Origin of the sequence: Bacillus australimaris (assembly GCF_001307105.1) — a bacterium.
Taxonomy (GTDB): domain Bacteria; phylum Bacillota; class Bacilli; order Bacillales; family Bacillaceae; genus Bacillus; species Bacillus australimaris.
Genome location: NZ_LGYN01000031.1, coordinates 57,672 through 104,969 on the forward strand (window position 1 = coordinate 57,672; position 47,298 = coordinate 104,969).

46 protein-coding genes (1 of these 46 cut by a window edge) are annotated in these 47,298 nt (G+C 42.3%); 30 read left to right on the forward strand and 16 right to left on the reverse strand.

Annotated features, from left to right (window positions below; genetic code table 11):
- The 4 genes from AKG37_RS18090 to AKG37_RS18105 form a co-directional block, all read left to right on the forward strand.
- A protein-coding gene (locus AKG37_RS18090) for a diacylglycerol kinase (protein ID WP_060700094.1) crosses the window boundary here: on the forward strand, nt 1–439 show its 3' portion. The gene continues 470 nt to the left of window position 1, outside the view; only the last 439 of its 909 coding nucleotides appear in the window; its start codon lies beyond the left edge, outside the window; its stop codon occupies nt 437–439.
- Between the two features lie 61 nt (nt 440–500).
- A complete protein-coding gene (gene rlmD, locus AKG37_RS18095) occupies nt 501–1,880 on the forward strand; it encodes a 23S rRNA (uracil(1939)-C(5))-methyltransferase RlmD (RefSeq protein ID WP_060700130.1) in 1,380 nt (459 codons plus the stop codon).
- A gap of 252 nt (nt 1,881–2,132) precedes the next feature.
- Nucleotides 2,133–3,104, forward strand: a complete 972-nt coding sequence (locus AKG37_RS18100) for a tRNA dihydrouridine synthase (protein WP_060700095.1) — start codon at nt 2,133–2,135, stop codon at nt 3,102–3,104.
- Nucleotides 3,105–3,215: 111 nt separating this feature from the next.
- Nucleotides 3,216–4,070, forward strand: a complete 855-nt coding sequence (locus AKG37_RS18105) for an SMI1/KNR4 family protein (RefSeq protein WP_060700096.1) — start codon at nt 3,216–3,218, stop codon at nt 4,068–4,070.
- 60 nt (nt 4,071–4,130) lie between these two features.
- Here the strand turns inward: AKG37_RS18105 and AKG37_RS18110 are convergent, their stop codons facing one another.
- Nucleotides 4,131–4,502, reverse strand: coding sequence for a hypothetical protein (locus AKG37_RS18110; RefSeq protein WP_060700097.1), 372 nt, complete (start codon nt 4,500–4,502; stop codon nt 4,131–4,133).
- A gap of 182 nt (nt 4,503–4,684) precedes the next feature.
- Between AKG37_RS18110 and AKG37_RS18115 the strand changes: the two genes are divergently transcribed.
- The 3 genes from AKG37_RS18115 to AKG37_RS18130 all read left to right on the forward strand — a co-directional run bounded on the left by AKG37_RS18115 (nt 4,685) and on the right by AKG37_RS18130 (nt 6,934).
- Nucleotides 4,685–5,122, forward strand: a complete 438-nt coding sequence (locus AKG37_RS18115) for an Rrf2 family transcriptional regulator (protein ID WP_034623077.1) — start codon at nt 4,685–4,687, stop codon at nt 5,120–5,122.
- A gap of 66 nt (nt 5,123–5,188) precedes the next feature.
- Entirely contained in the window at nt 5,189–6,082 is an 894-nt protein-coding gene (locus AKG37_RS18120; RefSeq protein WP_060700098.1) for an NAD(P)/FAD-dependent oxidoreductase, read from the forward strand.
- A 189-nt stretch (nt 6,083–6,271) separates the two neighbouring features.
- Nucleotides 6,272–6,934 carry a DUF3885 domain-containing protein gene (locus tag AKG37_RS18130; protein ID WP_237697852.1) on the forward strand — a complete coding sequence of 221 codons (663 nt, stop codon included), beginning with the start codon at nt 6,272–6,274 and terminating at the stop codon, nt 6,932–6,934.
- A gap of 34 nt (nt 6,935–6,968) precedes the next feature.
- On the opposite strand, the gene AKG37_RS18135 is transcribed toward AKG37_RS18130, so the two are convergent.
- Entirely contained in the window at nt 6,969–8,297 is a 1,329-nt protein-coding gene (locus AKG37_RS18135; protein WP_060700100.1) for a 6-phospho-beta-glucosidase, read from the reverse strand.
- Between the two features lie 197 nt (nt 8,298–8,494).
- Between AKG37_RS18135 and AKG37_RS18140 the strand changes: the two genes are divergently transcribed.
- Nucleotides 8,495–9,226: a MurR/RpiR family transcriptional regulator gene (locus tag AKG37_RS18140; protein WP_024424566.1), complete on the forward strand. Its 732-nt coding sequence runs from the start codon at nt 8,495–8,497 to the stop codon at nt 9,224–9,226.
- Nucleotides 9,227–9,242: 16 nt separating this feature from the next.
- On the opposite strand, the gene AKG37_RS18145 is transcribed toward AKG37_RS18140, so the two are convergent.
- Nucleotides 9,243–10,442, reverse strand: coding sequence for an MFS transporter (locus AKG37_RS18145; protein WP_060700101.1), 1,200 nt, complete (start codon nt 10,440–10,442; stop codon nt 9,243–9,245).
- Between the two features lie 144 nt (nt 10,443–10,586).
- Here AKG37_RS18145 and AKG37_RS18150 point away from each other — a divergent pair, with 144 nt between their 5' ends.
- Nucleotides 10,587–11,066, forward strand: a complete 480-nt coding sequence (locus AKG37_RS18150; RefSeq protein WP_060700102.1) for an aminoacyl-tRNA deacylase — start codon at nt 10,587–10,589, stop codon at nt 11,064–11,066.
- Between the two features lie 33 nt (nt 11,067–11,099).
- On the opposite strand, the gene AKG37_RS18155 is transcribed toward AKG37_RS18150, so the two are convergent.
- Nucleotides 11,100–12,008, reverse strand: coding sequence for a LysR family transcriptional regulator (locus tag AKG37_RS18155; RefSeq protein WP_060700103.1), 909 nt, complete (start codon nt 12,006–12,008; stop codon nt 11,100–11,102).
- Between the two features lie 104 nt (nt 12,009–12,112).
- Between AKG37_RS18155 and AKG37_RS18160 the strand changes: the two genes are divergently transcribed.
- Nucleotides 12,113–13,315: an MFS transporter gene (locus tag AKG37_RS18160; protein ID WP_060700104.1), complete on the forward strand. Its 1,203-nt coding sequence runs from the start codon at nt 12,113–12,115 to the stop codon at nt 13,313–13,315.
- Nucleotides 13,316–13,369: 54 nt separating this feature from the next.
- Here AKG37_RS18160 and AKG37_RS18165 read toward each other — a convergent pair whose 3' ends face one another.
- Both AKG37_RS18165 and AKG37_RS18705 read right to left on the reverse strand, forming a co-directional pair.
- Nucleotides 13,370–14,449, reverse strand: a complete 1,080-nt coding sequence (locus tag AKG37_RS18165) for a DUF3900 domain-containing protein (protein ID WP_060700105.1) — start codon at nt 14,447–14,449, stop codon at nt 13,370–13,372.
- 200 nt (nt 14,450–14,649) lie between these two features.
- The gene (locus AKG37_RS18705; RefSeq protein WP_077233743.1) at nt 14,650–14,799 is read right to left on the reverse strand and encodes a DUF1540 domain-containing protein; all 150 of its coding nucleotides are present in this window, start codon (nt 14,797–14,799) and stop codon (nt 14,650–14,652) included.
- Between the two features lie 355 nt (nt 14,800–15,154).
- Between AKG37_RS18705 and rfbF the strand changes: the two genes are divergently transcribed.
- From rfbF to AKG37_RS18190, 5 genes are read left to right on the forward strand one after another with little or no spacing between them, the layout of a single operon-like run.
- On the forward strand, nt 15,155–15,919 hold the full coding sequence (gene rfbF / locus AKG37_RS18170; RefSeq protein ID WP_060700106.1) for a glucose-1-phosphate cytidylyltransferase: 765 nt from the start codon (nt 15,155–15,157) through the stop codon (nt 15,917–15,919).
- 4 nt (nt 15,920–15,923) lie between these two features.
- Nucleotides 15,924–16,895 carry a GDP-mannose 4,6-dehydratase gene (locus AKG37_RS18175; protein WP_060700107.1) on the forward strand — a complete coding sequence of 324 codons (972 nt, stop codon included), beginning with the start codon at nt 15,924–15,926 and terminating at the stop codon, nt 16,893–16,895.
- Nucleotides 16,896–16,907: 12 nt separating this feature from the next.
- Complete coding sequence (locus AKG37_RS18180; RefSeq protein ID WP_060700108.1) at nt 16,908–17,819, forward strand: putative nucleotide-diphospho-sugar transferase; 912 nt, start codon at nt 16,908–16,910, stop codon at nt 17,817–17,819.
- Complete coding sequence (locus AKG37_RS18185) at nt 17,816–19,006, forward strand: glycosyltransferase family 2 protein (protein ID WP_060700109.1); 1,191 nt, start codon at nt 17,816–17,818, stop codon at nt 19,004–19,006. Before AKG37_RS18180 ends, AKG37_RS18185 begins: the two co-directional genes overlap by 4 nt.
- The gene (locus tag AKG37_RS18190; protein WP_060700110.1) at nt 19,007–19,936 is read left to right on the forward strand and encodes a putative nucleotide-diphospho-sugar transferase; all 930 of its coding nucleotides are present in this window, start codon (nt 19,007–19,009) and stop codon (nt 19,934–19,936) included.
- Nucleotides 19,937–19,971: 35 nt separating this feature from the next.
- On the opposite strand, the gene AKG37_RS18195 is transcribed toward AKG37_RS18190, so the two are convergent.
- Nucleotides 19,972–21,210, reverse strand: coding sequence for an MFS transporter (locus AKG37_RS18195; RefSeq protein ID WP_047204210.1), 1,239 nt, complete (start codon nt 21,208–21,210; stop codon nt 19,972–19,974).
- A 148-nt stretch (nt 21,211–21,358) separates the two neighbouring features.
- The gene (pbp4, locus tag AKG37_RS18200; protein WP_060700111.1) at nt 21,359–23,398 is read right to left on the reverse strand and encodes a penicillin-binding protein PBP4(5); all 2,040 of its coding nucleotides are present in this window, start codon (nt 23,396–23,398) and stop codon (nt 21,359–21,361) included.
- Nucleotides 23,399–23,635: 237 nt separating this feature from the next.
- Between pbp4 and AKG37_RS18205 the strand changes: the two genes are divergently transcribed.
- A complete protein-coding gene (locus AKG37_RS18205; protein WP_060700132.1) occupies nt 23,636–25,081 on the forward strand; it encodes an SLC13 family permease in 1,446 nt (481 codons plus the stop codon).
- 5 nt (nt 25,082–25,086) lie between these two features.
- On the opposite strand, the gene AKG37_RS18210 is transcribed toward AKG37_RS18205, so the two are convergent.
- A complete protein-coding gene (locus AKG37_RS18210) occupies nt 25,087–25,452 on the reverse strand; it encodes a hypothetical protein (RefSeq protein WP_060700112.1) in 366 nt (121 codons plus the stop codon).
- Between the two features lie 83 nt (nt 25,453–25,535).
- On the opposite strand from AKG37_RS18210, the gene AKG37_RS18215 reads away from it, so the two are divergent.
- A complete protein-coding gene (locus AKG37_RS18215) occupies nt 25,536–25,763 on the forward strand; it encodes a hypothetical protein (protein ID WP_039177063.1) in 228 nt (75 codons plus the stop codon).
- Here AKG37_RS18215 and AKG37_RS18220 read toward each other — a convergent pair.
- Entirely contained in the window at nt 25,744–26,223 is a 480-nt protein-coding gene (locus AKG37_RS18220) for an Hsp20/alpha crystallin family protein (protein WP_039177065.1), read from the reverse strand. The two genes, AKG37_RS18215 and AKG37_RS18220, sit on opposite strands and share 20 nt — an antisense overlap.
- Nucleotides 26,224–26,288: 65 nt before the next feature.
- Between AKG37_RS18220 and AKG37_RS18225 the strand changes: the two genes are divergently transcribed.
- The gene (locus tag AKG37_RS18225) at nt 26,289–26,546 is read left to right on the forward strand and encodes a hypothetical protein (protein WP_003213975.1); all 258 of its coding nucleotides are present in this window, start codon (nt 26,289–26,291) and stop codon (nt 26,544–26,546) included.
- Nucleotides 26,547–26,552: 6 nt separating this feature from the next.
- Nucleotides 26,553–26,786 (forward strand): hypothetical protein, encoded by a 234-nt coding sequence (locus AKG37_RS18230; RefSeq protein WP_008344178.1) that lies wholly within the window; start codon nt 26,553–26,555, stop codon nt 26,784–26,786.
- Nucleotides 26,787–26,822: 36 nt separating this feature from the next.
- On the opposite strand, the gene AKG37_RS18235 is transcribed toward AKG37_RS18230, so the two are convergent.
- Together AKG37_RS18235 and AKG37_RS18240 are read right to left on the reverse strand one after the other, a co-directional pair.
- A complete protein-coding gene (locus AKG37_RS18235) occupies nt 26,823–28,214 on the reverse strand; it encodes a branched-chain amino acid transporter BcaP (protein WP_060700113.1) in 1,392 nt (463 codons plus the stop codon).
- A gap of 180 nt (nt 28,215–28,394) precedes the next feature.
- Nucleotides 28,395–29,468, reverse strand: a complete 1,074-nt coding sequence (locus AKG37_RS18240; RefSeq protein ID WP_060700114.1) for a tetratricopeptide repeat-containing glycosyltransferase family 2 protein — start codon at nt 29,466–29,468, stop codon at nt 28,395–28,397.
- A gap of 133 nt (nt 29,469–29,601) precedes the next feature.
- On the opposite strand from AKG37_RS18240, the gene AKG37_RS18245 reads away from it, so the two are divergent.
- Complete coding sequence (locus AKG37_RS18245) at nt 29,602–31,494, forward strand: ABC-F family ATP-binding cassette domain-containing protein (RefSeq protein WP_060700115.1); 1,893 nt, start codon at nt 29,602–29,604, stop codon at nt 31,492–31,494.
- A 30-nt stretch (nt 31,495–31,524) separates the two neighbouring features.
- On the opposite strand, the gene folE2 is transcribed toward AKG37_RS18245, so the two are convergent.
- A complete protein-coding gene (gene folE2 / locus AKG37_RS18250; protein WP_060700116.1) occupies nt 31,525–32,421 on the reverse strand; it encodes a GTP cyclohydrolase FolE2 in 897 nt (298 codons plus the stop codon).
- 143 nt (nt 32,422–32,564) lie between these two features.
- Between folE2 and AKG37_RS18255 the strand changes: the two genes are divergently transcribed.
- Nucleotides 32,565–32,990: a MerR family transcriptional regulator gene (locus AKG37_RS18255; RefSeq protein WP_060700117.1), complete on the forward strand. Its 426-nt coding sequence runs from the start codon at nt 32,565–32,567 to the stop codon at nt 32,988–32,990.
- Nucleotides 32,991–33,046: 56 nt separating this feature from the next.
- Nucleotides 33,047–34,240, forward strand: a complete 1,194-nt coding sequence (locus tag AKG37_RS18260) for an MFS transporter (RefSeq protein ID WP_060700118.1) — start codon at nt 33,047–33,049, stop codon at nt 34,238–34,240.
- Between the two features lie 43 nt (nt 34,241–34,283).
- Here AKG37_RS18260 and AKG37_RS18265 read toward each other — a convergent pair whose 3' ends face one another.
- A complete protein-coding gene (locus AKG37_RS18265; RefSeq protein ID WP_025092670.1) occupies nt 34,284–35,837 on the reverse strand; it encodes an ABC-F family ATP-binding cassette domain-containing protein in 1,554 nt (517 codons plus the stop codon).
- A gap of 152 nt (nt 35,838–35,989) precedes the next feature.
- On the opposite strand from AKG37_RS18265, the gene AKG37_RS18270 reads away from it, so the two are divergent.
- The gene (locus AKG37_RS18270; protein ID WP_060700119.1) at nt 35,990–37,132 is read left to right on the forward strand and encodes a DEAD/DEAH box helicase; all 1,143 of its coding nucleotides are present in this window, start codon (nt 35,990–35,992) and stop codon (nt 37,130–37,132) included.
- 34 nt (nt 37,133–37,166) lie between these two features.
- Here the strand turns inward: AKG37_RS18270 and AKG37_RS18275 are convergent, their stop codons facing one another.
- Both AKG37_RS18275 and AKG37_RS18280 read right to left on the reverse strand, forming a co-directional pair.
- Nucleotides 37,167–38,171: an NADP-dependent oxidoreductase gene (locus tag AKG37_RS18275; protein ID WP_060700120.1), complete on the reverse strand. Its 1,005-nt coding sequence runs from the start codon at nt 38,169–38,171 to the stop codon at nt 37,167–37,169.
- 120 nt (nt 38,172–38,291) lie between these two features.
- Nucleotides 38,292–38,669 carry a YfmB family protein gene (locus AKG37_RS18280; protein WP_060700121.1) on the reverse strand — a complete coding sequence of 126 codons (378 nt, stop codon included), beginning with the start codon at nt 38,667–38,669 and terminating at the stop codon, nt 38,292–38,294.
- A gap of 221 nt (nt 38,670–38,890) precedes the next feature.
- On the opposite strand from AKG37_RS18280, the gene AKG37_RS18285 reads away from it, so the two are divergent.
- From AKG37_RS18285 to AKG37_RS19340, 7 genes are all read left to right on the forward strand, one after another.
- Nucleotides 38,891–39,238 carry a YflT domain-containing protein gene (locus tag AKG37_RS18285; RefSeq protein WP_060700122.1) on the forward strand — a complete coding sequence of 116 codons (348 nt, stop codon included), beginning with the start codon at nt 38,891–38,893 and terminating at the stop codon, nt 39,236–39,238.
- A gap of 958 nt (nt 39,239–40,196) precedes the next feature.
- Entirely contained in the window at nt 40,197–40,853 is a 657-nt protein-coding gene (locus AKG37_RS18290; protein WP_060700123.1) for a class I SAM-dependent methyltransferase, read from the forward strand.
- Between the two features lie 284 nt (nt 40,854–41,137).
- A complete protein-coding gene (locus AKG37_RS18295) occupies nt 41,138–41,863 on the forward strand; it encodes a GTP cyclohydrolase II (RefSeq protein WP_060700124.1) in 726 nt (241 codons plus the stop codon).
- Between the two features lie 32 nt (nt 41,864–41,895).
- Nucleotides 41,896–42,699 carry a formylglycine-generating enzyme family protein gene (locus tag AKG37_RS18300; RefSeq protein WP_060700125.1) on the forward strand — a complete coding sequence of 268 codons (804 nt, stop codon included), beginning with the start codon at nt 41,896–41,898 and terminating at the stop codon, nt 42,697–42,699.
- 4 nt (nt 42,700–42,703) lie between these two features.
- Nucleotides 42,704–44,461, forward strand: coding sequence for a WD40 repeat domain-containing protein (locus AKG37_RS18305; RefSeq protein ID WP_060700126.1), 1,758 nt, complete (start codon nt 42,704–42,706; stop codon nt 44,459–44,461).
- A 284-nt stretch (nt 44,462–44,745) separates the two neighbouring features.
- The gene (gene ribD / locus AKG37_RS18310; protein ID WP_060700127.1) at nt 44,746–45,831 is read left to right on the forward strand and encodes a bifunctional diaminohydroxyphosphoribosylaminopyrimidine deaminase/5-amino-6-(5-phosphoribosylamino)uracil reductase RibD; all 1,086 of its coding nucleotides are present in this window, start codon (nt 44,746–44,748) and stop codon (nt 45,829–45,831) included.
- 110 nt (nt 45,832–45,941) lie between these two features.
- On the forward strand, nt 45,942–47,298 hold a 1,357-nt coding region (locus AKG37_RS19340), incomplete at its 3' end, for a collagen-like protein (RefSeq protein WP_160316329.1).

Sequence of the window (47,298 nt, forward strand, 5' to 3'; positions counted from 1 at the left end):
TGGACAGCTTGCTTATTATTTAAAAGGCATGGAGATGCTTCCATCTATCCGCCCGACAGAAGTCGAAATTGAATATGACGGCAAATTGTTTCATGGAGAAATCATGCTGTTCCTTGTTTCACTCACAAACTCAGTTGGCGGCTTTGAAAAACTAGCGCCAGATTCCATTTTAGATGATGGCATGTTTGATCTGATTATTTTAAAGAAGGTCAATTTAGCAGAAGCCATTCGAGTAGTCAGCCTTGCTCTCAGAGGCGAGCATATTCATGATAACAATGTCATCTACGCCAAAGCGAATCGCGTGAAGGTAGATGTAAAAGATAAAATGCAATTAAATTTAGATGGCGAATTCGGCGGCATGCTGCCAGGTGAATTTGAAAACCTGTATCGCCATATTGAATTTATTGTGCCAAAAGCAACAGCTGAAAAAATAGGGTGAAGACTGAACTTGGTTCCTTATGGCGGCCAAGTTTTTCTTTGCAAATGAGGTGATAAAATTGGTGAAAATGAAACCGCCTGTTCAAAAGAATGAATATTACAATGTAACCTTCGAAGACTTAACGCATGAAGGTGCAGGTGTAGCAAAAATTGAAGGATTCCCTGTCTTTGTACCGAATGCCCTTCCTGACGAACAAGGGCAAATCAAAGTCACACGTGTCAAAAAAGGATTTGCTTTTGGACGACTTATGGAGCTGACAAAGGAAAGTCAGCACAGGCGAGATGCGCCATGTCCCATTTACAAGCAGTGCGGCGGCTGTCAAATTCAGCATATGAGCTATGAAGGCCAGTTGCAATTTAAACAGAAACAAGTAAAGGACGTATTAGAGCGGATCGGCAAGCTTGATATGAGCCGTGTAAAAGTTCATCCTGTACTCGGCATGGAAGACCCTTGGAATTACCGAAACAAAGCCCAAGTGCCAGTTGGCGAACGAGAAGGCGGACTTGTGGCGGGATTTTATCAGCAGCGTACCCATGAGATCATTGATATGGAAAAATGTTTGATTCAGCAGTCAGAAAACGACGAAGTGGTACAGGCCGTAAAAGACATATGCAATGCGTTTGGCATTAAAGCATATAACGAAGAGCGTCACAAAGGCTGGCTACGTCATGTCATGGTTCGCTACGGAATTGCAACAGGTGAAATGATGGTTGTGTTTGTTACTAGAACGACTGATTTTCCGCAAAAGCAGCAGGTGATTGAGCAGATTATAGCACGCTTCCCACATGTTCGGTCAATTGTGCAAAACGTGAATTCAAAGAAAACAAATGTCATTTTCGGAGACGAAACGACCGTTTTATGGGGAGAAGAATACATTTATGACACGATTGGCGACATCAAATTTGCTATTTCAGCTCGTTCGTTTTATCAAGTGAACCCAACCCAAACAAAGGTGCTTTATGACAAAGCGCTTGAATATGCCGAGCTGGAAGGCGAAGAAACCGTGATTGATGCATACTGCGGAATCGGGACGATTTCCTTATTTCTCGCACAAAAAGCAGGCAGAGTATATGGCGTTGAAATTGTCCCAGAAGCAATTGAAGATGCAAAACGCAATGCTGCCTTAAACGGAATTAACAACGTCGAATTCGCCGTCGGCGAAGCAGAAACCGTTATCCCAAACTGGTACAAAGAAGGCATCAAAGCAGACACCCTCGTCGTTGATCCTCCAAGAAAGGGCTGTGACGAAGCGCTGCTTGACACGATTTTAAAGATGAAACCGAACCGTGTTGTGTATGTTTCCTGTAATCCAGGGACGCTAGCTCGTGATTTGCGTATTCTTGAAGATGGTGGGTATGTGACGGAGGAAGTGCAGCCGGTGGATATGTTTCCGCATACGAGTCATGTGGAGTGCGTGGCAAGCCTTGTAATTAATCAGTAATGTATTGAGAGCCATCCCGATTTCGTGAAAACATCGATATCGGGATATTTTTATTTTTGTTTGTTCAATCTGCATTAAAAAATATATTTGGAAGTGGAATCAATATTTTCATCCCTTATTTCATTACCAAATGTCCTTTTTTGCAATTTTGCCCGGTTCATATTAAAGTATATAATGATAAAAATTGCTGAATGACTTCAAAGATGGACATGCCCTATAAGGCGCTATGTCATGAGAGGAATTGGATGAAAGATGAGTAAAAATTTCTGGCGTGATTTACCGCGGCCATTTTTTATATTAGCACCAATGGAAGAAGTGACAGATGTTGTGTTTCGTCATGTTGTGAGTGAGGCAGCGAGACCGGATGTATTTTTCACAGAGTTTACGAACAGTGAGAGTTATTGCCATCCTGATGGCATTCAAAGTGTGAAAGGCCGTTTAACGTTTACAGAGGATGAGCAGCCGATTGTTGCTCATATTTGGGGAGACAAGCCTGAGAACTTTAGACAGATGAGCATTGGAATGGCGGAGTTAGGATTTCAGGGGCTTGATATTAATATGGGCTGTCCTGTCCCAAATGTCACGCAAAACGGGAAGGGCAGCGGATTGATTCTACGACCAGACGTTGCGGCAGAGTTGATTCAAGCGGCAAAAGCTGGGGGATTACCTGTCAGTGTGAAAACAAGACTTGGTTTTACTGAGGTCGATGAATGGCGCGGGTGGCTTAGACACATTTTGGAGCAAGACATTGTGAATTTGTCGATCCATCTTCGTACAAGAAAGGAAATGAGCCAGGTGGATGCGCATTGGGAGCTCATTCCTGAGATTAAAAAACTTCGTGATGAAGTAGCACCTGATACGCTTTTGACAATCAATGGTGATATTCCTGATCGTCAAACAGGCCTAAAGCTCGCTGAGCAGTATGGAGTGGACGGAGTGATGATTGGGCGCGGGATTTTCCATAACCCATTTGCTTTTGAAAAAGAGCCGAAGGAGCATACGAGTGACGAACTGTTAGGGCTATTAAGATTGCATCTTGATCTTCATGATCAATATTCATCACTAGGTTTGCGACCATTCAAAGCACTGCACCGTTTCTTTAAGATTTATGTCAAAGGGTTCAGAGGAGCTAGCTTCCTTAGAAATCAATTAATGAACACATCATCAACAGATGAAGTGCGTGCAATGCTGGATGAATTTGAAGCGAGAAATCAAGAACAATAACGATTGATGAGAGAAGGGGAAGCCCTTCTCTTTTTTTCTATAAATAGGACTATTAAACTAGTTCTCTCAAATGGTAAGATGAGATAGAAATGACAATTGGAGGTATATTATTTGAAACCATTTTGGGATAAAGACAGTGAAAGCGAAGAAACATTTAAGAAAATTAATGAGAAAGGAATTGCAAAAGCGGAAAAGAAGCTAGGCGTCATTCTGCCGGATACATATAAGAAACTGATCCTTGAACAAAATGGAGGTTATACCCTGCATAACGCCTTTCCAACGGACCAGCCAAATGGATGGGCAGAGGATCATGTACAGTTCAATCATTTAAGAGGAATTGCCAAAGGTGAAGGCATCATGGATAGTGATTATTTAATAGAAGAATGGGAATTGCCTGAGGGGCTTGTGCTCATTTGTGGGGATGGACATACGTGGATCGCATTAGATTATAGAGAAACAAAGGAACATCCGCCGGTTCACTACTTTGACTTAGAATACGAGACGGATTTTAAATTAGCGGATTCGTTTGATGAACTGATTGCCGGTCATTATACTGTTGAGGATAGCGTAGAAGATGGAATGTCAGATGAAGAGTGGCTGGCTGAATATGAAAAGCAGAATCCGCCATTATCAAGAGAAGAAGTGAAAGACATATTCTTAACCAAAGACCCTGAACAGCTTTCAAAAATCTCGAATTTTCAAGTGGAACAAATAGATGATATTAAGTGGATTTTTTCTGAAGTAGAAACATATATGGATACCCTTCAGGACGAAGAAATGTTAACGACTGCTGGCTGGGCAATCAATACGATTTTTGTTCTAAATGATGAGATGATTAAGAAGCATTCTGATGTTGTCGAGAGTGCACGGCGTTTTGCGGAGCACTTGAATCAATCAGAAATAGATGAGATGCATGAAATAGCTTTTAATATATCACTCAGGTTGGAATTTGATTTAGAGGAGTAATACATTTTTATAATTTATTCAGCAAAAAACCCCCTTACTAAAAAGGGGGTCACCATTCCTTTACTCCGCACTCTCCTCAACCTCACGGCTATCCTCTGTTTCACCTATATAAATAGGACCGTTTGCGTGGTCGATTCGGATTGGCCATTCGTATGGGACTTGGAGGCGTCTCGCGATTGCTCTCCAAAATTTAGTAGAATCAAGTTCGAAGTCTTGGAAGTCTTTTAATAAGTCTTTGTAAGACGAGCCATCAAATTGAATGTACATATCTTGAAGGCGCATGAACGCGACATGTCTCACTTCTAGTGCTGCCGCAGCTTCCATCTCTTCTTCGGTTGCTTCTCCGATGATTGTGCCTGCGGGCGGAAGCATGTCATATACATTAAATTCCTCTTCTTCTTCGTGTGCTGCATTGTGGTGTTGATCTGACATTTTTCTTCACTCCTTCTAGTCTTCTTTAAAAACTTATCCGTGCTTACTTCTATTATCGGAAGGAAATGCAAAATGTGGAATGAAAAGAAGAGCCGATCCACAACACTTGCTTTTTCCCCTTGAATCATCTATGATCAATTACAGATATAAAAGGTCTATAATAGATAGAAAGGAGTTTCCTCATGAAATATTCTAAAGCGACCAACTATGCGCTGCATACGATGGTGTTTTTAACTCTTGCACCAAAGGGGAAAGCGATTGGCGTTGAGCCCCTTGCTAAGATGCAAGACCTTTCACCAACCTATTTATCCAAAATTTTAACAAAGCTTGTGAAGGCGGGATTGATTGAATCAACACCTGGTGCAAAGGGAGGTTATACCCTTATCAAACGAAAGGAAGACATTTCGTTTTTAGATGTCATTCAAGCTGTAGAAGGACAAACGAATTTATTTCGCTGCTCTTTAGAGCATGACTCCTTCATGCCTCATGATGGCTGTTTGATTGAACAAGTCATGCAGGATGTAGAAACGAAAATGCAGGAAACGTTAAGTCAAAAACGGTTAATTGATATTGCGAACCAAATTGAGCAGACAGAAAAAAATCCATTTTTCAACATGTGATTTTTTTTGAACTAATTATGGATATTAAGAGTCTTTAAAGTCTTTAATAAAAAAGGAGAGATTTTTATGTTATTAGATTGTGCCATTATCGGAGGCGGACCAGCCGGATTAAGTGCAGCACTTGTTGTAGGAAGAGGCAGAAAGCAGGTCATTGTATTTGATGATGAGCTGCCAAGAAATCGAGTGACGCAGGAATCACATGGATTTATTACAAACGATGGAATGACACCGTTTGAGATCAGACAAGCGGGAGAGGCAGACCTTCAAAAATACCCTAATATTAAAATCAAACGAAATAGAATTGTTGATATACAAAAGAAAGAGGAAAGCTTTACGTTACTGACACACGAAGGGGATGCATTCGAAGCGAAAAAAATCATCTTAGCAACTGGACTTCAAGATATACTGCCAGAGATCGAAGGAATCCATGATGTGTACGGAAAAACATTGTTTAGCTGTCCTTTCTGTGATGGATGGGAATTAAAGGACAAAGCACTTGCCCTCATTGCAGAGAATCAGCGAGCTTTGCATATGGCTAAGCTCCTTTCCAATTGGACAAAGGATTTGATCGTGTTTACGAATGGGCACGTGTTGGCTGAAGAGGACAAGGCACTTCTGACGGCACATTCTATTCAAGTCATTGATGTGCCAATTGTGTTGATTGATCATGACAATGGTCAGCTGCGCTCTCTCCAGCTTGCGAATGGGGAGATAGTGAGAAGGGAAGGCGGTTTTGTAGCAAGCGAATTCAAGCAGTCAGCCCCATTTGCTGAAAAGCTTGGCTGTCAAATGACGCAGAATGGGGGTATTGAAACAGATATTCTTGGGCGTACAACTGTCAGCGGTGTCTTTGCATGTGGGGATAATTTAGGAGGTCCTGCTCAGTTAGTTCTCGCAGCGGCTGCTGGCAGCCAGGCAGGAATGGGCGTCATTCATGAGCTAGTGCAAGAGAAATTTTAAGAAAAAACATCTCTATGAAAGAGATGTTCAACGATGAGCGGTTTTCGGTTTTACTAAGATGTGAGCTGTCCATTCAAAAATTGTGTAAATCAAAAAGAAGACATATCGCCCCATACATTGGTGATATGAATGATGGCGCACCTCTATTTATTTCTAATTGTTTCAACGGTAAAATAAGAAATAAAGCCAATGAAAGGAAAGCAAATGAGTGATCAAACAAATCGATTTCTAAAAAATCATTTTCCTCATCTTTTCCTCACGCCGCCTCTTTTTTATGGATGGCCATTTGGGCTGCGGTTTGAAGTGGCAGATTGGTCATTAGGAAAAGAATCGGTTGTATTAGAAAAAGCGGGAGATCGTGCTTTAGAAATTGTGAAATATGCTTTTAACTCAGAAGACGATATTCTGTTTGTGACGGATGTGTATACGCAGCATGCACATGAATTAACGAAGCGAAAGCTTCTTGTCTATCAAAAATATGTCCATCGGCAAGTAAGGAACCGATTGCGTCATGAGCTTTTGACTCATGTACGTCCAGAAATAGAAGATTCATTGACATTAGAGAGATTTACTCTCAAATGCCAGCTGCAAGAAATTCGATTGCGTCCACTTCTCCATGCGATGTGCCAAGAGGATTTCTATACACCGAATCAAATCTTGAAGGGGAAGCTTGGTTATGAAATTTATCTGATCAATCTCTCGAAACAGATGATATTCCATTTATATGATGATCGAGGCTGTGATCTCATAGCGGCAGATGCCGAGTGTTTACGGCCAGTCTATGAAGGATTACAGCACTGGTTATTAGATTATGACCGCCCACAGATGGACCGGCTATTTACAGCCAAATAAGAAAAACCGCACTTTTGACAAGTGCGGTTTCTTTTTATGCTTCTACTTTATTGAAGAACTGTGGCAAATATTCTTTGTGTGCTTCTAGCATTTCATCTAGGATGCTTTTTGCAATGGCATCTGATGGGACAAGCGGGTTGATGGTCATTGCGACAAGAGCTGTGTTGTAGTCGCCTGTCACGGCTGCTTCAGCAGCTACACGTTCAAAGGATTTAATTTGAGAAATAAGTCCTTTGACAGCGACCGGCATTTCACCAACAGCGATTGGTTTAGGACCGTCTTTTGTGATAACGCAGTTGAGTTCAACGGCAGAATCATTTGGAATGTCACTGATGGCGCCATTGTTAATCGTGTTGACAGGCTGAATGTCATGCTTATCGTTATAAATGGATGCAATTAAGTTACAAGCTGCATCACTGTAGTAGGCACCGCCTCGTTTTTCAAGCTGTGGCGGCTTGATGTCTAGATCAGGGTCTTTGTAAAGCTCGAACAGATCATTTTCTAATGCGCGAACGACTTCTGCACGAGTTCCTTCGTTTGCTGCTGCTTTCTTTTCCTCAGCCAGCATATCACTTGTTTTGTAGTAGTAGCGGTGATATGGACAAGGAATAACGCCAAGCCCTTTTAAGAAATCAGCATCCCACGGAATCGCTTGAATGTTGTTCATTGACATGCTGGAGTTTGGATCAGCCATGTCTTCAATGACTTGATCCATGATGTTTTTGCCATCTAAGAATACATTGAGTCCAAAGACCATGTGGTTTAATCCAGCAAAGCTGACTTCGACTCTGCTTGCGTCGACATCAAGTCCTTTGGCGATTCCCATGCGAATACCAATCGGCACGTTGCATAAGCCAACGACTTTGCGATGGTTTGAATAGCGAAGAACCGCTTCTGTGACCATGCCTGCTGGGTTTGTGAAGTTTACTAGCCATGCATCTGGGCACAGTTCTTCAATATCTTTGACAATATCAAGAATGACAGGAATGGTGCGAAGTCCTTTGAATAGACCTCCTGGACCATTTGTTTCTTGACCAATGACATCATATTTTAAAGGAATGCGTTCATCCTTCATACGTGCTTCAAGAAGTCCAACGCGGAATTGTGTTGTGACAAAATCAGCATCTACAAGCGCTTTCCTGCGATCTAATGTTAAATGAACTTCGATTGGAAGTCCTGCTTTTTTGACCATGCGTTTTGCGAGATTTCCGACAATCTCAAGCTTCTCTTTTCCAGCTTCAATATCGACAAGCCAAAGCTCGCTAATCGGAAATTCATCGTACCGTTTAATGAATCCTTCGACAAGCTCTGGTGTATAGCTTGATCCTCCGCCAATTGTGACAACCTTTAATCCTTTTGTCATGCTCTGCACCTCCGAATAATGTAACGCGCAATGTTATAATAGAGAAAAGTCTTTTTTATTTTGTACATCTATAGCTTATCGTGAGAGCATCTAATGCGTAAATGACTTCAGCGTCTTTAGGCAAGGGTGTCTCATTTAGAGATTTGTTACATAAAAGAAACACATTGTGACATGTTGTTGGAGAAAGGGGAAATCAGATGTTTTCAAGTGAGGTCATTTCCAGCTTTAATGAACTAGAAAGCGCTTTATACCGATATATCATGGAAAACAGTGAAAAGGTCGTGTATATGAGAATTCGAGACCTTGCAGATGCTGCACATATTTCCACCTCGTCTGTCCTTCGTTTTTGCCGAAAAGTGAATTGTGAAGGCTTTTCAGAGTTTAAAGTGAAGCTCAAAATGTATTTAGAATCAGAGCAGACACCTTCTTTAAAAAGCACACAGCACTTTCTTTATGAATTTATCGAACGAACACTGAAGGGGGACTTTGAGGGGAAAATTAAGGAGGCAGCGAAGCTCATTGCTGAGGCAAAAAATGTGCTGTTTATTGGAACTGGAAGTTCTGGCATTTTGGCGCAGTATGGGGCGAGGTACTTTTCTAGTCTTGAGAAATTTTCATTTTACATCAATGATCCGTTTTTTCCGATGAATATGCAGTATTTAGACAATAGTGTCACCATTGTGCTGTCTGTATCAGGAGAGAACAGTATTACGATCGATCATATTTCGAAGCTAAAAAGAGAAGGCAGCAAGATCATTAGTATTACTAACAATCAGCACTGTACGATTTCGCGCATTTCAGATTTAAATATTGCCTATTACGTCACAGATGAGCGAGTTCATAGAGCAAATATCACGACACAGACGCCAGTTGTGTATATTTTAGAGGCAATGGCCCGCGATATGTTTGCGATGTTAAAGGAAAAGTAAAAGAGCGCTGCATGAATCAGCTGCTCTCTTTTTTCTGCCTTATAAAAGCGAGGATGGCAATACCAGAACAGACGAGCACAAACAAACCGCCTAACAAATACACAAATCTCGCTCCGAATGTATCCGCAATTAATCCAACAAAGAAAATAGATAAACTGACAGACATAGAAGAGAGAACGTATTGAGCCGAATACACCTTTGATAACTCATGGACTGGCGTTTCTGTTTGAAGAATGGTTTGCTGCGAAACATCCCGAATTTGATAGGCAGGTCCCATCAAAATACAAAGCAGCAATGCAAGCCATGGCAGGCTGTTTAGCGAAAATAAAATGGTCAATATTGCATAAATAAAAGAGCCGGCAGCCATAAAGAGGAGAAGGTGTTTTTGAATAGACTGGTTTAGCGATGCAGCCAAGAGTCCGCCTAGAATGGCACCTATATAATAAGCGGCATTGATATATCCCCACCATTCCGCACCTTCCTTTAAAACAAGTGTGACAAAGGCAAGCGTAACCGGCCCGACCCACAAAGCACCTGCAATATTTTCACAAACATCCATGAAGGTCAGGGTGCGAACCGTTTTGTTTGTCCAAATGATCTTCCAGCCATCTTTAAATTTGTTCATCTTATTTGCTTTTTGAACCGTGTCTTCTTGCTTAATGAGAGAAAAAACAGGGATGATCAATAGATAGGACAATACAATCATGAAACAAGAGGCCCACATTAAATAAAATGGGCCAATCAACAGGACGAGCATTCCAGTAAACGAATAGCCGGCGATTTGAACAGATTGATAAAAAACAGAGGCTGTACTGTTCGCTTTCACAAGCTGATTTGCTGGTACAAGCATCGGCATGATGGCCTGTAATAAAGGGCTGATGAATCCGCCTGTGATGGAAATTAAAACGAACGCGCTAAACAGCCAGACGAGGTGCTGCTGAAAGAAATCAAATTGGGTCGTGAACACGACGAGCATCCCAATACGTAAAAGAGGGACCCATTTCAATAGACGCTTGGCTTGAAAGAGATCTGTCAAAACAGGAGAGAGGAGCCCAGCCAATAGCTGACATAGCGTTCTTATGAGCGGAAATACAGCCGCATAGGCGACAGATTGTGTATCTTGATAAATAACTAACGTGATCGTCATCAAAAATAGAATATCACTCAGCATGAGAAGGCTTTTACTTCCTGTATAACACCAAAACTTATTTCCCATATCCAACGACTCCTTTTCAAAAACAAGTTCAGTATAGCATGCTGACGAAGTGTCCAGAGGTTTTCCATTGAAAAATACATCTTAAGGATGAGAGGATTGTGATAAGCTAAATGAAAGACATCGTAAGGAAAGGGGTTCAATCTATTGAGAACATTACCAGCACATGATTTTTTGGACAAACACGGCATTCCGTATGAGATCAAAACATTTTCTTCCGAAACAGAGAAGGGAGCAGCAAATGTAGCGGCAGCCCTTGGTTTTCGTGAAAGACAAATGATTAAAACCTTGATCTTTGAAACTGGGGAGGGAGAGCAGCTGCTTGTGATGGTTGGCGCTGACCAGCATATTAAATCAGGGAAACTGAAGAAAGCAGCCGGCTCCCGTAATATTAAAATGGCTTCACCGGAAAAGGTTCTTGAAGTAACGGGCTATCGTATTGGCTCGATCCCGCCATTTTGCTGGCAACCAGAAGGGTTCCGTACCATCATCGAAGCTTCGTTATTAGAAGAAGAGGTATTAGGCGTTGGAGCAGGCGAATGGGGAAATGAAATCCTTATCACGCCAGAGCAATTAGTGAAAGCCTCAAAGGCTGTACCGTTCGACATCGTGCAGCCAGCCGAATAGAAAAAAGTGCCTGCTTTAGAAGCGGGCACTTTTTTAGTTTGCATCAGGCGTTGTAAATGGACCGATATCTTTCATTTGCAAGAAGGCATCCACGGTTCTATTTTCTTCAAGATCATTCGCCCGTTTGCACACAACAACCGGTCTGACGATCTCAATGCCTTCAATATACACGCGCCCAATTTCTTGCCGCTTGAGACTGCCTTGAACCGCATCACGGGGAACAAGTGTGATGCCATATCCAGCTTTGATCATTTGAATCGCTTCATGAACACCGCTGAATTGTAAATCAACGGTCGGTTTTTTGATCCCTTTCGAGGTAAATAATGAAAAGAGCTTATCTCTTGTGGAACTTCCTTCTTCACGCATCAAAAAAGGCTCCTGGCTCAGCCGCTCTAGCGGGACGGTTTTTCCGTTTAACGGATGGTCCGCTGGGACAATAAAATCATAGCTTAAATTTGTCAAATGAGAGGTAAGGATCTCCTCGTGATGCAGATCCTCAATCACAGCGATAGCGACATCTGATTTATATTGAAGCAGGCTCTCTATGACCTGAGCGGAGTTTCCGCTTTTTAATTCAATTTCAGTCTGTGGTGATGATGTTTTAAAAGCAGCGAGCCAATCAGGCAGTAAAAAGTTGAGTGGGACATAGGTTGATGCGATACGGAGCCGCCCCTTTTTTCCATTTTGTAAAAGTGTGATCTGATATTCTACTTCCTTTTCAGCCTCGAACACTTGTCTGGCATAAGGGTATAGAATTTTCCCCATTTCCGTAAGTGTAATCCCTCTTCCGTCTCGTTTGAAAAGACGGAAACCGATTTCTCGTTCAATGCTTCTAAGCTGAGCTGTCACAGCTGGCTGTGTCAAAGAGAGCACGTCTGCTGTTTGTGTAACGCTTTTTGTCTCTGCGACCTTTGCAAAAATCCGAAGGGCATGTAAATTCAACTTCACACCACCTATCAATTATTTTGATGGTTTAATTAAAAACATTCATTAGATTTATTATAAGGCATCCTTTATCGTAAAGATAGCGAAGGGGGAAGGGAAAAATGGATCGAAGTCAAAAGCAGGTCATGTCCATATCGCTTATTACAGCATTTGCACTCATTGGGGATTCAATGCTTTATATTGTTCTACCTGTCTATTGGAAAGAGGTTGGTTTATCATCCATTTGGGAGGTCGGATTACTGCTGTCTATCAACCGATTCGTTCGCATTCCGCTAGCACCTGTTGTTTGGTGGCTCTATCGATATATCCCAATGAAGACGGGTGTATTGATGGCTATTTTCATCGCATCAGTGACCACGATGCTATATGGCGTGAGTGGTTTTTGGCTGCTTTTGATCTGCCGCTGTGCATGGGGGCTTGCATGGACGTTACTCCGTATGAGTGGAATGAGGGTCATATCAGAAATGGAAGAAGGCTCACAAGGACATTTGACGGGGCTTTACAATGGACTTTATCGGCTTGGCAGTTTGTTTGGTATGTTATTCGGCGGGATTTTCGCCAGTCTGATTGGTTTCCAATCCATGACGCTTGTCTTTGGTTTACTCACATTGATAGGGTGCGTTTTTTATGTATCTTTAGATGAGATTGAAAAGAGCGAAGAGAGACAGGTGTATCAAGGCATCAAACAGAAGTGGTTTGCACGAGATATCGTGAAAGTACTGATGACAGGGATGCTGGTTGCACTTGTCATACAAGGTTTATTTGCATCAACGCTGAGTCATATCATTGAGGCTAAGCTCGGTCATAATGAATTTGCTCTTTTTGGCTTTGTCATCGGAGCTTCAGCTTTAAGTGGAATCATTCAAGCGATCAGATGGGGTTGGGAGCCCTTTGTCGCACCGAGAGCTGGCAGATGGTTTGATGGCCTTGAGATGAAGGAACGAATGCTTTGCGGGATGTTTCTTTCGTTTGGAGGGCTCAGTCTTCTTGCGATCATGCTGAAAGTAAGCGGCGGATTTCTTTTGATGCTGCTTTTCATCCAGCTGCTGTCAACGATCTTAACGACGTTCACGGATACGCTTGCTTTTCAAAAAGCCTCTATTCAAACAGATAAAAACCGTTTCCTCGCCAGCTATTCCTTTGTTCAAGATCTGGGAGCCGCGTTAGGACCCTTGTGCGGGTATACGATGATTCAGTTTTTTGGAACAAACAGTGTCTTTTGGCTAATGCTTATTATAAGCTTCTTGCTTGTCAGCATGTGGGCAAGAGGCAGGCAGCTGCATGTTTCATCTGATGCATCGTAAAAAATTCAAAAAAACTGCCTCGTGCAGCTGAGTGCAGGAGACAGTCATGTTCTCTTATTCTATGTCTGAATCATAGGCTTTTTGCGTCAGCTGGCTGACAACCTCTTTTAATCCATTTGGTTTATGAAACTCAACCGGTGTGCTTCCTTTTTCGAATACGATTTGGTCTGCTTCAACGAGCACGACATATCGATTGTTCACCTTCGCAATATGGATCGAGTGGCCAAAGTCTGCGAGAAGACCTTTAATTTCCGTTTCGCCAAGACGCATTTTCATTGTGATATCAGGGGTCTGCTCAACAATGTGAGAGGCTGCTAGTGTGACTTGCTCTGTATCGAGTGTTTCTCTAATTTCTCGTTTTTCACTCGCTTCCCATATTTCAAGATCCTCTTCGAACTGCTTTAATTCTTCACTTTCATCTTGCAATGTTTCGAAAACCTGTTCCTGCACCATATTCATGACCTGTGATTTCATGATTTCAGGCATGGATTCTCCGTATTCGACGAACTTCAAAAAGTCCTCAAAATAACGAGCGTGTGAGGATTGGTGAATTTTCACTTCAGCTTCCTCTGTCATGCCCTCTTCCGGCATAAACGGGTATTGGATTGATTTCATGTTTTTTGTTGTAATGGCCATCTCTACTTTTCTGATCAAAGTAGAGGTATCAGCGATTGAAGCCACTTTCTGTTCGAAATCGCATTTCATAATAAAGACAAAGGAATCATCGAAATACTTTTTAGGAACGGCAGACGCAACTAGAAAAACGCCGCCTCTGACAGCACTTGTATCTAAATATGTACGAACAAATTGTTCACTGCATTCATTAAATAATTCTTTTGTATCTGCAAATCTCGTTTGATGAAATAGGTTGTAGTTTGGATTTGAATCGAGCTCATGACCGGGTTCGACAATGAATCGACCAATTTTGGTCGGTACTTGTTCAGATTTAGGGTGTCTGTCTACTTTTCGTTTGACGATTTTTTTCAGCTCACCATCTAAAAAATCCTTCAATTCACTTTGTTCAAATTCCTCTTGGTCGAGTGTTTGATAATGTTTGAATCGTTTATTTGCTTGTTCATCTTTGCCTTCGATTTCTACGACAAAGAATGATAGAAAACGTATCGTAAAATCCATTGATTTGTCACCACTTTTTCTTCTTCGGATATGTTGAGTATAGAAAAAGGAGTGAAAATCGTCAACGAATGGAGAAATATCTTGTCATTATTTCCCGAGAAATGTTTATTGAAAAACACTTGATAATAATTATCATTCTTGATAGAATGATAAAAGAAAAGAAGGAACCTGCCAGTTCCTTCATCTCAGAGAAAAACATATTATTTTGTTTCAAAGGTTTCGCAATCTGTTTCAGCATTGCGAGTCACGTCAGTCATTGTGTTTTTACCAATTTTAATGGTAGAAGCGGTACAGCTGTTTTCAGCCCAAAAACGGCAAGAGTTCACTTCACAAAGTACGTTTTGTGCCATGGGAATTCACCTCCGTGATTCATATTGAGAATGAAGCAAGCTGCAACTTGAATTCATTCAATTTAGTAGTCTCTTTGAAGAAAGAGGCTGTTTGTGCTGATGATGCACATGTTTATCATACCATCTACCCTGAAAATATACAATTTAAACTTTGAAAGAGCGAGAATATAAATCTCGCTCTTTTTTTATTTGTAAAAATAGTTGAATGCTAAGTGGCACACTCTCTCATTTCGACATATGAATAGAGTAGATTCAAAACCTGATGTCGGACAAAGTATGGGGGTACATGTACTGATTTTCCGGATAAAGATAAGGTTTTCAATCAAAAATTTTCATAGAGAGATGAGGGGAGAAGATGAAAGCAGTCATTCTCTGCGGAGGAAAGGGAACGAGAATGAGTGAGGTCACACAAGCGCTTCCTAAACCACTTGCTATGATCGGAGATCGGCCTATTCTATGGCATATTATGAAAATCTATCAATATTACGGTGTTGATGAATTTATCTTATTGCTTGGATATAAAGGAGAGAAGATCAAAGAGTATTTTCTGAATTATGACTGGCGGCATCACAGCATGCAGCTCGATATGTCGACAGGCGAGATGAAGCTTTTAGGAAAATCGGAAAATTGGAAGATTACCTTCCTAGATACAGGTGAGAATACGATGACAGGCGGGAGGTTAAAGCAGGCACAGGACTACATTGGTGATGAGACATTTATGATGACGTATGGTGATGGACTGGCCAATATCAATATGTTTCATTTACTTAAGCGCCATCAAGATTTAGGGGCAGCTGCGACTGTCACAGGAATTGAAAAGAAGTCCCAGTACGGAACATTAAAGGTCTATAACGGGATGGCCCAATCCTTCTCTGAGAAGACAGACAGTATCGGGATGATCAACGGAGGATTTTTTGTGTTGTCTCCAAAGGTATTCGATTATTTGACAGACGATGATCAATGCGTGTTTGAAGCGGAGCCTCTTCAAAATCTGGCGAATGATGGAGAGCTTGCAGTTTATGAACACCACGGATTTTGGACAGCAATTGATACGTATAAAAATCTAAAGGAAATCAACGACATGTGGACAGAAGGAAAACAACCATGGAAGGTTTGGTGACGGCATGAGCGGATTTTGGAATGGAAAGAACGTATTTGTAACTGGATGTACAGGGCTGTTAGGAAGCTATCTCGTCAAGGAATTGATTGATCAAGGGGCAAACGTGACTGGACTTGTGCGTGATCAGGTGCCTCGATCGAATTTATATCAAGGCAGTCAATTTGAAAAAATGAATGTGGTGCATGGTGCATTAGAGGATATGCAAACGATTGAACGTGCGTTAGGAGAATACGAAATTGATACCGTCTTCCATTTGGCTGCACAGGCGATTGTTGGAGTCGCAAACAGGCATCCCGTCTCTACATTTGAAGCCAATATTTTAGGGACATGGAATGTACTGGAGGCGTGCAGAAGACAGCCGCTCATTAAACGAGTGATCGTCGCATCAAGTGATAAAGCATACGGTGATCAGGAGCAGCTTCCTTATGATGAAGATATGCCGCTTAACGGGAAGCATCCGTATGATGTATCAAAAAGCTGTGCAGATTTAATTTCTCATACGTACTACAACACGTACGGTCTTCCGGTTTGTATTACGCGCTGTGGCAATTTATACGGAGGCGGGGATTTGAATTTCAACCGAATCATTCCGCAAACGATTCAGCTTGTATTAGAGGGAGAAGCGCCGGAAATTAGAAGTGATGGAACCTTTATTCGTGATTATTTCTATATTGAAGATGCGGTGAAGGCATATTTGCTGCTAGCTGAGAAGATGGAGGAAAAAGGGCTGGCTGGTGAAGCCTTTAACTTTAGTAATGAAATTCAGCTGACGGTGCTTGAGCTTGCGGATAAGATTTTAAAGGCAATGGGAAGTGAGCTGAAGCCTCGTATTCTCAACCAGGGAACGCATGAAATTAAGCATCAATATTTGTCGGCAGAGAAAGCGAGAAAGCTGCTTGATTGGAAGCCTGACTATTCCATTGATGAAGGGTTAGAGAAAACGATTGAATGGTACCGCGATTTCTTTCAAAAATAGAGGTGTAAATAGATGAACAGCATATATTGTACGGTTCTTTCAAGTGGAAGACTTTATCAAGCCATTGCGTTTTTCTTATCGTTGAAGCAAGTAGAAGATGATGCTGTCATCAAGACGTTATGTATGGATGATGCTGCATTTGATCTGCTTCATCAAATGAATTTTCCGCATGTCGATCTTGTTCATGTGCGTGAGCTTGAAACACCGGAGCTTCTCGAGATCAAAAAGGAACGGGATGATTCGGAATATTGCTGGACGTTAAAGCCGATCTGGATTGAACGGATTTTTGAACAGGAGCAGGTAGAAGGAGTGACGTATCTTGATGCAGATTTATTCTTTTATGAGAGTCCGCAAATCATATTTGAACATCAGCCGGATGCGTCTGTTTTAATTTCAAGAGGAGATATTGTCATTCCAAGCTTTGAACCAGAGGAAGTGAAGATGCTTCAGAAGCTTTTAGGGCGCTATAATTCAGGGTTTCTTCATTTTAAAGGAGATGAAGCTGGACGGAAATGTCTCAGCTGGTGGAAAGAACAATGCTTAAAAGAATGTAAAAATGCACCGGGAGAAGGCAAGTTTGGTGATCAAGGATATTTGGATCATATGCCAAGGCTGTTTGAGAGAGTGGAAGATATTGAAACAAAAGGTGTGAATATTGGTCATTGGAATTATGGCCAGCATTCTTATCAGGAAGAGAAAGGGCGTATTTTACTTGAGGATGGGAGCCCGCTCATTTGTTATCATTTCAGCGGCTTTCGGATTTTGAGCAAGGATGAGATGCAGCAAATTCATGAAAAAGGGCGTCATGACCTGCCGTTTTTCCAAGAAGCCTATCGGGAAGTACTTCGCCATGTGATTGAATCTGTGGAGCAGGTCGATCCGCTGTTTAACGGTTATGCCAAACTAGAGGGGGATGACGCATGAACGAAAAGCCAAAGGTAAGCGTCATTATTCCAAGCTATAATGCGAAAGAGCGTTTAGAAGGGAGTCTTTTTTCCTTAACGCTTCAGGAAACGGATATTCCATTCGAGGTTATTGTTGCAGATAATGGCTCAACGGACGGTACGATGGAAATGCTTGAGAACATTGAGGTGAACTTCCCGTTTAAAAAGGTGCGAATTCCTGTCAATCAAGGGATTGCAAAGGGACGTAATCATGCCATTCGCGAGGCGGAGGGAGATCTGCTAATTTTCCATGACAGTGATATGCTGGCAGAACCGAAGTTTATTCAAAAGCATGCAGAGGCGCATGCTGATCAAGAGGATCTTGTCATTTGCGGCGTATGCTGGAAGAGGATTTATCGATATTTTTACACAGCATTTGATAAAGATCATATCAAGCGATTAAAAAAGCAAGGGCTATATAAACGGAAAATGAATGACAAAACACCTCTTTTATCAATGGAAGACGTCGAAAACGGTGCATTTCTAGAAAAAAGCTTCGATTTGCAGTCTGAGTTTATTGATATCCTGAAAGAGATCTTGCACACATACGACTATGATTTAGGTTCGTATGAGCTGCCGTGGCGATTTTTTATTACAAATAACTCCTCTGTCAAACGCAAGCATGTCATGGCACTGGGGATGTTTGATGAAAATATCGTTCGGTATGGGTTTGAGGATTATGATTTAGGGATTCGTCTGCATCAGCTTGGTCTCTCATTTGAGTTGCGAGAGGATATCATGAGCGTGCATCAGGAGCATCCAAGTAATTTAACATCGTTTGATGATATCAAATACAACATTTTGTATATGTGTGAGAAGTACAACAATATTGATGCCATTGATGTCCATTTGGCTTTCTCTGGTCCGTTTTCTCACACGGTGACAAATGACATTGTGAAAGACATTCGGCAGCTGCGTGAGAATCCTGCATTTGATGACCTGCTGTCTTATTTTTTAGAGCTGCTTCATTTGATCACAGAGCGGAATGTAGGCGTGAAACGCGATAAAAAAGATGTGCTGACAGAAAAGCATGTTCCTTTGAAAAAGTATGCAGAGGCGGCACAGGTTGCACGGCAGGAATATGGCTGCACAGTACTGGTAGAAGCCATTCAAGGTCTGACGAAAGAGCTATTACGCGTTGATTTGTTCCAAGTGGATGTGTTGTAAATGGCCTCATATCATTTTACAACCATTGTGTCGAATACCCATGTCTTTAAGCTGTTGGCACTGATTCATTCGCTTGAGAAAAACGCCCATGCATTCAAGCTGTCGGTTTTATGTGCAGACCCTTTGGCTTACAAGGTGTTAAAGGAGTTCCCTCACCCGAATGTTCAATATGAACAGCTTGAAGACATTGAGGATGACTCCCTGCGCAAGGCAAAAGAGGATCGTACGTTTCATGAGTATTGCTGGACATTAAAACCTGCCTTTTTGCTCAAAACTCTTGAGTCCTCAGATGCGGATTATCTTGCTCATTTGGATACGGATTTGTATTTTTATCATGATCCAGAGGCAATTTTTGCAGAGAATCCAAGCGCTCATTTATTCTTAACGGATCATATGAATTCCAAGCGGTTCTATCGTTATTACGAGTTGTCTGGCCGTTTTAATACTGGGTTTGTAGGCTGTCGTAACACAGATGTTGCCAAACAGGCGGTCACGCAATGGAAGGAAAACTGTCTTGCACATTGTACAGTAGAAATGGATACCAAAAAAAAGACATACGGAGATCAGCGGTATGTTGAAAGATGGATCGATGATTTTGAAGGGGTCCATGTGGTGACATCAAAAGGAGCCAACGCCGCCATTTGGAATATTGAAAACTACAAGCTTTCAGTTGTCAAAGGGGAGATGTATCTCGACGAATGTCCACTCTTGTTTTATCATTTTTCTGCCTTTACGATCATTGATGAGAAGACCTTTAATCTGAATTGGTATTACTATATGACAGAACAAAAGCTTGTGGATCACCTGTATATTCCTTATGCTGACTTGATTCATCGAAAAATCAAACAGGTGCAAAAGGTATTTCCAGAATTTCAACAGGGGTTTATTGCAAAGAAGCATGTTCCTGATACGCATTTTTATGAGATGTAAAAAAAACCGCTCATTGATTTGAGCGGTTTTTCCTTTTATGATTCATTCCATTTGGAGATGGTTTGATCGCTAGGAAGTAAGAAGGCTAGGATACCTAATATCGGTAAAAAGGCAACACCAATCATAGTAGGCGTTAAACCGAAGGCATCAATGAATGAGCCGAGGGCAACCGAGCCGATTGCACCCATACCAAACGCCAGCCCAACTGTTAAACCAGACATTGTGCCAATTTTCCCGGGAAATAGTTCTTGGGCATAAACCACTGTGACAGAGAAGCTCGATGTCAAAATGACCCCAATCAGTCCGAGTAAAACGTACGCAAAGACAGGTCCGGCAAATGGCAGCAGCAGGGCAAGAGGGAAGGACGCCAATAAGGAAACTAAAATCACGTTTTTCTTGCCAAAACGATCTGCAAGCGGCCCGCCTAAAAATGTCCCAATTGCACCTAGAATGAGAAATAAGAAAATATAAGTCTGTGATTCTTTAATCGTCAATCCGTACTGTTCAATCGCATAAAACGCATAGAAATTCGAAATGGCATTTCCATACCAAGAGCGGGCAAAAATGAGAAAGACGATAATGCCAAGTGCAGTGAGTGCTGATTTACGGTGAATGTCAGATCGCGCAGCTTTTGCAGGCGCTTTTTTTGCTTGAGCTCGAATGGTTTGGAGTCTTCCTGCGTACCATCTTGAAATATAGAGAAGAAAACCGACAGCAATCATTCCAACAATTGTAAACCAAGCCACGCCTGGCTGACCGAGCGGGACGAGCATGAATGCAGCGATAAGCGGAGCAAAGGCTTGACCTGTATTTCCGCCTACTTGATAGATGGACTGTGCAAGTCCTCGTCTTGGACCAGCTGCCATGTTTGCAACACGGGAACCCTCTGGATGAAAGATCGCAGAGCCGAGTCCGATAAGAACAACGCAAAGCAAGATGGTGGCAAAGGACGGAGCAAAGGCAAGTCCGAATATACCAATAGCACTTGAAAATAAAGCAATTGGAAGTGCATAAGGCATCGGCCGTTTATCTGTATACCACCCAATTGCAGGCTGCATGACCGAAGAGACCATATTTAATGTAAAGGCGATCAGCCCTAATTGTGTAAAGGTCAGCCCCATTGAGCGTTCTAATATAGGGAACATGGCAGGAATAACGGCTTGCAATGTGTCATTCAGCATATGACAAATACCAATAATCAATAAGATGGGATAAACCGTTGAGCCGGTGACAGATTTTTGAGGCTTATCCTTTGTACGAGCAGCAATAGCCAATGAGACTTCCTCCTTTCATTTTTCATTGTTTTCTGTTTTTGCATTCTTCTCATTTTATTCATAAGGTGAACTATAAAACAATAGCAAATTGTCATCATTTAGAAAAAAAGAAACACAAGCCCTTGTTGGAGCTTGTGTCTCTAAAGAGTTATTTGTAAAAAGAAGCAATCAAAGGCTTCATTTTTTGAACGACGAGTCCACTCCCGCCGCGGTTTTTCACACCGTCAATCATGCCGACAAGAATGTAATCTTCTTTTTTAGGATTAAACGCAAGTAAAAATCCATTTTCAGTGCCGTCTGTTGCACCTTGTTTGCTTTTCAGCTCTGCCGTTCCAGTTTTAGCGGCGATATCAGCTCCTTCGATTTGCAGGGAGTGGGCTGTACCGTTTGGACTTGTCACGACCTGAGTCAAAGCGTCTTTCACTGTGTTTGCTGTGTCTTCTTTGATGATTTGTTTCGGTGATGCTGTTTTTTCATCCTGAATCACTCGAGGATAAACAAGCTTGCCCCCTGTGGCAAATGGAGAATAGGCATGTACTTGCTCAATCGGTGACATGAGTAATTCACCTTGGCCATACGCTGAGTCAGCCAGTAGGATTTCTGATTGAATTCCATCGTTCGATACTTGTGCAGGCTTCATTGTAAATGGCATGTGTAAGTTTTCGCCAAATCCAAATGCTTTCACTTTTTTCTCGTAGGTTTCTTTGCCGATTTCCAGTGCTTCCTGTCCAAAGTAAATATTGTCTGAGTACACGAGGGCATCAACCATATTTACTTTTTCTTTATCGTGAACCCGTGTGATGCGATAATTTCCCCAAGATTGATCCTTTTGCCATTTCAGTCCATGAATGGTGCGCACTTTGTTAGGCTTTGTGACACCTGTTTCAAGCCCAATGGCTGCTGTAATGGTTTTGAATGTGGACCCTGGTGCATATCTGCTCGCATATCGAGCTTGGAATGGAAGATCTGGGTTTTCACTGTATGCCTGATATTGCTTAGGTGTTATCCCGTTTGTCATAAGATTGACATCGTAGGAAGGGGCGCTGACAAGTGCTAATAGATCACCCGAAGATGGATTCATGATCGTGACAGCTCCTTTTTCACCTTTCAGCTGTTCATAAGCTTTTTTCTGTAAGGAAGCATCAATCGTTAGCTTCACGGTTTCTCCGTCTTTTCGATCTGATTTTTGTAAAGTTTCTTCAATACCTGTTTCATCATGGTCGATAAGAATGCTTCCGCCATCTTGTCCTCGTAATTTTTTGTCAAATGTAAATTCAAGGCCGGTTTTGCCGATGATTTGATCCGCTTTTAATGCCGGGTTTCTTTTGATGTCATCTGCATTTGCCTTTCCGACATACCCGGTGAGATGAGCGGCTGCTTCGTTATATGGATAGTAGCGCATTTCCTTCGATTGATAAGTGACGCCTTTTACGTCTTTTGGAATCGGCTTCTGTTCTAACATCGACTTGAGCGGGACAAACGTGTCGTCAGTGACCCATGCTTGTTTCAGCTGGTTGTCAATGAGTTCTTCCTCTATATCAAACGCTTTGCTGATTTTTTTGATATTGCGTTCTTTTTCTTCCCCTGTTCCGAGTTTTCCTGGGATGATGCCAAGTGCGTTTCCACCAGTTGTTTCTGCTAGCGTACGCCCTTTTCGGTCAACAATGTTTCCGCGGACAGCAGGGTCTGATTTGACTTTGATGGTATCTCCCTTTTCCATTTGCGGGAAGATGAGATTTGGTTTCCAGTCCACTTTCCACTTGCCGTCCTCTTCGGAGAGAACGCCTTTGTAAGAGAGCTTATGCAGTTTGCCAAGAGACGTTTTCATCGTCACATCATAGGAGAATTGATACCCATTTCCTTTGTCCTGTTTTTCAACGTTGAGCTTTGAAATGTTCAGATCATGAGCACCAATGCCATTGAAGATATTGTCGTATTTTTCGGCTAGTTGTTTTTTTGAAAAGTCATTGGCTTTTAAAGATGCACTTGTCACCTCATCTGCCAGCTTCGTAAAGTCTTTCTTCTCCATTTCTTTCGTAAAGTTTTGAGCGGCTTTTAGCGCCTCTTTTTCTTTTGAGAAAAGATGATCCTTTAAGAAAAAGAAAGCAGCAGCAACTACAATGATGCTAAGAAGAGGGATGATGACTTTTTTCTGTTTCCAAAATGATTTTTTTTGATCCGTATACAATGAAAACACCTCAATTTTTGATTAGATCCTCTATATTTTACAGTTATTGCTCGTGATTTGTATAGTTTCTCATAGAAACCTTACGGGTGAGACGGGACAAACGAACTGTGGTTTGTCCTTTATGGTGCTGATTTTCACCGTATGAAACATGACTTTCTGCCTGTTCTTTATAAAAAGGAAATCACTTTAAATCATCGAAGGATCATAAGGACAAAATCGCTTGAAAGCGATGACAAAATGGAGGGATGTTTCATCGCATATCAAAAAGTCAATATTACAGGATTATGGCTTGGGCCGTGTTTATTTCTCATCCTCATGCTTTTCATCCCAGAGACTGAACTGGCCTATGCACCTAAGGTGGTACTTGCCGTGACAGCCTGGACAGCTGCTTGGTGGGTGACAGAGGCATTGCCGATTCCGGCAACATCTCTTTTACCGATTATTTTGCTGCCAACACTTGGAGGGCTGCCGATGGATGCAGCGGCAAGATCTTATGGTGACCCGATTGTCTTTATGTATATGGGTGGTTTTATGATTGCGATTGCCATTGAGAAGTGGCACTTACATCGACGAATGGCGCTGCATATCCTCAGCTTCATTGGGACAAGAAGTGATCGTATCGTGCTCGGTATCATGGTATCTACAGCTTTTTTATCTTTATGGATTTCAAATGCAGCGACTGCTTTAATGATGCTTCCTGTTGCACTGGCGATTATTAAAGAAGTGAAAGCGAATCAGATTTTAACAGGGCTTTCTCTTGAAAAGTTTAGTAAGAGCATCCTGTTATCGGTTGCGTATTCTGCTTCCATCGGCGGCTTGGCAACACTCGTCGGCACAGTACCAAATGCAGTGTTTGCCGCGATGTCCAAAAAATTATTGGATCGAGAAATCATGTTTTTTGAATGGTTTTTATTTGGTTTTCCTGTCACGGTTGTGATGCTGTTTCTCTTATACTTATATTTAACTAAAATCCAGTTTCGAGTGGAGCAGCAGGGTGATATGACAGCACACTTCATTCAAAAGGATTTGAAGGATCTGGGGAAGATCAAGCAAGAGGAGAAATGGGTTCTTGCGGTTTTTCTCATGACAGCATGTTTATGGATTTTTAAATCTTTTTTGTTCGGAGGAATCTATGTATCTGATACTTCGATTGCAATCTTTGGTGCGATACTGCTTTTTCTCATTCCATCAACTACTGGTGAAAGAATCCTAGAATGGCCTGATATGAAACAGCTTCCTTGGGGAATGCTACTTTTATTTGGAGGCGGTTTGTCGCTTGCCACTGGATTTGCAGAAACCGATTTGACGGGCTGGATGGGGGAGAAGCTTCAACTGTTAAACGGTCTTTCTTATCTCATGATCGTGGTCATTTTAACAGCGGCTGTTCTTTTTATGACTGAATTTATGTCAAACACAGCTGTTGCCAATATGGTGATTCCGATCACTGTGGGGCTTGGTCTAGCGATTGGCATAGAGCCGTATGGTTTAATGGCTGCGGCTGCTTTGGCTTCCTCTTGTGCGTTTATGCTGCCGATTTCCACACCGCCTAATGCCGCTGTCTTTAGTGCGGATATGCTGAAAATATCTGATATGGTCAGGGCCGGTTTTTGGTTAAATATCATGAGTATTGTGGCGATTGTTCTTGCGGTCTATTTCTGGCTGCCAATTGTGCTGAAAAGCTGAATTGGTTAAGAAGATGACCTTGATCGAAAGGATACTGTCGGTGCTGGGTTTTCCTTTTCTTTTTCCTTTGGCTGCGGCATTGCGGCTGATTTTTTGAGCGGCGTGTCCTTTGGGGTGTAATAGGTTGCCCCAATATTGAGCCTGCCTTGAAGCTGGTCGATAGAAAGCTCTCCAAACTCTAAATGGTAATCAATTTTGTCCACATGTAGGGATTCGATATGAATGTGTGTATCCTCTGAGACAGGAGGAGCTGGTGCAGACATTTTTTGCTCAAGAGCAGTGAGTCTTTTTTCCAGCTCAATGACAGATTGAGGTGGACAGGATTCAGTTTTTTTAAAGAGTGATTGAATGAAATGTTTCAAGTAGACCACAACCTTTTCTTCCGCCTTGCTCTAGTCTATGGAAAAGCTATCGCATATATACTTATAGAGATGACAAGAAAGGGGAGAAGCACATGCTGCCTACTCAGATTCACATTGCCCATATGAAAACGAACTCGATTGGCACAGGATCATCCATGACGTTTGGCTCGACATTTGTTCGTAATCACTGCAGTACGATTAAAAGAAACAATGGTTTTGGAGAGCAGAATGCTGATGGCGTGATCACGATCCTGCCAATTGAAACAATTGATGATCGTGATCAAATAGACGCAGTGAGTATTAATATTCGTCATCTATGATAATAGCCGTCGCTTTTCCTTCATCTTTTTGCAGGCGGATGTAAAGCACACCGTCTTTAAAGGCAGCATTCATTTGACCAAGTATCATCTCTGGAAGGCGGATTTTCTTTTCAAATGGACCATATTTGCCTTGCTTTTGGCGAAAGTCCTGCTCATTAAAAAAGGAAAAACGCTGTCCTTTCACTACTAAATATTCACCATATGATAACACCTGAACATCTTCCTTTCTGTAGCCAGGCAAATAAATTAAGTACTGAATTTCGGTAGGCGTTTCCACCATGTCGATTGGCGGAAACGACGCATCTGATCCGCGCTGATCCTGCTGTGTGAATGTAAATGGTGATGGACCGTTTGCCATAAAGGGGGATCTTTGCTCATCATCGAAGATCATTTTCCAAAAATCATCTCCATGCATTTGCTGGGCAATATCCATCCACTGCTTCATTTTTTCGAAGTCCATGTGAAGACCTCCCGTTAACATACTTGATGGGTGCTTGCATATACCTATAAAAAGGAGGTTTATCTGTGGTTCAACCAACTCCGTATATCAATATTAATATTTTCATGTTAAAAATTAATTCCTTTGAAAATGCGTCGGCGGTGAATGTCGGACAAAATTTGTTAGCAGAGTGGCAAAACTCAGATAAAAAAAATCAGGGTTACGGACAGAATTTTGGAGATGCCAGCGGTTTTGTCGGTACAAAAAGCCATGTAGATGATCGAGATCAAGTGGACTCACCTGCCTCTTTTTCGCCAGCAGCTAAACCTATTCAAAGGAAGTGACGTGTGATGTTATTCTCACCCTCAGTCGTCAATGTCGGTGCTTTTAAAATCAATGCAATGGATCGGGGTGCATCACTGACGCTAGGGCCTTATCAGCAGATCGATTATTTTCTCTCGATGAAATTGAACCAAGGCTTTGGTGAGGACAATGGAGATTGTTCACCGCTTGTCATTCCGATTTCAAGCGTGTTAGATCCAGATATGGTGGATTCAAATTCAGTCAAAAACAGCGTGATTTAAGCAAAAAAAGAGACCGGGAATCCCCGTGTCTCTTTTCTAATGTGTTTTATTCAGATGGCTTTTTCGTCTTGCATAGGTGAAATAGACAACAACACCGATGGCGATCCAGATGAGAAAAGCTCTCCATGTCTCCCATTTAAGTGTGGCAGCCAATGTCATACAAATGATCGCACTGATAATCGGAAGAACAGGCACGAACGGTACTTTAAACGCTGCTTTAAGATTCGGATGTTTTTTCCGTAAAATGATGACCGAAATGGAAATCACCGTAAAGGCTGCCAGTGTACCGATGCTGACTAAATTGGCGAGCGTTGATAAATTCACAAAACCTACAATACATGCTGCGATAGCCCCTGTCAGCCAAGTGTTGGCAACGGGCGTTTGTGATTTTGGATGAACCTTTGAGAAAATGTTTGGCATGAGTCCATCACGGCTCATCGCAAATGTTAAGCGAACCTGTGCAAATACCAGGGCGATGAGAACCGTTGTGATCCCAATAATGGCACCGGCTGATATGATACCAGCCACACTATTAAGACCAACCACTTGAAGGGCAAATGCGACAGGATCACTCACATTCAGCTTCGTATAGTGAACCATGCCGGTTAAAACAAAGGAAACCCCAATGTATAAAATGGTACAAACACCGAGCGCTCCCATAATTCCGATCGGCATCGCTTTTTGCGGATTTTTGACCTCTTCAGATGCATTGGCGATCGCATCGAATCCAAGGTAAGCAAAAAAGACGGTTGCCGCGCCTGCAATCACGCCTTCAAAGCCCATTGGCATAAAGGGTGTCCAGTTTTCAGGTTTGACGTAAGCAAAGCCTGAAATGATGAAGAGAAGGACGATGGCAATTTTGATCAGCACAATAATGTTATTCAGCTTTGTACTTTCTTTGACGCCTCTTGAGACAATAAAGGTGATCAGCAAAATAATGAGTGCGCCTGGGAGATTAAAGACGGCCCCATCAGCGGCTCCCGGTGCAGCTGATAAAGCTTTCGGTATATGAAGACCGAATCCACTGAGCAGTGATTGAAAATAGGACGACCATCCACTTGCCACAGCAGAGAGGGCAATGACATATTCAAGCATGAGATCCCAGCCCATTAAAAAGGCGAGAAATTCCCCAAGTGTTGCGTAGGAATACGTATAGACGCTTCCTGACACAGGAATAGACGAGGAGAATTCAGCGTAACAAAAAGCGGCAAGGGCACATGCGATCGCAGCTAAAATAAAAGATATAATAATCGCAGGTCCTGCATCATTTGCCGCAGCAACCCCCGTAATCACAAAGATTCCAGTCCCGACCACACAGCCAATGCCAAGCAAGATTAAATCAAACGTATTTAATGAACGACTGAGCCGCTTCGTTTGACTTTCAAGCATGAGCTGGTCGAGAGATTTTTTTCGAAATAAAGAGCTCATGTGTACCTCCTAATGGATAAATCTTTTCGTAAGACGAATGTTAGTATATGCGTAAATAACAATTTAGTCAATTGGTTGAAAAACGCTTTAAATCACTAAAGTGTTAAATGCCACAACCGAAGAAGTGTATAAAAAGAGACATCCGCCGGCAGATAGAAGGCGGATGTGATCACCGGCGATTTAAGTTTGTTCAGCAAATATTTTTTCATTGTAAAGCACACTTGGATGGGTTGGATAATGGGCGGAGGAGGCAAGATGATGTGTTTTGGCTTGCTCCAGGTCGCCGAGCTGATAATAACAATAGCAAAGCTGAAGGTGAGGGTACCACGTTTTATATTGTGTGAGTGTGAAGGCTGTTTCGTTTTCCGGAGCCTTCAGCGCCTGCTCATACCAAAAGATGGCCGCTTGGTGTTTATTTTGTATTTTTAGATGATCTCCGATCCGGCAGCAAAATTCTGGCCGAGGCTGATCATATAAGAAGGAACGTAATAATGAGGATAAGGCCGCTTCCTCGAAGCCAACGGCATAATAGCAGTCCGCTAAATATTGGCATGTGCGGATTTCATCCTCAATCCAGCACTGTTTTGTGTTTAAAAATTCATGATAAAAACGAATCGCCCTGACATGCTGCCCGTTGTCCCTTAATTCATTGGCAAAGTAAAAGAGATCACGCGGCGTCATGTCTTCACCTTTTGCTAGCATGTCTTCATAAATGCGCAGGTTGCGTCCAGGCTCACCAGTTGTTGTTTTCTTGCGCTTTTGATGTGTGACGGCTATATCGGCTGGAAAGATGTTGCCATACACTTGAAGAAACTCATGAACGGCCCCGTACCACTGAAAGTTTAAAGCACGCTTCACAAGCCGATTTCTTCTATATTTAAAATTCACCTGACCATCTTCATCGAATCCCACATGATAAAACATCGAGACCGCATCCACCGAGGAATCAAGTGTCTGCTTGAGCTGAAGAAATTTTTGGCGGTCTTCTTCAAGCAGAACATCGTCAGCATCGAGCCATAAAATATATTCTTTCTCTGCATGCGAGAAAGCAAAGTTGCGGGCTTTTGCAAAATGCTGGACCCATTCAAAATCCAGCACCTTTGCTGAAAAGGAGTGAGCGATCTCCTTCGTTCGATCTGTTGATCCTGTATCAACGATGATCATCTCATCTACAATGTCTTGAACAGAAGAAAGACAGTCTGCTAGCACCTCCTCTTCATTTTTCACAATCATACATAAGCTAATGGTTATCATCTTTAGATCACCTCTTCATAGTGTATCGAGCATCAAAAGGAAACATTCTTTTCAGCGGCGGGTTTTTTAAAACTAGTTTTCTGCTACGGGCTGATTTAAAATAAAGAAAGAATCTATGTAAGGGCTGATAAAAATGAGTTTATTGAATGTTGAAGGATTATATAAAACCTATGGCGAGAAAACGCTGTTTGATCATATTTCTTTTCATATAGAACCAAAAGAACGCATCGGACTAATTGGACCAAACGGAACAGGAAAGTCAACGCTATTAAAGGTCATTGCAGGACTTGAATCGTTCGAGGAGGGTGACATCACGAAAGCAGGGACACTTGATATCGAATTTCTCGAGCAAGACCCTGAAATGAGCGGGAATGAAACGATTCTTGACTACATTTTTTCTGGTACAGCACCAATGATTCAAACAATGAAGGCGTATGAAAAGACGCTTGCCGAATTAGAGCATGATCCGCAAAATGAGGCAAAACAAGAGGCGCTGATGCGTATGCAGAATCGAATGGATCAGGAAGACGCATGGGATGCGAATCTGTCAGCAAAAACGATTTTGACAAAGCTTGGCGTCAAAGATGTGAGCCGCTCTGTTCATGCATTATCAGGCGGACAGAAAAAGCGTGTCGCCATTGCTAAAAATTTAATTCAGCCTGCAGGTTTGCTGATTTTAGATGAGCCAACCAACCATCTTGATAATGCAACGATTGAATGGCTCGAGGGATATTTGAGCCAATACAGCGGTGCTGTCATCCTCGTGACGCACGATCGTTATTTCTTAAACCGTGTGGCCAATCGGATTTATGAGTTAAATCAAGGACAGCTCTATACGTATAAAGGAAATTATGAAGTCTTTTTAGAAAAAAGAGCGGAGCGAGAAGCAGAGGCTCAGGTGAAAGAAACGAAGCGTCAAAACCTACTCAGACGAGAGCTTGCATGGCTGAGACGAGGAGCAAAGGCTAGAACGACAAAGCAAAAAGCACGCATCGGCAGAGTTGAAGAGCTGAAGGATCAAAAAGGCCCTGATGCGAAGGGAGAGCTTGATTTCGCCATCGGTTCGCACCGCCTAGGCAAACAAGTGATAGAGGCAGAAGACTTGTCGATTTCATTTGCTGGCCAAAACCTTGTGGAGCGGTTTACAGATTTAGTCGTGCCTGGCGACCGTATTGGATTTATTGGACCGAATGGAGTCGGCAAAACCACTTTACTGAACTGTTTAGCGGGTAAAATTGAGCCAACCACAGGACAATTGACCATTGGACAAACCGTTCGTATTGGATATTACACGCAGGATCACAAGGAAATGAATGAAGAGCTGACCATCATTGAGTACATCAAGGAAACAGCTGAGATTGTCAAAACATCTGATGGTGCCATTGTGACAGCAGAGCAGATGCTGGAGCGGTTCCTTTTCTCAAGATCCATGCAGCGGACGTTTATTCGCAAGCTGTCCGGGGGAGAACGCCGCAGATTGTACTTATTGAAAGTCTTAATGGAAGAGCCGAATGTTCTCTTTTTAGATGAGCCGACGAACGATCTTGATACGGAGACCCTCAGCATTTTAGAGGATTATTTAGAGCAGTTCCCTGGTGTTGTCATGACGGTATCGCATGATCGTTATTTCTTAGACCGTGTTGTTCATCGTCTGCTTGTCTTTGAGGGAAATGGACGCATTTCACACTTCCAAGGCGCTTACAGCGAATACATGGAGCAGGAAAAAGAGCAGAAGCGGACAGAGTCAAGGCCTGCTGAGAAACAAGTAGAAGCTGCGCCTAAAAAGAGAAAAAAGCTCTCTTATAAAGACCAGCTGGAATGGGACGGAATTGAAGACCGAATACAGGCATTAGAGGAAAAACATCAGCAGCTCGAAGCCAGCATTGCAGAGGCAGGGAGCGATTTTGGAAAAATTCAAGAGCTGATGGACGAGCAAAAAGCCGTTGCTGAAGAACTAGAACAAGCAATGGACCGTTGGACAGAACTGTCGCTCATGATTGAGGAATTAGAAAGTAATGAATCATAAAGATGTGGAAATTAAAACCTGTAGAGCGATCTACAGGTTTTTTTCATATGAACATTTCGCATAAGCATCATGCTGATGAATAGATTCTTCATTACGGCACTCGACTTGAAAGCCTTGAATCCATGGCTGCTCATATAATTCGATGGCTATTAACCTCGTCATATCTTCTACAAAGCGTGGATTTTCATAAGCCTCTTCAGTCACTTTCTTTTCATCAGGTCTTTTGAGCACGGGATATAGCGGTGCACTCGCATTCGACTCAATGATCTGTAAAAGTGCGGCTTTCATGTCGTCCGGAAGCGGTGCATGTTCAAACAACTTTACTTGAATGGAAACAGAGCCGCGCTGATTATGTGCACCATATTCACTGATTTCCTTGGAGCAAGGACATAATGTAGTGACCTGTGCATCGCAGCCAACATGACAGGTCCATCCATCCTTTTCGTGAAAATGGACGTCATATTTGATAGTCGCATGCATCAAGCCTGACTTCCCGGTGACCGGGCTTTGTTTTTCCATGTACCATGGAAAGGAAACGTGAACCGACGCAGTAGACTGATTCATTTGCAGAGCGAGCGCTGCTGTCAATTCTTTTAGGGCATTTACATCAAGAGGCTTACTGCTCTCATAAAACATGTGCAGCTGTTCGCTGGGACGGCTCATATGAATCCCTTTTTGGTGAGCTGCTAGTGATGTACTCAGTGTAAATGCAGCGGCAGTTGTTTGATGCTGTGGTGCCGTCTTAGACATGATATGTACTGGATAGGACATGCGGCAGATCCCCACTTGTTCAAGATGAAAATAAAAGTCCTGCTCTGTTTTTTGGATGTCCGTCATGTCCTCTTTTTGACAAGGCTTCGTTCCAAGACTTGGCGGTACAGACCCGAATAGCTGATGCCGTACTTCTTTAGGTGGAAATGAGCGCATAGGGTACCTCCTTTAAATCGTAATTATTCCTATTTATTTTGCTATAAGAAGCGAAAGAAATCAAGAGCTAAAACTTTAACGTTTACGTTAAGGTTATAAAGGTGTATAATAAAACATGAATTGATGAGCAGGAGGCACTGGCGATGGAATGGATGAAAATTGATCAAGTGGCGAAAAGAAGCGGTCTGACAAAACGAACGATTCGTTTCTATGAAGAGATTGGTTTATTATCAGCACCAAAGCGGACAGAGGGCGGTGTCAGACTTTACTCAGAGGACGACATGGAAGAACTAGAAAAAGTGATGCAGGCAAAAGAGGTACTCGGCTTTTCTTTACAGGAGCTTCAATCGTTTATGGAAATAGGAAAGCAGCTAGAGCTGAATAAAGAAGGCTACTTGCTGTCGCTTGATCCAAAGGAACGATTAGAGAAGATTTTAGATATTGATGCACAGCTGACCGTGCAGCATCAATTGATTACAAAAAAGCTTGAAACGATTCAATCCTTTAAAAAGGATCTTGAAACGATGAAAGAAAGAGCGGCTCATGCGATTGAGCAATTACAAAAATAAACACCTCTGCGTGTTTATTTTATTTTGTCAACAATTGAAAGAAAGGTTCTGATGGAATGAAGGAAGAAGAAGTGTTGAAACAGCGGACAAGTTTGCTTAGGCAGCCAAAGGCAGTTTGGGCTGTTGCCTTTGCGTGTGTCATCTCGTTTATGGGAATTGGTCTTGTAGACCCAATTCTGCCAGCCATTGCATCGCAATTGCATGCGTCTCCAAGTCAGGTTTCTCTTTTATTTACAAGCTACTTACTTGTGACTGGCTTTGTGATGTTTTTTACCGGCTTTATTTCTAGTCGTATTGGTGCGAAATGGACGTTATTAGTTGGACTCATTTTTATTATTGTCTTTTCTGCTTTAGGCGGTACCTCTTCAACGATTAATGGATTAATTGGCTTTAGAGGCGGATGGGGCATTGGGAATGCTTTATTCATTTCAACGGCACTATCAGTGATTGTCGGTGTGTCTGTTGGAGGAAGTGCGAAGGCCATCATTTTATATGAGGCAGCACTAGGTCTTGGGATTTCCGTTGGACCTCTGCTTGGCGGTGAGCTTGGAACAATCTCTTGGCGCGGACCATTCTTTGGTGTTGCTGTGTTAATGCTGATTGCTCTTTTAGCAATTACCTTTATGCTTCCACCTATGCAAAAGCCGCAGAAAAAGGTGAAATTATTTGAGGCTGTCGGAGCATTAAAATATAAAGGACTTTTAACGATGGCATCTGCCGCTTTCTTATATAATTTTGGCTTCTTTGTTCTTTTAGCGTATTCGCCATTTGTGCTCCATCTTGATGAACATGGACTTGGTTATGTTTTCTTTGGATGGGGGCTGTTTTTGGCTGTGACATCCGTCTTCTCAGCGCCAGTCATTCATCGCAAGCTTGGGACATTGACCTCTCTTGTCGTTTTGTTTGCTTCGTTTGCGGTGATTTTACTTGGCATTGGGGTATGGACGTCACATGTTGTCGTCGTTATTTGCGGTATTGTCATTGCTGGGGGAATTCTCGGTATGATCAATACAGTGCTCACGACGGCTGTAATGGGTTCAGCACCGGTTGAGCGTTCAATTGCATCATCCTCATATAGTGCTGTACGGTTTATTGGAGGTGCGATTGCTCCTTGGATTGCCGGAGTTCTCGCTGAAAGCTATACAGCTAGTACACCTTACTATGTAGGGGCTGCTGTCGTTCTCTTGGGCATGGTCATTCTGCTCCTTGGGCGTAAGCATCTGATGAATATTCAAGCAGGTCATGAATAGAAAAAAGCCTTATATCTGAAAAAGATATAAGGCTTTTTTGCCGTTATAATACTTTTGTTGTCCAAGATTCGCAATTCCAAGTTTCAGTTGCAACATCTTGATAAAATTCAGGTTCGTGAGAAATCAATAAGACGCTGCCTTTATATTCTTTTAAAGCGCGTTTTAGTTCTTCTTTTGCATCAACATCCAAGTGGTTTGTCGGCTCATCGAGAACAAGTAAGTTGGTTTCTTCGTTGATCAGCTTGCAAAGACGCACTTTTGCTTTTTCTCCACCGCTTAAAACAGACACGCGGCTTTCAATATGTTTTGTCGTTAATCCGCATTTTGCTAGAGCGGCTCTGACTTCATATTGCGTGTAAGAAGGGAAGGTGCTCCATACCTCTTCAATACAGGTATTGCTGTTTTGCTCTTTTACTTCTTGCTCAAAGTAGCCAATATGCAAGAATTCTCCGCGTTCCACCTCACCAGAAATTGGCGTGATTTCTCCAAGAAGACTTCGAAGTAATGTCGTTTTTCCAATACCGTTAGCACCGTATAATGCAATTTTTTGTCCGCGTTCCATTTTTAAGTTCAATGGACGAGAGAGCGGTTCATCATAACCGATCACTAAATCTTTCGTTTCAAAAATCAGTTTCCCGGAAGTACGTGCTTGTTTAAAGTGGAATTCTGGCTTTGGCTTTTCAGCTGCGAGTTCAATCATATCCATCTTATCGAGTTTCTTTTGACGGGACATCGCCATATTTCTTGTGCTGACACGTGCTTTGTTTCTTGCGACAAAATCTTTTAATTCAGCCACTTCCTGCTGCTGCCTTTTGTAGGCTGCTTCGAGCTGCTGCTTTTTGACTTCGTACACTTGTTTAAATTGGTCGTAATCACCAACATAGCGTGTCAGCTCTTGATTTTCAACATGATAAATCAAGTTAATGACACTGTTTAGGAACGGAATATCATGTGAAATGAGGATAAACGCATTTTCATATTCCTGTAAATAGCGCTTCAGCCACTCAATATGCTGCTCATCTAAATAGTTGGTCGGCTCATCGAGAAGGAGAATTTCTGGCTTTTCTAAAAGCAATTTCGCTAGCAGCACCTTCGTACGCTGACCGCCGCTGAGTTCCGTCACATCACGGTCCAGTCCAAGATCTGTTAACCCAAGACCTCTAGCAATTTCTTCAACCTTGGAATCAATGATATAGAAATCATTGTTTGTCAGTGCATCCTGAATGACGCCCACTTCCTCTAACAGCTTTTCCAGCTCATCAGGATCGGCTTCACCCATTTTTCCATAAATGTCATTCATTGCGGCTTCCATAGAGAATAAATAATGGAATGCATCTTGAAGAACTTCACGGATCGTTCTGCCTTTTTCTAGCACGGTATGCTGATCAAGATAGCCGACACGGACATTTTTCGCCCATTCAACCTTTCCTGCATCTGGCTCCAGCTTGCCAGTAATAATATTCATAAACGTTGACTTTCCTTCACCGTTGGCGCCGATTAAGCCGACATGCTCGCCTTTTAATAAACGGAAGGAGACTTCGTGGAAAATGGCTCTGTCGCCAAAGCCATGACTTAAATCTTTAACAGATAATATCATTTTTTACACCTCAAATAGATTCAAAACGGCTAGTGCCTCTCATGATTATATCGAACTGTCCGGCTCGATAAAAGCATCAAAAGAAAAATTGCGTTTCAAAGCTGATTTTGAGATACTTAAGGATAGATTGAATGAGGATAAAGGAGATCGACATGACGGAAAATTGGGCATTTTTAAAAGAAGCCAAGCCATTTATTCAAGAAAACTTTCAAGCGGCGGGCTTCGCAAAACCAACAGCAATACAAGAAAAAACAGCAGAGTGGATTACGGAGAAGCGTGATGTGATCGCAGAATCACCAACTGGAACGGGGAAGACACTTGCGTATGTTCTGCCGCTTTTAAATAAAATTGATGTCACGATTAAGCACCCACAAGTCTTAATCTTGGCACCTTCAAGAGAGCTTGTGATGCAAATTTTTGATGTGGTGCAAGAGTTCAAACAAGGATCAGATATTAAAGCGATCTCCTTGATTGGTGGAGCAAACATCAAAAAGCAGCAAGAAAAACTAAAGAAACACCCAAACATCGTTGTCGCGACACCTGGCCGCGTACAAGAATTAATCAAAATCAAGAAATTGAAAATGCATGAAATCAAAACAATCGTGTTAGACGAAGCCGATCAGCTGCTTGTGCCAGAGCATATGAAAACGATCCAAGGGATCATTAAGTCCACATTAAAAGAAAGACAAATCCTTTGTTTTTCTGCAACGTTGAAAGATGAAACGGTTCAACTGATTAAAGAAATGACATCTGAACCAGAAGTATTGAAAATTGCCAGAAGTGAGGAAGAAGCGCAGAAAGTGGGTCACTATTATCTGTTATGTGATCAGCGTGACAAAGTGAAATTACTGCAAAAGCTATCACGTCTTGAGGACATGCAGGCGCTCGTTTTTGTGCGTGATATTACGAACTTAAGTATTTATGCAGAGAAATTGGCGTATCACCATGTCGATCTTGGTGTGCTTCATAGTGAAGCGAAAAAAGCAGAGCGCGCTGTGATCTTAAAGGCATTTGAACAGCATGAATTCCCGCTTCTTCTAGCAACCGATATTGCAGCAAGGGGCATCGACATTGATGATCTGCCGTATGTGATCCATGCAGACCTGCCAAATGAAGAAGGCTATATTCACCGTTCAGGCAGAACGGGACGCGCAGGTAAAGAAGGGGCCGTCATCAGTCTTGTTACACCTCAAGAGCATTCGATGCTCAAAAAAATGGCGAAAAAGCTGAATCTTTCTCTTCAGGAAATTATTTATAAGCAAGGGCAGCTGCATCTTGCGCCCAAACAGGCATAAAAAAGGACCCTTCCATATGGAGGGTCCTTTCTTGTTATGAAATTTTGACAAGCTGTTTTCCGACATTTTCCCCTTTGAATAGTCCAAGGAATGCATCGGGAATGTTGTCAAAACCTTCGATAATGGTTTCTTTGTAAGTCAGTTTGTCTTCTTTTACCCATTGTGCGAGATCCTTTGCTGCCTCTCCAAAACGATCTGAATAGTTGGCAACAATGAAGCCTTGCATCAATGCGCTTGTTTTAATGAGTTTTGTTTGCACACGCGGTCCGATATCCTCACTTGCGCTAATGTTATAAGAAGAAATAGCGCCGCATACTGGAATGCGTGCAAAACGATTCAAATGATTCATCACCGCATCTGAAATCTCGCCGCCTACATTGTCAAAGTACACATCAACGCCGTTAGGACAGGCTTTTGCAATCGCATCATCTAAATCATTAGTTGTTTTATAATTAATCGTTTCATCAAAGCCCAATTCTTTTAAATAAGCGAGTTTATCATCAGATCCGGCAATTCCAACGACGTGTGCGCCTTTGATTTTAGCAATTTGTCCAACAACGGAACCAACGGCACCTGCCGCTCCAGAAATGACAACTGTTTCGCCCTCTTTTGGCTGACCAATCGCAAGCAGGCCGAAGTAGGCGGTTTGCCCTGGCATACCTAAAATCCCTAAATAATAGGACAATGGCGCAATGGACGGATCAATTTTAGTCAGAGATTCAGCTTTGGCAGTGGAAAATTCCTGCCATCCTAGAAATCCAAGAACAAAATCACCTTTTTCAAATTGAGGTGATTTCGACTCAACGACCTCTCCGACAACACCGCCCTGAATCACTTCATTTAGCTTGAACGGAGGTGTATAGGATTTTGTATCCTGCATTCGCCCTCTCATATAAGGATCTACAGAAACATATTTCGTTTGAATCAAGACTTCTCCATCTTGCGGGACAGGTACATCTACTGTTTCAAAATGAAAAACATCTTTTGTGGGTAATCCTTTTGGACGTTTGGCTAATTGAATTTGCTTTTGTTGACTCATGTCAAATCCTCCCTTTCACTTGCAGCCTAGATTTACATTAACATGATGCTTCTTTTCGTTCAAAACATACGGTCTTTTCAAAACACATAAAAAAAAGCAGCCGCCATCTCATCGACAGGGCTACTTTTTTTGAAGAGATACAGAGAGGAGCGGCGGGAGGCAACCGAACAGCTGATACACATCCGCATCACGTTCTTTTAACAAATATTCGTTTGCATTTTGCATGGAGGCTTTCATCATATCGCGCGTCACAAAAGGAAAAAGGATATTCAAGTATGAGGACAACAGGTCTTGTGGATCTTGTTCAATTGACTCGATATCTCCAATGTTAATAATGATGGAAAAGAGATAATCAATGGAGATGCGAAAGTGCTGTTCAGCAAACAACGTAAGCGGCTTTGCATTTGCTTCTTCAGGATTCCACTTTTGAAAAAGCTGTTTCACCAAATCACTGACAACCCAAGCATTAAACTGCTGCTCAGCTGAAAAATAATACATCAGCTCTACCTCATTTCTAGCCTCCAGTATAAGAATTGTACAACAAATCAATAGGATTGAACATTATAATTCAGAAAATTTAGTCAATTTTACGGGATTTTTGTCAAAAATAAGTCAATAGGCTCGGTCCGTTCATCAAGCAAAATGGATGTGCTCGTAGAAGGTTTAATGGCAAAAGTGACGGGTAAAAGAATCGTAAGACGTTAAAGGAGGAATATAAAATGAAACCTGTTGTAAGAGAGTATTCAAATGATGAAACACTTCAACGAGATGTAGAGCAATTAAAAGAACTCGGTGTTGCAAGAGAGGACATTTATGTTCTGTCCCATGACGATGATCGAACAGAGCGTATTGCAAACAATGCAGATGCCAATACGATTGGTCCAAGAGAGGTCGGACTTAAACATGCTGTTGGAAACATCTTTAGTAAAAAGGGCGATGAGCTCCGCAATAAAATTCATGAAATTGGTTTCTCTAAAGAAGAAGCTGAAACTTTTGAAGAACATTTAGACGAAGGAAAAGTCCTTCTCTTTGTGACAGACCATGAAAAAGTGAAAACCTGGGCATAAACGCCAGCTGAAAAAAAGCCTCTTACTTTTGTAAGGGGCTTTTTTTCATGCCAACTTTTCTGAAGAAGAGGCTGATTCTTTTTTACTATAATAAGAAAAAACAGCACAATGGAATAAATAGTAAAATATCTAATTGAAAATGTAGTTATACCAAATATAATCACCGAAAAACAGAAAAGAATAGTCAAAATATCACAAAAAATCATTCGGGAAATAATCATTGTATCTATCTAATTTGATTTAAAATGAAATAAAAATCTTGTGTAATTTAGTAGATAAATTTCTTAGTTCTATTGGTTTAAGTTGTATTTTTGTGTAGAAATAAGTGTTTTGAGGTCAAAAAACCACGAAAAATACCTGTATTTTCAATTAGAAAATTCATTCTAATGTTTAGGAAATAATTTGTTGACAAAATAATCTAAAAACAATATATTTGGCTTATTCCAGTCATTATGGAATTAGTTGTTAAATTTCCGGCGGATTTATTCGAAGCATATTCTAGTGAAAGGTGGTGGCACGGAACCAAGGCGTAAGCACCTCTAAGAGAAGATTTTGCTGAAAAAATGTCTACGTAAAAAAGAAAAAATAGTCCTTTACTTAAAAAATGATAGCCGGTCTAATACAGTAGATTGATCTTTCTACTATGAATACTTGGCAAGAGATATTCAAAAGTTGTTAGTTCCTGTACAGAAGAGAAAGCGGTTTCAAAAAAGTTTGAACGGTGAAGGAGGTGAACTCATATGAAAAAAAGAGATAACAAGCTGAGGCGTTGCAGCTTTCGAACGGCTGCATATGAGGATGCATGCTGAAAAAGAAGAGTGAACATGTGGGATGCTTCTCTCCTTTTTCAGAAAAACAGATTTTCCTAAAAAATCCATCTCTCATTTTAACATAAGGTTTTTGGCTTGAAAACCACCTTTGCCCGAAAAGACGATTGTGAATTGAAGGAGGTTTCGTGATGAAAAAGGCTTTGTATCATGAAGACAGTGGGTTGTATTTAGAAAAGATGCGCATGGCATTTCAAGAGCATTATGAGCAAAGAACAGATATGTGGTCCACTGATTCATCCTTAACAGACGCAGCTGTGATGTCATTAAAGGCATGGCGTTCAAGAGAAAAGAATGGACTTGCTTCTGTACTGGATATCGGATGCGGGAACGGCCGTGCACTTGACCATTTAAATGGGCTTTCCACGTATGTCGGTATCGACTTGTATGAGCATGAGGAGTGGGCAGTGTTGCAGAAAAGAGAAACGGTTCCTGTCTATTTTGTTCATCAAGATTTTATGTCATGGTCGATGGATCAGGGGCGCGGGATGCAGTTTGATTTGATTTTAGATCATGGCTGCTTTCATCATCAACATCCTGATGATCATGAACGTTACTTAAAACAGGTCTCCTCTTTACTTTATGAAGGCGGTGTCTTTTCACTTGTTGTTTGGGGAGAAGAATGGAGAACAGGGTTAATCGGAGAAGATGGCCGCTTCCATTTTTCATTTTCAGATTCTCAGCTTGGCGAAAAAATTTGTACATCAGGTCTTGAGCTTGTGTCCATATCACCGCTAAAAGCGAAGGCTGGAATGAGCCAGCATCATGTCATTGCCGTCAAAATCTAGTACAAAGGTAAGTCACCTAAACTAGCAGAGGTGTTCATTCTAAGAAAGAGCGACTGCGATCAAGTGAGCTTGCTGCTCCAACAGAGAGAAAGCGTATGAAGCGAAATTTCTGCTCTTTTGTACTAGAAAAGGACAAGGTCTGATCGATGAGAGACATCGTATATCCATTTCCTTCTGCTGAGTTCGGGAGCACACATTTTGAGGGAGTGTGTAAACATATTCATCACTCCATCACTGCGCTATGGGAGTGGATTTAGGCGCAGTGATGAATAGGGGGGAGACAAATGAACAAGTTTGTAGCTGAGTTACAATCCATGATCCATCATATTACCTTTCAAGAAAAACACTATTTACTCGTGGGGCCGGTGAACCTGCCGATTTCCATTCAACATGAAGAAGTGCCATTTAAATGGTATGCCTTCTCACCTGTTGAACGGGAGACAAAGCCAACGATTGAATCTATTGTCCAAATGAGTACAGCGCAGCAAACCTTTTCCTCTTGTCTCTTATATGGCGACTTTGAAAATGAAGTGCCGCCGCTAGTGCGAATCCATAGTGTCTGCCAAACAGGGGATGTGTTTGGGTCACTGAAATGTGATTGTGGACCGCAGCTTGCGTTATCGCTGAAGAAAATCACCGATTACGGAAAAGGCATGCTCGTGTATATGGCCAATCAAGAAGGACGATCTATTGGGCTGATGGCGAAAGCATTGACGTATAAATTACAGGAAATGCAGCTGGATACATTTGAAGCCAACCGTCTGATCGGCTGCGGCGATGATGATCGGCATTACGAGGAAGCAGCGGCTGTTTTGCACTATTTGAACAACGGAAAACCATTGCACTTATTAACGAACAATCCAGATAAAGTCGACTCAATTGCGGCTTACGGTCTTCCTGTTTTTCGGTTTGATCATACAGTCGAAGCCTCTCTCTACAATGAAGCCTATTTAAAGGCAAAAGCAGCCTCAGGACATATGGTCGATGAGAAAAAATTAATTAATCAATAGACGAGTTTATTTAAAGAAGGCGGGAGAAAAGCGTGAAACCTGATATCAATTGGATTCAAATCCCAAGCGGCTATGCAACAATTGGCAGTAATGAAGAAGATATGAAAAAGGCATCAGAATTCTGGAAGGACAAGCTGCTCAATCCAACCTACGGCCGTGAGAAAAAATTTCAAAAATGGCTATACAAAGAATTTCCATCCTATCAGCCGTATATCAACGAATTTTTTATCTCAGATACGGTTGTCACCAATGAATGGTATCAAAGCTATTGTGATGAAACGGGTCAGGCGTATCCGGAGAGCTTAACGAACGAAGAACTTGGCGGGGGAAAAGATCATCCAGCTTGGGGCATGGAGATCGAGGAAGCCTTTTCGTTCTGCCAGTGGCTCAGCGGGAAACTTGGGATTGATGTTTCGATTCCTACTGAAGAAGAATGGGAGTATGCTGCCCGTGGGAACTCGAGAAATCAATACCCGTGGGGAGATGAGTTTGATCCTTCTTACTGCAATACGCACGAATCAAATCTTGAAAAAACGACGCCTGTCCATCATTACGAAAAGGGCAGATCCTTATTCGGTCTTTATGATATGGGAGGCAACGTCGAGGAATGGGTCAACACGAAATATCACGTATATGAAGGCGGCATTGAGGTTGTAGATGATTTAACGGAAACGCTCGGAAGTGATTACTACATTTTAAAAGGCGGCTCCTTCGCAAGAGGCGGAGATTTATGCAGAGTTGCAAGAAGACACGGGAAACACCCAGATCCGGTTTTTCGGTTTACTGGTTTTCGTTTAGTGACTCGTCAAAAACAACATATAAAGGTGGGAGTGTAAAACCATGCATAGAGGACCAATTACATCCGTTTTATCAACTCAGCACGACCAAATTGTCTACACAGGAGGGTATGACCGCTGTATTTATCAGTGGAACAGAGCAACAGGAGAAGGAACGTTCATTGGCAGTCACGAGCATATCATTAACTCTTTATCTCTTTCTGAAAACGGAAAGTATCTTGCGAGTGCATCGTCAGACTATACCATTCAATTATATGATACAAGCACACATACCCTAATTCGCACTCTGTTTGGTCATGCGGATGATGTAGAAGCCGTTGCTTTTGCGAAGCAGGATACCTTGCTTGTATCCGTGTCCAGAGATAGAAGATGCTTAGTCTGGGATATCGAAACGGGAGCTATTTTAAGAGAATTTCATGGTCATAGCAAAGATGTATTAGCTGTATGGATACATGGTGATAAAGCTTATACAACAGGTGATGATGGCTATGTCCTCGTCTGGCTGTATGAGACAGGAGATATTTTAGGGGAAATCGGTCCGTTTGATTATGAGCTGGACACAATTAGCGGAAGTAATCAGAAAGAAGTGTTCGCACTTGGCAGAGATGATGGAACTGTCATCATTTATGATGCAGCTACTTTACAGGAGAAGAAAATCATCAAAGCCCATTTACAAGGCGTCAAGCGAGTGAATTTTTCTCCAAGCGGCAATTACTTGCTGACAGCAGGCTACGATCATTTAATCAAGTTGTGGAATTATGAAACAGGTGATTTAGTCGATACACTGCTGCCTCATAAATATCAATGGGAGCGCTCGCTTGTCTGGACGGAGGATGAGAAATCCATTCTAGGAGCCAGCTTTGGAAAAACGTATTGTGAATGGTCGATCGAAAAGGGAGAAGTCGTATCAGATGAGATTGAAATGGCGACACCATCTATTAATGATATTGCGCTGACTGATGCAGGAGATATCATTACCGCATCAGATGACGGAAAATTCAGAAAGAATGGGGTCGAAATCGCTAAATCGACAGGCGTTTTAACAAATGGAGTAGCTGTTGCACGGGATGGAAGCTATTATGCGTGGGGAGATCATGCAAGTCAAGTGCATATTGTTCATGAGTCATTGCAGCAAATGGTTTCGTTCGATCTCAACACAGGACCAGTCAACAGCGTCTATTTCCACGAGGAGGATCGTCAATTTTATATTGGAACGTATGGCGGTTATGTACATGTCATTTCGACAGAACACTTAAAGGAAATCGGCCGTTCCAAAGCACACGATTGTGCGGTCAAAGCATTAAAGGTAGAAGGAGATCATATCATCACAGCCGCGGTTGAAGGAACCATCTGTCTTTTAGATAAGAAGAGTCTGTCCTTAAAAGCGGAATACATCGGTGCGACAGAGCTGTTAAATGATGTCTTTATTGATAGCAAAAGAGACCGTATTGCTATTGTGAGCCGTGACAAAAATGTGAGATTGTTTGATTTGCATACAGGAAGAATTTTAGACCAGCATAACGAACACCAGTATTCTATTAAATCGGTCACTGTCACAGACTCTGGCTATATTGTGAGCGGAGATTATTGGGGCTATATCGTTGTGTGGAATCCAGAGCTAGATGTCAATACAGGCCCAATTAGAATTGCCCAAAATGGGATTAGTGCCATCAGACAATTAGGCAATGATGTATACGCAAGCTCATATGATGGCGGGATTTATCATATTCGAGAAGATGGGTCGTATACAGAAGTACTTCGCTTATTTGAACAATTTCCGAAAGAATTAATCTCTCATTAAGAAAAAAGAATGTAAGCGGGGGATTCTCATGATAAGTGTTTGCAAGGAACATATGAAAAAAGGTCTCACTGTACTCAATTGTCCGCATGTGCTTCTCATTAATAAATATGAATGTCGCAAATGCTGTTTTTGTAAACAACGAGCATCGTATAAACTTTTTTATTCCTTGCCTTACTATGATCGATCTGAAAAGCAACGGATGGAAAAAATATAGCACATGAGAATAGAACTCCTTCAGGAAATGAAGGAGTTCTTTCCCTTGAAAGAGAGGAAAGGAGATTCACATGAAAGACGATGTTTTTTATATGGAGCTGGCGATTGCTAACGCAAAGGCCATGAAAGGGCAAACCTCGCCAAATCCGCTTGTCGGAGCAGTGATTGTACAAAAAGGTGAGATCGTTGGAATAGGTGCTCACATGAAGGCGGGCGAACCGCATGCTGAAATTCATGCGCTGCAAATGGCAGGAGAAAAGGCGAGGGGAGCTCATCTGTATGTGACGCTCGAACCTTGTTCACATCATGGAAAAACAGGTCCTTGCACGCAAGCCATTATAAAGAGCGGGGTGAAACGTGTGGTCATTGCCACTCAAGACCCAAATCCGCTTGTAGCAGGTAAAGGGATTGCCGTGTTGAAGCAGTCAGGTATAGAAGTAGAAGTAGGAATATGTAAACAGGAAGCGGACACCTTAAATCTGCCTTTTTTTCATTCCATTCAATCAGAGCTTCCTTATGTCATACTAAAAACAGCCATTTCGTTAGATGGGAAAATCGCCACAGCTCATCATGAAAGCAAATGGATCACAGGAACAGAAGCGAGGCAAGAAGTACAGCAATTACGTCAAGAAGCAGATGCTGTGATAACAGGGGTCGAAACGATCATTCAAGATGATGCTGGTCTCATTGTGAAAGATTCGATCATGACTCAGCCCATTCGTGTCATTTTAGATTCCACATTAAGGATTCCGCTGCATGCGAAATGTTTAAACGATCATATGGCAGAAACCATTATTTGTACTTCAAACAAGCACGATCAAAAAAAGTATCATCAATTGGTGCAAAAAGGACATCAGGTCTTTGTCACAAGCGGAAAAAATCGGACAGATCTCCATGACGTGTTACGCATGCTGAAGAAGCGCGCTGTCATGTCGGTACTTGTGGAGGCAGGGGGCAGTGTGAGCGCGTCCTTTTTAGAAGCTTCACTTGTAAATGAAGCCATTATTTATATGGCACCGTTATTAATCGGAGGGAAAGACGCGCCTACTTTTTTTGAAGGAGAAGGGATGAAAACATTAAAAGAAGCCATCCGTCCAGTAGATATTGATTATTGTATGGTAGGAAAAGATTTGAAAATGACAATGAGGATTCAATGAAAGAATGACCTTGTGCATAGAGTGCAAGGTCTTTTATCTTTCTAAATAAAAATTAAAATGTACATACACCTTTCTTGGTCGTGATGAATACGATGGATGGGGGTGATTCCATGAGAAGATGTAGACAATGCGGAAAGACATATCCAACTCATTCGACAGACCACTACCAAAAAGGAAGCTGGTACGATGCGTATAAGGATGATGGCTGGGAATGTGATAGTTGTAAGAAAGGAAAGTCAGGGAGACCAGGTAAACCAGTGAAAAATCCTTGCTGCGGGAAAGATCCTTGTGTGTGTGTCATTCAAGGTCCGCCAGGAGGAAGAGGAAGAAGAGGCCCAGCAGGTCCGGCGGGGGCAGTGGGTCCAGCGGGTCCAGCAGGCCCAGCAGGTCCAATCGGTCCAACAGGCATAGGGTTAACAGGAATCCTTGCATTTGATCCAGCAGTAGCGCCAACCTACCCAGTAGGTCAAGTGGTGACGTACGATGGCAGTACGTATGTGGTCAATTCAGCACCGCCATTAGGAGCACCAGATACGTCGGCGGATTATACGTTATTAGCCGCTGCGGGGGCAACGGGTACAGGACCAACAGGTGTCACTGGAGATCCAGGACCAACGGGAGAGACAGGAGCAACAGGAGCAACAGGTGTAGGTTTAACTGGGGTCGTACCGTTTGATGCGGGTGCAGCGCCAGGATATCCAGTAGGTCAAGTGGTGACATATGACGGTGGAACGTACCTTGTGAACACAGCATCGCCAACAGGTACACCGGATACATCACCAGATTATACGCTTTTAGCCGCTGCAGGGGCGACCGGAGTTACAGGAGCCACCGGCGTCACCGGAGCAACGGGAGAAATAGGTCCAACTGGAGTCACCGGTACGGGTGTAACAGGTGTAACAGGAGGAACTGGTGCAACTGGTGTCAGGGGAGCAACAGGTGCCACAGGAGAAACGGGTGCAACTGGCGTCACCGGAGCAACGGGAGAAATAGGTCCAACAGGAGCTACAGGCACGGGTGTAACAGGAGCAACAGGAGCCACCGGAGCGACTGGAGTTGGATTATCCGGCGTCGTAGTGTTTGATCCAGCAGTAGCACCGACGTATCCAGTAGGCCAAGTGGTGACGTATGAAGGTGGAACTTATATCGTCAACACAGCACCACCAACAGGCACACCGGATACGTCCCCAGACTATACGTTATTAGCAGCCGCAGGCGCGACCGGCATTACTGGAGCAACCGGCGTCACCGGAGCCACAGGGGAAACCGGAGCAACTGGCGTCACGGGAGCAACGGGAGAAATTGGTCCAACAGGAGCTACAGGCACTGGTGTAACAGGGGCAACAGGAGCCACAGGAATCACCGGAGCGACTGGAGTTGGATTATCCGGCGTCGTAGTGTTTGATCCAGCAGTAGCACCGACGTATCCAGTAGGCCAAGTGGTGACGTATGAAGGTGGAACTTATA

Bases quoted from the DNA above. Each gene is read 5' to 3' on its own strand.
- AKG37_RS18100 (WP_060700095.1), top strand. From the start codon at position 2,133: ATGAGTAAAAATTTCTGGCGTGATTTACCGCGGCCATTTTTTATATTA.
- AKG37_RS18110 (WP_060700097.1), bottom strand. From the start codon at position 4,502: ATGTCAGATCAACACCACAATGCAGCACACGAAGAAGAAGAGGAATTT.
- AKG37_RS18115 (WP_034623077.1), top strand. From the start codon at position 4,685: ATGAAATATTCTAAAGCGACCAACTATGCGCTGCATACGATGGTGTTT.
- AKG37_RS18120 (WP_060700098.1), top strand. From the start codon at position 5,189: ATGTTATTAGATTGTGCCATTATCGGAGGCGGACCAGCCGGATTAAGT.
- AKG37_RS18130 (WP_237697852.1), top strand. From the start codon at position 6,272: ATGAAAGGAAAGCAAATGAGTGATCAAACAAATCGATTTCTAAAAAAT.
- AKG37_RS18135 (WP_060700100.1), bottom strand. From the start codon at position 8,297: ATGACAAAAGGATTAAAGGTTGTCACAATTGGCGGAGGATCAAGCTAT.
- AKG37_RS18140 (WP_024424566.1), top strand. From the start codon at position 8,495: ATGTTTTCAAGTGAGGTCATTTCCAGCTTTAATGAACTAGAAAGCGCT.
- AKG37_RS18145 (WP_060700101.1), bottom strand. From the start codon at position 10,442: ATGGGAAATAAGTTTTGGTGTTATACAGGAAGTAAAAGCCTTCTCATG.
- AKG37_RS18160 (WP_060700104.1), top strand. From the start codon at position 12,113: ATGGATCGAAGTCAAAAGCAGGTCATGTCCATATCGCTTATTACAGCA.
- AKG37_RS18165 (WP_060700105.1), bottom strand. From the start codon at position 14,449: ATGGATTTTACGATACGTTTTCTATCATTCTTTGTCGTAGAAATCGAA.
- AKG37_RS18705 (WP_077233743.1), bottom strand. From the start codon at position 14,799: ATGGCACAAAACGTACTTTGTGAAGTGAACTCTTGCCGTTTTTGGGCT.
- rfbF (WP_060700106.1), top strand. From the start codon at position 15,155: ATGAAAGCAGTCATTCTCTGCGGAGGAAAGGGAACGAGAATGAGTGAG.
- AKG37_RS18175 (WP_060700107.1), top strand. From the start codon at position 15,924: ATGAGCGGATTTTGGAATGGAAAGAACGTATTTGTAACTGGATGTACA.
- AKG37_RS18180 (WP_060700108.1), top strand. From the start codon at position 16,908: ATGAACAGCATATATTGTACGGTTCTTTCAAGTGGAAGACTTTATCAA.
- AKG37_RS18185 (WP_060700109.1), top strand. From the start codon at position 17,816: ATGAACGAAAAGCCAAAGGTAAGCGTCATTATTCCAAGCTATAATGCG.
- AKG37_RS18190 (WP_060700110.1), top strand. From the start codon at position 19,007: ATGGCCTCATATCATTTTACAACCATTGTGTCGAATACCCATGTCTTT.
- AKG37_RS18205 (WP_060700132.1), top strand. From the start codon at position 23,636: ATGGAGGGATGTTTCATCGCATATCAAAAAGTCAATATTACAGGATTA.
- AKG37_RS18215 (WP_039177063.1), top strand. From the start codon at position 25,536: ATGCTGCCTACTCAGATTCACATTGCCCATATGAAAACGAACTCGATT.
- AKG37_RS18220 (WP_039177065.1), bottom strand. From the start codon at position 26,223: ATGGACTTCGAAAAAATGAAGCAGTGGATGGATATTGCCCAGCAAATG.
- AKG37_RS18230 (WP_008344178.1), top strand. From the start codon at position 26,553: ATGTTATTCTCACCCTCAGTCGTCAATGTCGGTGCTTTTAAAATCAAT.
- AKG37_RS18235 (WP_060700113.1), bottom strand. From the start codon at position 28,214: ATGAGCTCTTTATTTCGAAAAAAATCTCTCGACCAGCTCATGCTTGAA.
- AKG37_RS18240 (WP_060700114.1), bottom strand. From the start codon at position 29,468: ATGATAACCATTAGCTTATGTATGATTGTGAAAAATGAAGAGGAGGTG.
- AKG37_RS18245 (WP_060700115.1), top strand. From the start codon at position 29,602: ATGAGTTTATTGAATGTTGAAGGATTATATAAAACCTATGGCGAGAAA.
- folE2 (WP_060700116.1), bottom strand. From the start codon at position 32,421: ATGCGCTCATTTCCACCTAAAGAAGTACGGCATCAGCTATTCGGGTCT.
- AKG37_RS18255 (WP_060700117.1), top strand. From the start codon at position 32,565: ATGGAATGGATGAAAATTGATCAAGTGGCGAAAAGAAGCGGTCTGACA.
- AKG37_RS18260 (WP_060700118.1), top strand. From the start codon at position 33,047: ATGAAGGAAGAAGAAGTGTTGAAACAGCGGACAAGTTTGCTTAGGCAG.
- AKG37_RS18265 (WP_025092670.1), bottom strand. From the start codon at position 35,837: ATGATATTATCTGTTAAAGATTTAAGTCATGGCTTTGGCGACAGAGCC.
- AKG37_RS18270 (WP_060700119.1), top strand. From the start codon at position 35,990: ATGACGGAAAATTGGGCATTTTTAAAAGAAGCCAAGCCATTTATTCAA.
- AKG37_RS18275 (WP_060700120.1), bottom strand. From the start codon at position 38,171: ATGAGTCAACAAAAGCAAATTCAATTAGCCAAACGTCCAAAAGGATTA.
- AKG37_RS18280 (WP_060700121.1), bottom strand. From the start codon at position 38,669: ATGTATTATTTTTCAGCTGAGCAGCAGTTTAATGCTTGGGTTGTCAGT.
- AKG37_RS18285 (WP_060700122.1), top strand. From the start codon at position 38,891: ATGAAACCTGTTGTAAGAGAGTATTCAAATGATGAAACACTTCAACGA.
- AKG37_RS18290 (WP_060700123.1), top strand. From the start codon at position 40,197: ATGAAAAAGGCTTTGTATCATGAAGACAGTGGGTTGTATTTAGAAAAG.
- AKG37_RS18295 (WP_060700124.1), top strand. From the start codon at position 41,138: ATGAACAAGTTTGTAGCTGAGTTACAATCCATGATCCATCATATTACC.
- AKG37_RS18305 (WP_060700126.1), top strand. From the start codon at position 42,704: ATGCATAGAGGACCAATTACATCCGTTTTATCAACTCAGCACGACCAA.
- ribD (WP_060700127.1), top strand. From the start codon at position 44,746: ATGAAAGACGATGTTTTTTATATGGAGCTGGCGATTGCTAACGCAAAG.